General features: G+C 71.6%; 46 protein-coding genes, 1 tRNA gene and 1 pseudogene (1 of these 48 cut by a window edge). 32 read left to right on the forward strand and 16 right to left on the reverse strand.

Annotated elements, in window-relative coordinates:
* Nucleotides 1–271, reverse strand: the start of a protein-coding gene (locus tag ACZ4W5_RS04240; protein ID WP_360238945.1) for a PTS transporter subunit EIIC. The gene continues 989 nt to the left of window position 1, outside the view; only the first 271 of its 1,260 coding nucleotides appear in the window; its start codon is at nucleotides 269–271; its stop codon lies off the left edge, out of view.
* A 560-nt stretch (nucleotides 272–831) separates the two neighbouring features.
* Complete coding sequence (locus ACZ4W5_RS04245) at nucleotides 832–2,133, reverse strand: PTS transporter subunit EIIC (protein WP_360238942.1); 1,302 nt, start codon at nucleotides 2,131–2,133, stop codon at nucleotides 832–834.
* 404 nt (nucleotides 2,134–2,537) lie between these two features.
* On the opposite strand from ACZ4W5_RS04245, the gene ACZ4W5_RS04250 reads away from it, so the two are divergent.
* The 4 genes from ACZ4W5_RS04250 to rdgB all read left to right on the forward strand — a co-directional run bounded on the left by ACZ4W5_RS04250 (nucleotide 2,538) and on the right by rdgB (nucleotide 4,823).
* Entirely contained in the window at nucleotides 2,538–2,771 is a 234-nt protein-coding gene (locus ACZ4W5_RS04250) for a PTS sugar transporter subunit IIB (protein WP_037619188.1), read from the forward strand.
* Nucleotides 2,772–2,905: 134 nt separating this feature from the next.
* Nucleotides 2,906–3,631, forward strand: coding sequence for a ribonuclease PH (rph, locus tag ACZ4W5_RS04255; protein WP_402485999.1), 726 nt, complete (start codon nucleotides 2,906–2,908; stop codon nucleotides 3,629–3,631).
* Between the two features lie 162 nt (nucleotides 3,632–3,793).
* Complete coding sequence (locus ACZ4W5_RS04260) at nucleotides 3,794–4,186, forward strand: hypothetical protein (RefSeq protein ID WP_350504788.1); 393 nt, start codon at nucleotides 3,794–3,796, stop codon at nucleotides 4,184–4,186.
* A 31-nt stretch (nucleotides 4,187–4,217) separates the two neighbouring features.
* Entirely contained in the window at nucleotides 4,218–4,823 is a 606-nt protein-coding gene (gene rdgB, locus ACZ4W5_RS04265) for an RdgB/HAM1 family non-canonical purine NTP pyrophosphatase (protein WP_465652683.1), read from the forward strand.
* A 74-nt stretch (nucleotides 4,824–4,897) separates the two neighbouring features.
* Here the strand turns inward: rdgB and ACZ4W5_RS04270 are convergent.
* Both ACZ4W5_RS04270 and ACZ4W5_RS04275 read right to left on the reverse strand, forming a co-directional pair.
* Nucleotides 4,898–4,985, reverse strand: a tRNA-Leu gene (locus tag ACZ4W5_RS04270).
* 12 nt (nucleotides 4,986–4,997) lie between these two features.
* The gene (locus ACZ4W5_RS04275; protein ID WP_465652685.1) at nucleotides 4,998–5,861 is read right to left on the reverse strand and encodes an HNH endonuclease signature motif containing protein; all 864 of its coding nucleotides are present in this window, start codon (nucleotides 5,859–5,861) and stop codon (nucleotides 4,998–5,000) included.
* Nucleotides 5,862–6,187: 326 nt separating this feature from the next.
* Here ACZ4W5_RS04275 and ACZ4W5_RS04280 point away from each other — a divergent pair, with 326 nt between their 5' ends.
* The gene (locus tag ACZ4W5_RS04280; protein WP_465652833.1) at nucleotides 6,188–8,551 is read left to right on the forward strand and encodes a chitinase C-terminal domain-containing protein; all 2,364 of its coding nucleotides are present in this window, start codon (nucleotides 6,188–6,190) and stop codon (nucleotides 8,549–8,551) included.
* A gap of 125 nt (nucleotides 8,552–8,676) precedes the next feature.
* Here the strand turns inward: ACZ4W5_RS04280 and bcp are convergent, their stop codons facing one another.
* Nucleotides 8,677–9,150 (reverse strand): thioredoxin-dependent thiol peroxidase, encoded by a 474-nt coding sequence (gene bcp, locus ACZ4W5_RS04285; protein WP_402485990.1) that lies wholly within the window; start codon nucleotides 9,148–9,150, stop codon nucleotides 8,677–8,679.
* Between the two features lie 156 nt (nucleotides 9,151–9,306).
* On the opposite strand from bcp, the gene ACZ4W5_RS04290 reads away from it, so the two are divergent.
* Nucleotides 9,307–9,648, forward strand: coding sequence for a DUF3618 domain-containing protein (locus ACZ4W5_RS04290; protein ID WP_360238924.1), 342 nt, complete (start codon nucleotides 9,307–9,309; stop codon nucleotides 9,646–9,648).
* Between the two features lie 199 nt (nucleotides 9,649–9,847).
* The gene (locus ACZ4W5_RS04295) at nucleotides 9,848–10,150 is read left to right on the forward strand and encodes a GroES family chaperonin (RefSeq protein WP_232543252.1); all 303 of its coding nucleotides are present in this window, start codon (nucleotides 9,848–9,850) and stop codon (nucleotides 10,148–10,150) included.
* Nucleotides 10,151–10,210: 60 nt separating this feature from the next.
* Here the strand turns inward: ACZ4W5_RS04295 and ACZ4W5_RS04300 are convergent, their stop codons facing one another.
* Nucleotides 10,211–10,930 carry an SDR family oxidoreductase gene (locus tag ACZ4W5_RS04300; protein WP_465652688.1) on the reverse strand — a complete coding sequence of 240 codons (720 nt, stop codon included), beginning with the start codon at nucleotides 10,928–10,930 and terminating at the stop codon, nucleotides 10,211–10,213.
* Nucleotides 10,931–11,076: 146 nt separating this feature from the next.
* Between ACZ4W5_RS04300 and ACZ4W5_RS04305 the strand changes: the two genes are divergently transcribed.
* Both ACZ4W5_RS04305 and ACZ4W5_RS04310 read left to right on the forward strand, forming a co-directional pair.
* On the forward strand, nucleotides 11,077–11,985 hold the full coding sequence (locus tag ACZ4W5_RS04305; RefSeq protein WP_465652691.1) for a LysR family transcriptional regulator: 909 nt from the start codon (nucleotides 11,077–11,079) through the stop codon (nucleotides 11,983–11,985).
* 9 nt (nucleotides 11,986–11,994) lie between these two features.
* Nucleotides 11,995–13,164 carry a winged helix DNA-binding domain-containing protein gene (locus tag ACZ4W5_RS04310; RefSeq protein ID WP_465652693.1) on the forward strand — a complete coding sequence of 390 codons (1,170 nt, stop codon included), beginning with the start codon at nucleotides 11,995–11,997 and terminating at the stop codon, nucleotides 13,162–13,164.
* Between the two features lie 62 nt (nucleotides 13,165–13,226).
* On the opposite strand, the gene ACZ4W5_RS04315 is transcribed toward ACZ4W5_RS04310, so the two are convergent.
* Complete coding sequence (locus ACZ4W5_RS04315) at nucleotides 13,227–15,554, reverse strand: transglycosylase domain-containing protein (RefSeq protein WP_465652695.1); 2,328 nt, start codon at nucleotides 15,552–15,554, stop codon at nucleotides 13,227–13,229.
* A gap of 281 nt (nucleotides 15,555–15,835) precedes the next feature.
* Here ACZ4W5_RS04315 and ACZ4W5_RS04320 point away from each other — a divergent pair, with 281 nt between their 5' ends.
* The 14 genes from ACZ4W5_RS04320 (at nucleotide 15,836) to ACZ4W5_RS04385 (ending at nucleotide 29,441) form a co-directional block, all read left to right on the forward strand.
* Nucleotides 15,836–16,723 carry an ABC transporter permease gene (locus ACZ4W5_RS04320; protein WP_465652697.1) on the forward strand — a complete coding sequence of 296 codons (888 nt, stop codon included), beginning with the start codon at nucleotides 15,836–15,838 and terminating at the stop codon, nucleotides 16,721–16,723.
* Nucleotides 16,716–17,543 (forward strand): ABC transporter permease, encoded by an 828-nt coding sequence (locus tag ACZ4W5_RS04325; protein ID WP_465652699.1) that lies wholly within the window; start codon nucleotides 16,716–16,718, stop codon nucleotides 17,541–17,543. The genes ACZ4W5_RS04320 and ACZ4W5_RS04325 overlap by 8 nt, the downstream gene beginning before the upstream one ends.
* 26 nt (nucleotides 17,544–17,569) lie before the next feature.
* Complete coding sequence (locus ACZ4W5_RS04330; RefSeq protein WP_465652701.1) at nucleotides 17,570–18,529, forward strand: ABC transporter ATP-binding protein; 960 nt, start codon at nucleotides 17,570–17,572, stop codon at nucleotides 18,527–18,529.
* Between the two features lie 236 nt (nucleotides 18,530–18,765).
* Nucleotides 18,766–19,992: a glycosyltransferase family 2 protein gene (locus ACZ4W5_RS04335; protein ID WP_465652703.1), complete on the forward strand. Its 1,227-nt coding sequence runs from the start codon at nucleotides 18,766–18,768 to the stop codon at nucleotides 19,990–19,992.
* A gap of 65 nt (nucleotides 19,993–20,057) precedes the next feature.
* On the forward strand, nucleotides 20,058–21,353 hold the full coding sequence (locus tag ACZ4W5_RS04340; protein ID WP_465652835.1) for a nucleotide sugar dehydrogenase: 1,296 nt from the start codon (nucleotides 20,058–20,060) through the stop codon (nucleotides 21,351–21,353).
* A 116-nt stretch (nucleotides 21,354–21,469) separates the two neighbouring features.
* Nucleotides 21,470–22,765 (forward strand): DUF445 domain-containing protein, encoded by a 1,296-nt coding sequence (locus tag ACZ4W5_RS04345; protein WP_360238905.1) that lies wholly within the window; start codon nucleotides 21,470–21,472, stop codon nucleotides 22,763–22,765.
* Nucleotides 22,766–22,831: 66 nt separating this feature from the next.
* Nucleotides 22,832–23,902: an adenosine deaminase gene (locus ACZ4W5_RS04350; protein WP_402485966.1), complete on the forward strand. Its 1,071-nt coding sequence runs from the start codon at nucleotides 22,832–22,834 to the stop codon at nucleotides 23,900–23,902.
* 164 nt (nucleotides 23,903–24,066) lie between these two features.
* Nucleotides 24,067–24,666, forward strand: a complete 600-nt coding sequence (locus ACZ4W5_RS04355; protein ID WP_465652707.1) for a toxin-antitoxin system HicB family antitoxin — start codon at nucleotides 24,067–24,069, stop codon at nucleotides 24,664–24,666.
* A 94-nt stretch (nucleotides 24,667–24,760) separates the two neighbouring features.
* The gene (locus ACZ4W5_RS04360; protein WP_465652709.1) at nucleotides 24,761–25,600 is read left to right on the forward strand and encodes a DUF4097 family beta strand repeat-containing protein; all 840 of its coding nucleotides are present in this window, start codon (nucleotides 24,761–24,763) and stop codon (nucleotides 25,598–25,600) included.
* Complete coding sequence (locus ACZ4W5_RS04365) at nucleotides 25,600–26,568, forward strand: ATP-binding cassette domain-containing protein (protein WP_465652711.1); 969 nt, start codon at nucleotides 25,600–25,602, stop codon at nucleotides 26,566–26,568. The genes ACZ4W5_RS04360 and ACZ4W5_RS04365 overlap by 1 nt, the downstream gene beginning before the upstream one ends.
* Nucleotides 26,565–27,338 carry an ABC transporter permease gene (locus tag ACZ4W5_RS04370; RefSeq protein ID WP_402485955.1) on the forward strand — a complete coding sequence of 258 codons (774 nt, stop codon included), beginning with the start codon at nucleotides 26,565–26,567 and terminating at the stop codon, nucleotides 27,336–27,338. The genes ACZ4W5_RS04365 and ACZ4W5_RS04370 overlap by 4 nt, the downstream gene beginning before the upstream one ends.
* Before the next feature lie 181 nt (nucleotides 27,339–27,519).
* Entirely contained in the window at nucleotides 27,520–28,101 is a 582-nt protein-coding gene (locus ACZ4W5_RS04375; RefSeq protein ID WP_465652713.1) for a hypothetical protein, read from the forward strand.
* A gap of 132 nt (nucleotides 28,102–28,233) precedes the next feature.
* The gene (locus ACZ4W5_RS04380; RefSeq protein ID WP_465652716.1) at nucleotides 28,234–28,632 is read left to right on the forward strand and encodes a hypothetical protein; all 399 of its coding nucleotides are present in this window, start codon (nucleotides 28,234–28,236) and stop codon (nucleotides 28,630–28,632) included.
* A gap of 53 nt (nucleotides 28,633–28,685) precedes the next feature.
* Nucleotides 28,686–29,441 carry a DUF6193 family natural product biosynthesis protein gene (locus ACZ4W5_RS04385; RefSeq protein ID WP_465652718.1) on the forward strand — a complete coding sequence of 252 codons (756 nt, stop codon included), beginning with the start codon at nucleotides 28,686–28,688 and terminating at the stop codon, nucleotides 29,439–29,441.
* A gap of 548 nt (nucleotides 29,442–29,989) precedes the next feature.
* On the opposite strand, the gene ACZ4W5_RS04390 is transcribed toward ACZ4W5_RS04385, so the two are convergent.
* Nucleotides 29,990–30,175, reverse strand: coding sequence for a DUF397 domain-containing protein (locus ACZ4W5_RS04390; protein ID WP_465652720.1), 186 nt, complete (start codon nucleotides 30,173–30,175; stop codon nucleotides 29,990–29,992).
* 3 nt (nucleotides 30,176–30,178) lie between these two features.
* Nucleotides 30,179–31,036 carry a Scr1 family TA system antitoxin-like transcriptional regulator gene (locus ACZ4W5_RS04395; RefSeq protein ID WP_465652722.1) on the reverse strand — a complete coding sequence of 286 codons (858 nt, stop codon included), beginning with the start codon at nucleotides 31,034–31,036 and terminating at the stop codon, nucleotides 30,179–30,181.
* A gap of 216 nt (nucleotides 31,037–31,252) precedes the next feature.
* Between ACZ4W5_RS04395 and ACZ4W5_RS04400 the strand changes: the two genes are divergently transcribed.
* From ACZ4W5_RS04400 to ACZ4W5_RS04410, 3 genes are read left to right on the forward strand one after another with little or no spacing between them, the layout of a single operon-like run.
* Nucleotides 31,253–31,624 carry an ATP-binding protein gene (locus ACZ4W5_RS04400; protein ID WP_465652724.1) on the forward strand — a complete coding sequence of 124 codons (372 nt, stop codon included), beginning with the start codon at nucleotides 31,253–31,255 and terminating at the stop codon, nucleotides 31,622–31,624.
* A complete protein-coding gene (locus tag ACZ4W5_RS04405) occupies nucleotides 31,621–31,896 on the forward strand; it encodes a hypothetical protein (protein WP_360240646.1) in 276 nt (91 codons plus the stop codon). Before ACZ4W5_RS04400 ends, ACZ4W5_RS04405 begins: the two co-directional genes overlap by 4 nt.
* Nucleotides 31,881–32,009 carry a hypothetical protein gene (locus ACZ4W5_RS04410; protein ID WP_465652727.1) on the forward strand — a complete coding sequence of 43 codons (129 nt, stop codon included), beginning with the start codon at nucleotides 31,881–31,883 and terminating at the stop codon, nucleotides 32,007–32,009. Before ACZ4W5_RS04405 ends, ACZ4W5_RS04410 begins: the two co-directional genes overlap by 16 nt.
* Before the next feature lie 89 nt (nucleotides 32,010–32,098).
* Here the strand turns inward: ACZ4W5_RS04410 and ACZ4W5_RS04415 are convergent, their stop codons facing one another.
* The 3 genes from ACZ4W5_RS04415 to ACZ4W5_RS04425 form a co-directional block, all read right to left on the reverse strand.
* On the reverse strand, nucleotides 32,099–32,818 hold the full coding sequence (locus ACZ4W5_RS04415) for a helix-turn-helix transcriptional regulator (RefSeq protein WP_465652729.1): 720 nt from the start codon (nucleotides 32,816–32,818) through the stop codon (nucleotides 32,099–32,101).
* A gap of 16 nt (nucleotides 32,819–32,834) precedes the next feature.
* Nucleotides 32,835–33,767: an alpha/beta hydrolase gene (locus ACZ4W5_RS04420; RefSeq protein ID WP_465652732.1), complete on the reverse strand. Its 933-nt coding sequence runs from the start codon at nucleotides 33,765–33,767 to the stop codon at nucleotides 32,835–32,837.
* 109 nt (nucleotides 33,768–33,876) lie between these two features.
* A complete protein-coding gene (locus ACZ4W5_RS04425; protein ID WP_465652734.1) occupies nucleotides 33,877–34,500 on the reverse strand; it encodes a TetR/AcrR family transcriptional regulator in 624 nt (207 codons plus the stop codon).
* Between the two features lie 146 nt (nucleotides 34,501–34,646).
* On the opposite strand from ACZ4W5_RS04425, the gene ACZ4W5_RS04430 reads away from it, so the two are divergent.
* The 3 genes and pseudogenes from ACZ4W5_RS04430 to ACZ4W5_RS04440 all read left to right on the forward strand — a co-directional run.
* Nucleotides 34,647–35,330, forward strand: coding sequence for a DUF998 domain-containing protein (locus ACZ4W5_RS04430; RefSeq protein WP_465652736.1), 684 nt, complete (start codon nucleotides 34,647–34,649; stop codon nucleotides 35,328–35,330).
* Between the two features lie 82 nt (nucleotides 35,331–35,412).
* Nucleotides 35,413–35,625 carry a DUF4287 domain-containing protein gene (locus tag ACZ4W5_RS04435; RefSeq protein ID WP_465652738.1) on the forward strand — a complete coding sequence of 71 codons (213 nt, stop codon included), beginning with the start codon at nucleotides 35,413–35,415 and terminating at the stop codon, nucleotides 35,623–35,625.
* Nucleotides 35,626–35,800: 175 nt separating this feature from the next.
* Nucleotides 35,801–36,013, forward strand: a pseudogene (locus ACZ4W5_RS04440) (IS110 family transposase); the annotation flags it as partial.
* A gap of 23 nt (nucleotides 36,014–36,036) precedes the next feature.
* Here the strand turns inward: ACZ4W5_RS04440 and ACZ4W5_RS04445 are convergent.
* Nucleotides 36,037–36,480, reverse strand: a complete 444-nt coding sequence (locus tag ACZ4W5_RS04445; protein WP_465652740.1) for an SUKH-3 domain-containing protein — start codon at nucleotides 36,478–36,480, stop codon at nucleotides 36,037–36,039.
* Nucleotides 36,481–36,663: 183 nt separating this feature from the next.
* Between ACZ4W5_RS04445 and ACZ4W5_RS04450 the strand changes: the two genes are divergently transcribed.
* Nucleotides 36,664–37,218 carry a GNAT family N-acetyltransferase gene (locus ACZ4W5_RS04450; protein WP_360240667.1) on the forward strand — a complete coding sequence of 185 codons (555 nt, stop codon included), beginning with the start codon at nucleotides 36,664–36,666 and terminating at the stop codon, nucleotides 37,216–37,218.
* Nucleotides 37,219–37,264: 46 nt separating this feature from the next.
* Here ACZ4W5_RS04450 and ACZ4W5_RS04455 read toward each other — a convergent pair whose 3' ends face one another.
* Nucleotides 37,265–38,101: an NmrA family NAD(P)-binding protein gene (locus ACZ4W5_RS04455; protein WP_465652743.1), complete on the reverse strand. Its 837-nt coding sequence runs from the start codon at nucleotides 38,099–38,101 to the stop codon at nucleotides 37,265–37,267.
* Between the two features lie 29 nt (nucleotides 38,102–38,130).
* Nucleotides 38,131–38,445: a hypothetical protein gene (locus tag ACZ4W5_RS04460; RefSeq protein ID WP_465652745.1), complete on the reverse strand. Its 315-nt coding sequence runs from the start codon at nucleotides 38,443–38,445 to the stop codon at nucleotides 38,131–38,133.
* A gap of 94 nt (nucleotides 38,446–38,539) precedes the next feature.
* On the opposite strand from ACZ4W5_RS04460, the gene ACZ4W5_RS04465 reads away from it, so the two are divergent.
* The gene (locus tag ACZ4W5_RS04465; protein WP_465652747.1) at nucleotides 38,540–39,331 is read left to right on the forward strand and encodes an MBL fold metallo-hydrolase; all 792 of its coding nucleotides are present in this window, start codon (nucleotides 38,540–38,542) and stop codon (nucleotides 39,329–39,331) included.
* 45 nt (nucleotides 39,332–39,376) lie between these two features.
* On the opposite strand, the gene ACZ4W5_RS04470 is transcribed toward ACZ4W5_RS04465, so the two are convergent.
* The gene (locus tag ACZ4W5_RS04470; RefSeq protein ID WP_465652749.1) at nucleotides 39,377–40,366 is read right to left on the reverse strand and encodes a quinone oxidoreductase family protein; all 990 of its coding nucleotides are present in this window, start codon (nucleotides 40,364–40,366) and stop codon (nucleotides 39,377–39,379) included.
* Nucleotides 40,367–40,477: 111 nt separating this feature from the next.
* On the opposite strand from ACZ4W5_RS04470, the gene ACZ4W5_RS04475 reads away from it, so the two are divergent.
* Entirely contained in the window at nucleotides 40,478–40,849 is a 372-nt protein-coding gene (locus ACZ4W5_RS04475; RefSeq protein ID WP_465652751.1) for an ArsR/SmtB family transcription factor, read from the forward strand.
* Nucleotides 40,850–41,259 lie beyond the last annotated feature (410 nt).

A 41,259-nucleotide genomic window follows, 5' to 3' on the forward strand; every position in this document is an offset into this window, starting at 1 on the left:
TCGCGATACCGACGCAGAACAGCAGCGGCAGCGCGCCGGTGATGGCGGTACCCGCGGCGCCGAAGACCTCGACGAGCTTCGCGGGGAAGTGCCACTTCTCATGGACGTCGGGCTGGCCCAGACGCGCCAGCAGACCGGCCGCCGGCAGCACGGCGATCGGCAGCTGGAGGCTGCGACCGACCTTCTGGAGACCGGGGAGGACGGCATTGCCGAACTTCTTGATCGGCGCCGGAGCCTTGGCGGGCGCCGGTGCCTGCGCAGACTGACTCATGGGGGTGGGTTCCTAACGGCATGGCGGTCGGTCGGGGGGAAGGCACGGGGGCCGAACCGCGAACTGGTCTACACCACACGTGGTGTAGACCAGTTTTGTAGCACGGGTGGAGAAGTCGGGGAAGCCCGGATAGCAGGGTTGTCGACAAGCGCTATGAAATCGAAACCTGGATCCGGAGCGGTGATCATGATTTCAGTCGCGATTGTGATTTTGGCTATTTGCGCAACAAAAAGCGCCGAGCCCGTGCGGCGCCCGGGTCGCGGCGGGTCCGGCGGTCGCCGGCGTGGGTGCTCCCGGGCGATCCGGCCGCTCCCGGGCGTGCGCCACGGCTGCTGAGAGTGACCGGAGGGTCGCGGACGTGCCCGGCGGGGCGCCCCCGCCCGTGCTCGGCACCCGTCCCGACCGCCGTCCGGCCGGCCGGATCGCGACCGAATTACCATTTCGGTGACCCGCGGGTAGGGAATTCCGTCCTTCGGTGAAATGCCGAAGGCCCCCGGACCGGCGGGTCCGAGGGCATTTGTGGGGCGGTGCTCCGGGATCTGTTCCGTACGGTCGGGGAATCAGGCCTTGGTGACGTCCTCGACCTCGGTCTCGTCCTCGCGCCCCGGTGTTTTCAGATCGAATTTGACGATGATGAACCGGAACAGCGCGTAGTACACCGCGGCGAAGCAGAGCCCGATGACGATGATCAGCCACGGTTTGGTGGCGAGCCCCCAGTTGATCACGTAGTCGATCAGACCGGCCGAGAAGCTGAAGCCGTCGTGCACCCCCAGCCCCCAGGTGACCGCCATCGAGGCGCCGGTCAGCAGCGCGTGCACGGCGTACAGGGCCGGGGCGATGTAGGCGAAGGAGTACTCGATCGGCTCGGTGACACCGGTGACGAAGGAGGTCAGGCCGACCGAGAGCATCAGGCCGTAGATCTCCTTGCGGCGGTGCGGCTTGGCCGAGTGCGCGATCGCGAGCGCCGCGGCGGGCAGCGCGAACATCATGATCGGGAAGAATCCGGACTGGAACTGCCCCGCCGTCGGGTCGCCCGCGAGGAAACGCGGGATGTCGCCGTGCACGATGCTGCCGTCGGCCTTCGTGAACTCGCCGAACTGGAACCAGACGAAGGTGTTCAGCAGCTGGTGCATACCGATCAGCAGCAGCGCGCGGTTGAACAGGCCGAAGATGCCCGCGCCGCCCGCCCCGAGATCGGCGAGGTTCTGCGAGAAGTCGTTCAGGCCGCGGCCGATCGGCGGCCAGACCCACAGGGCGATGCAGGCGGTGGCCAGGCCCACCACGGCGGTGATCATCGGGACGAGGCGGCGGCCGTTGAAGAAGCCCAGCCAGTCGACCAGTCTGACGCGGTGGAACCGGACCCACAGCCAGGCCGACATCAGGCCGATCAGGATGCCGCCCAGCACCCCCGGGTTCTGGTACGCCGCGGCCGCGGCCTTGGCCGAGCTGTAGTCCACGCACTGGGCGGTCCACGCGTCGGGGATCTGGACAGTACCGGCCTTGCAGTGCTCCGGGAACGCGTGCAGCACCTTGTAGTAGACGAGGAAGCCGACCACGGCCGCGAGCGCCGTCGAACCGTCCGCCTTCTTCGCCATGCCGATCGCCACGCCGATGCAGAACAGCAGCGGCAGGCCGAGCGAGGAGTCGAGCAGTGCGCCGCCGGCCGCCGCGAAGACCTTGGCGACGTTGTTCCAGCCCAGGCCGTCCTTGCCGAACACGTCCGGCTGGCCGAGCCGGTTGAGGATGCCTGCCGCGGGCAGCACCGCGACCGGGAGCTGGAGGGAGCGGCCCATCTTCTGGAGGCCGCCGTAGAAGGTGTGCCACCACAGGTTCTGCGGGGCCGTGGCGCCTGCCGAACTCATCCTTCGCCCTCCGAGCGCAGTTGCCGACTGGTGGGCCCCTGCGGGACCCTCGGGCGGGGGTCAGGAACACCCGGGGTCCTTCCTGCGTTCATCGGAGTACACATATATTGGTGTAGACCACTTTGGGACGCAGGCCGGACGCCGGGACGCGAGCCCCGCTGATCGTCATCCTCGGGTGGCGGCCCGGAGCCTGCGCGCCGGAATGGGCCAAAAGTGGACTAACGTGGCAGACCGGACCTGCTCGGGTCATGCTGGTCGCGCTGCCCGGCAGCGCGACCCCAGCTGAACCCGCGTCAGCCACCGGCACGGACCTCGCCACCCGACGGCCGAGGACCGAACCCCAGCACAGCGCAGGACGGCACCCGGCAGAGCCGCCGAAGAGCCGAGACAGAGGGAGAAACCACATGGCCAGCAAGGCTGAGAAGATCGTCGCCGGTCTGGGCGGCATCGACAACATCGAAGAGGTCGAAGGCTGCATCACCCGCCTGCGCACCGAGGTCAGGGACGCCTCCCTCGTCGACGAGGCCGCCCTCAAGGCGGCCGGCGCCCACGGCGTCGTCAAGATGGGCACCGCGATCCAGGTCGTCATCGGCACCGACGCCGACCCGATCGCCGCCGACATCGAGGACATGATGTGAGCTGAGCCACCCAGGCTCGCCGCCCAGGCTTTACCAGCCAGGCTCCACCACCCACGGCCCGCCGACCCGCCCACGCGGACGGCGGGCCGAGGCGCATCCGGAACCGGCGTTCGCAACAGCTACGCTCAGTGGCTATGTCACGTATCGACGGCCGCACCCCCGACCAGCTCCGCCCCATCACCATCGAACGGGGCTGGAGCAAGCACGCCGAAGGCTCCGTCCTCGTCTCCTACGGCGACACCAAGGTGCTGTGCACCGCCAGCGTCACCGAAGGCGTCCCGCGCTGGCGCAAGGGCAGCGGCGAAGGCTGGGTCACCGCCGAATACTCCATGCTCCCGCGCGCCACCAACACCCGCGGCGACCGCGAATCCGTCAAGGGCCGCATCGGCGGCCGCACCCACGAGATCAGCCGACTCATCGGCCGCTCGCTGCGCGCCGTCATCGACCACCGCGCCCTCGCCGAGAACACCATCGTCCTCGACTGCGACGTCCTCCAGGCCGACGGCGGCACCCGCACCGCCGCCATCACCGGCGCCTACGTCGCCCTCGTCGACGCCGTCTCCTGGGCCCGCGACCGCAAGCTCCTGCGCGCCAAGGGCCAGCCCATCACCGGCGGCGTCAGCGCCGTCAGCGTCGGCATCATCGACGGCGTCCCCATGCTCGACCTCCAGTACGAGGAGGACGTCCGCGCCGAGACCGACATGAACATCGTCTGCACCTCCGACGGCCGCTTCGTCGAGGTCCAGGGCACCGCCGAAGGCGCCCCCTTCGACCGTGCCCTGCTCGACCAGCTGCTCGACCTCGGCACCCTCGGCTGCGCCGAACTCGACCAGATCCAGCGCAAGGCACTCGAAGGCTGAACCTCCCCCCCCGGAGTGAACCGACCCCCGGAGTGAACCGGGCCCGGCCCGCTGTACACGCGCGGCCCGCAGCCCGTACGGTTCCCGCAGCACCCCGCTGCGGGAACCGCGCCCCGTCCGCGCGCGTCCTCCCCCACGGAACCCGCGCCCCAGGAGGACCGGATGGCCTCGTCGAGCATCGCCCGCCCCGCCGCCCTCGCCGTGGCCGCACTGATCGCGATCCTCCCGCTCAGCATGGTGAGTTGCTCCGCCGCCCAGAAGGCCATCGACTGCGGCAACACCGCCGTCAAGGTCACCGGCGACCTCGCCGACCTCACCAAGGCCTACGACAACTCCAGCAACGACTCGGCCGCCGCCGGCAAGGCGCTCCAGAAGCTCAAGGGCGACCTCGACCAGATCGGCAAGAACTCGAAGAACACCGACGTCGCCAAGGCCGTCACCGACCTCCAGAAGCAGGCCGACAAGGTCCAGCAGGCCGTCGACAAGAAGCAGGCCCCCGACCTCAAACCGCTCGGCGACGCGGCCGGCAACCTCACCTCGGTCTGCACCGGCTGACCGTCCGCCGGATCTCGATAGGGTGGGCGATATGTCCACCCGCCTGATCCTCGCCACCCGCAACCAGCACAAGGTCGCCGAGCTGCGCGCCATCCTCACCGACGCCGGCCTGGACGTCGAACTCGTCGGCGCCGACGCCTACCCCGAGATCCCGGACGTCCCCGAGACCGGCGTCACCTTCGCCGAGAACGCCCTCCTCAAGGCCCACGCCCTCGCCCGCGCCACCGGACTGCCCGCCGTCGCCGACGACTCCGGCCTCTGCGTCGACGTCCTCAACGGCGCCCCCGGCATCTTCTCCGCCCGCTGGGCCGGCAAGCACGGCGACGACCTCGCCAACCTCAATCTGCTGCTCGCCCAGCTCTCCGACATCGCCGAACCCCACCGCGGCGCCCACTTCTTCTGCGCCGCCGCCCTCGCCCTCCCCGACGGCACCGAACGCGTCGTCGAGGGCCGCCTCCTCGGCACCCTGCGCACCGCCCCGGCGGGCGACGGCGGCTTCGGCTACGACCCGATCCTCCAGCCCCTCGGCGAGACCCGCACCTGCGCGGAGCTCACGGCGGACGAGAAGAACGCCATCAGCCACCGCGGCAAGGCCTTCCGCGGCCTGGTCCCGGTGGTCAAGGACCTCCTCGGCTGACGGGAAGTCTGAAACGACGAAGGCCCGCCCCGAGATCACTCTCGGGGCGGGCCTTTGAATCTTAGGTGTAAGGCTGGTGCGGCCTGAGGGATTCGAACCCTCACGGGGTTTCCCCCACCGGATCCTAAGTCCGGCGCGTCTCGCCAGCTCCGCCAAGGCCGCCTGGCCTCTAGTCTAGGGCCTCGCTTCCGATGGGAACACCGCGATTTCCCGTGGCGCCTTGCGCTTGTTCTTGTTTCGCCCGCAATAGGTGTCGGTGACGGCGTGGCAGTTCGGGCAGAGCAGTCGGAGGTTGTCCGGCCGGTTGTCCGACCAGTCGCCGTTGATGTGGTCGACCTCCAGGGTCATCGGCCGTCCGCGCCACTCGGAGCCGGTTCCGCAGTCCTCGCACAGCTCGGGTCGGCCGAGCTCGGCCAGCGCGCTGCGGATCCGCGAGCCAGGGAGTCGTTTGGCTTCCGGGGGGCGCTGAATGAGGAGCTGTTCGGCCGGAATCCTGGTGGGGAGCCTCCTGCCACGGGCGTGCGCCTGCCCGGTGAAGTGTGAGGTGTCGATTCCGAGCTCCTTGATGCGGCGCCCGATGTGGGCCTGCGTGCCGCCTGCCTGGCGCTTGCGGAGGTATCGCACCACCCCGGCCACGCTGTGCGATACGGAGACGGCCTCCTGGAGCAGCTCCCGGGTGTAGACGGTTCCGGCCGAGCGAAAGTGCGAGGTGTCAATCCCGTACTCGGTGAGCTTGCGGCGCAGGTACTTGCGCCGGTCGCGGTTCGGCTCACGGCCGAGCGCGATCAGCATTTCGTCGAGCGTGCTCGCGGCGGCTGCGGCCTCAGTCAGGGTGTCCTTCGAGTACTGCCGTTGCCGGTAGGCGCGACAGCCCTGGTCGAAGTGCGAGGTGTCGATGTCGTGGTGCCGGAGTCGCTTGGTCAGGTGGCTGTGGGCGCCGCGAGTGATCGGCACGCCGAGCTTGCGCATCATCTCGTTGACGCTGGTGGACTCGGCCGCGAGCTCGGCGAGCAGTTCGCGGGTGTACTTGACCGGCATGGCGGTCCCCCTTGGGCAGTTGTCGTGCCCCTTCCCCGGTATGCGAACGACCGGGGGGTGGTTTGGTTACGGGTCATCGGGGGTTTGCCGAGTGATGACCAATTGGTACAGACCTATTGACCTATGTGGTTCAGACCACATAGCTTCGGCGCCAATTGAATCCCCCACGTGCGTGCTCCCCCACAGGTACGCGCCGACACTCTCTCCTGGAGGACCGAGTGTTGATCCGTAGTACGGCGGAGCGGCGTCCCACCGCTGCGATCCGCCGCAAGAGTGCCCGGGCGGGCGTGGCGTCGTTGGCGGCGGTGTCGCTGGCGGGGCTGTTGATGGCGACGCTGGGTGCGGCGCCCTCGCAGGCGTCGGCGGCCGTCGACAACGCGGCCTGTCGCCCGGACGGGCTGTACCAGACGCCCGGGGTGGACGTCCCGTACTGCTCGGTCTACGACTCCAGCGGGCGCGAGAAGATGGGCGCGGACCACCAGCGCCGCATCATCGGGTACTTCACCGGCTGGCGCACCGGCAAGAACGGCGACCAGCCCTACCTGGTGAGCGACATCCCCTGGGACAAGGTCACCCACCTCAACTACGCCTTCGGGCACGTCGGCGGCGACAACAAGCTGTCGGTCGGCACGGACGGGCCGACCAACGAGGCCACCGGGATCTCCTTCCCGGGCGTGCCGGGTGCGGAACTGGACCCGACGCTGCCGTACAAGGGCCACTTCAATCTGCTGACGAAGTTCAAGAAGCAGTACCCGAACGTCAAGACCCTGATCTCGGTGGGCGGTTGGACCGAGACCGGCGGCTACTTCGGGGACGACGGCAAGCGGGTCGGCTCCGGCGGCTTCTACTCGATGACGGTCAACCCGGACGGCAGCGTCAACCAGGCCGGCATCGACACCTTCGCCGCCTCCTCCGTCGACTTCATCCGCAAGTACGGCTTCAACGGCGTCGACATCGACTACGAGTACCCGACCTCGATGAAGGACGCCGGCAACCCGCTGGACTGGCAGCTCGCCAACGCCAAGCGCGGTTCGCTGGCCAAGGGCTACGCGGCGCTGATGAAGACCCTGCGGGAGAACCTGGACCGGGCGGGCGCCGCCGACGGCAGGCACTACCTGCTGTCGGTCGCGGCTCCGTCCTCCGGGTACCTGCTGCGCGGCATGGAGACCTTCCAGGTCGCCCAGTACCTGGACTACGTCAACATCATGTCGTACGACCTGCACGGCGCCTGGAACAAGTACGTCGGCCCGAACGCCTCGCTCTACGACGACGGCAAGGACGGCGAGTTGGCCGCCGCCAACGTGTACGGCACCGGCCAGTACGGCGGCATCGGCTACCTGAACGCCGACTGGTCGTACCACTACTTCCGCGGTGCGCTGCCGGCCGGCCGGATCAACGTCGGCCTGCCGTACTACACCCGCGGCTTCAAGAACGTCCAGGGCGGCACCAACGGCCTCTGGGGCACCGCTTCCGCGACCAGCTGCCCAGCAGGGTCCGGACTGACCTCCTGCGGTGACGGCGCGGTCGGGATCGACAACATCTGGAACGACAAGGACGACGCGGGCAAGGAGTCCCCGGCCGGGTCGAACCCGATGTGGCACGCGAAGAACCTGGAGAAGGGCGTCCTGCCCGACTACCTGGCCAAGTACGGGGTGACCGACACCGCCCTCCAGGGCAGCTACACCCGCAACTACAGCTCCTCGCTGGTGGCGCCGTGGCTGTGGAACGACACCAAGAAGGTGTTCCTGTCCACCGAGGACGAGCAGTCGGTGGGCGCCAAGGCGGACTACATCGTCAACCAGGGCGCCGGCGGCGCGATGATCTGGGAGCTCGCGGGCGACTACCGCTGGGACGCCACCGCCAACGGCGGCAAGGGCGAGTACGTGCCCGGTTCGACGTTGACCTCGCTGATGTACGACAAGTTCAAGGCGGCGAGCCCGTACGGTGCGGTCCGCTCGACGGTGGCGCTGCCGCAGCAGACCCTGCCGGTCGACGTGTCGTTCACCAACTTCGCGCTGGGCGACTCCAACTACCCGATCAACCCGAAGCTGCACATCGTCAACAACTCGACGCTGACCCTGCCGGGCGGCACCGAGTTCCAGTTCGACTACAGCAACTCGGCGCCGGGCAACGCCAAGGACCAGTCCGGCTTCGGGCTCCAGGTGATCCGGCAGGACAACCCGGGCCCGGGCAACGTCGGCGGGTTGAAGGGCACCTACAACCGGGTGTCGGTCAAGCTGCCGGGCTGGCAGTCGCTGGCGCCGGGCGCCTCGGTCGACATCGACTTCGTCTACTACCTGCCGGTGTCCACGCCGTCGAACTGGACGGTCAACGTGGGCGGCACGCTGTACGGCCTCAAGGGCGACCTGACCCGGGGCGCGGTGGACGGCGGCACGCCGACTCCGACTCCGACGCCTACCCCGACTCCGACCGGGACGCCGACGGGCACGCCGACCGCGACCCCGACCGCGACCCCGACGGGCACGCCCACCGGTACGCCGACCCCGACCGCGACCCCGACCTCCGGCGCCTGCACGGCCGCCCCGGGCTGGGACGCGGGCGCCACCTACGCGACGCCGACCAAGGTGTCCTGGAAGGGGCACTACTACCAGAACAAGTGGTGGACCAAGGGCGACGACCCCTCCGCCAGTGGCGCCTGGGGCGTCTGGAACGACCTCGGGGCCTGCTGAGCCCGACGGCTGACAGCTGACGGCTGACGGCAGTCACCCGAGGTGAGGAACGGCGGTGGCGGCACACCCGGTCGGGGGGTGGGCCGCCACCGCTTCGTTCAGTTCGTTCAGTTCGTTCCGGAGGCTCAGGCCTCGACCTTGAGGTCCCGCAGCAGCTTGGCGACGTGCCCGGTGGCCTTGACGTTGTAGAGGGCGCGCTCGACCTTGCCCTGCTCGTCCACGATGATCGTGGAGCGGATCACGCCCTGGTAGGTGCGGCCGTAGTTCTGCTTCTCGCCGTAGGCGGCGTAGGCCTCCAGCACCTGGTGGTCCGGGTCGGAGAGCAGGGTGACCTTGAGGTCCTCCTTCTCGCGGAACTTGCCGAGCTTCTCCGGCTGGTCCGGGGAGATGCCGATGACGTCGTAGCCGGCGCCCTCGAAGACCGCCAGGTTGTCGGTGAAGTCGCAGGCCTGCTTGGTGCAGCCGGGGGTGAGGGCGGACGGGTAGAAGTAGACGATGACCTTGCGGCCCAGGTGGTCGGCGAGCGAGACCTGGTTGCCGTCGGCGTCGGACAGGCTGAATGCGGGCGCGGTGTCGCCGGGCTGGAGACGCTCAGTCACGGTCGTACTCTCCTGGGGGCTGGGACGGACGGTCGTACCACGGCAAACTTACCTCCGTTGGTGGGTGGGGCCGCGCGCCCGTGCGTGGCAGCTGACAAACTGGGTTGGTCGCAGAGGACGACAGGACTACATCGGCAAGTGAATGGGGTGGCCCGAGTGGGCGACGCGAGCACGCAGGACAAGCCGGCGCGTACGGCTGCGCAGATCGAGGCGGACATCGAGCGCACCCGTGACCGGCTGGCGTCGAACCTGGACGAGCTGGCCGTGCGGATCCACCCGAGCACCATCTCCGCGCAGGTCAAGGCGAAGGCGATGGCCACCGTCGAGGAGAAGACGGCCCGGGCGTACGTGGCCGCGAGCGGCCTGGTGGAGAAGGTCAAGGCGCAGTTCCTGGACGAGAAGGGGCAGCCGCGCAAGGAGCGGATCGTCCCGGTCGCACTGGTCGGCCTCGGCCTGGTGGTGCTGCTGTCCTCCTCGCGCAAGCGCCGCGAGGACTGATCGGCGGATCGAGCGGGACCTCCGGAGGGCCGGGCCGCCGTCGGGCGGCCCGGCCCTTCCGCATGCCGGGCCAGCGTCACGCGCCGCGCCCGGGGGCGGTACCTTCGGGACCGTGAGTACGAACGACGAACCGACCCATTCCGATCACGAGCACGACGCGGTGCGGCACGACCGGCTGGGCGAGAAGCTGCCGATCCGGATGCTGCACGACCGCGTTCTGGTGCGCATCGAGGGCAGCGAGGGCGAGCGCCGCTCGACCGGCGGCATCCTGATCCCGGCGACGGCGGAGCTCTCGAAGCGCTGCACCTGGGCGGAGGCCGTGGCGGTGGGGCAGAGCGTGCGCTCGGTGGAGCCCGGTGACCGCGTGCTGTACGACCCGGAGGACAAGCTGGAGGTGGAGGTCCGCGGCGCCACCTACGTGCTGCTGCGCGAGCGGGACCTGCATGCGGTGGCGGCGAGCCGCTTCGGTGACACGGAGGGTTCGACCGGGCTGTACCTGTGACCGACCCATACCTGTGACCGGGCTGGGCCTGTGACCGGCCCGGGCCCGTGACCGGGCGTCCTACGCGAGCAGCCCGCCGCCGTCGACGGTGAGGACGGTGCCGGTGGCGAAGCGCTGTTCCATCAGGTACGCGTAGGCCTCGGCGGTGTCCTCGGGGTCGCCGATCCGGCCGAGCGGCAGGGCGGCGGCGGTCTGCGCGTACAGCTGCTCGCGGTCGGCCTCGGGGAGGCCGGACCAGAGCGGGGTGCGGATCATCCCGGCCCGGACGGCGTTGACCCGGATCGGGGCGAGTTCCACGGCCAGCGCCCGGACGAGGGCTTCGACCGCGCCGCAGACGCTCGCGGCGACGCTCCAGCCCGGTACCGGGCGCTGGCCGGCGGTGCCGGAGGTGAGGGTGATCGAGCCGCCGGGGCGCAGCTGCGGGGTGGCGGCGCGGACGGCGTCGAGGGCGCCGAAGTAGCGCAGGGTGAAGAGGGCGCGGGCGGCGTCGAGGTCCATGGTGTCGACGGTCATCAGGGCGAGCGGGTCGCCGGCGGTGTAGACCAGGTGGTCGAGCGGGCCGAGGCGGTCGAAGAGGGCGCTGACCTGGTGGTTGTCGGTGAGGTCGGCGGTTTCGGCGGTGGTGCCGGCGGGCAGGGTGGCGAGGGCGCGTCGGGCGTTGTCCGGTCGGCTGGAGACGACGGTGACGCGGGCGCCGCGTTCGGCGGCGAGGGCGGCGGTGGCGAGGCCGATGCCGGAGGTGCCGCCGAGGACGACGACGTGCTGTTCCTTGAGGGGCATGGTGGCGCCTTTCGTGGTGTGGCCGGGGGGTTGTGTCGATCGTGCTCCGGGTGGGGTGGTGGCGTCCAAGACCTGTTCGGTCGGCTGTCATACCCTCGGGGTATCAGCGGTGAGCGGGTCCCAGGTGAGCGGGGGTGGCGGTGGCGGTGGACGTCGATCTGCGGAAGCTGCGGTACTTCGTGGCGGTGGCGCGGGAGTTGCACTTCGGTCGGGCGGCGGTGGAGTTGCACATCGCGCAGCCCGTGCTGTCGCGGCAGATCCGGGCGCTGGAGGCGGAGTTCGGTGCGCAGTTGTTCCGACGTGACCGGCGTTCGACCGAACTGACGGACGCGGGGCGGCAGTTGTTGGAGGACGCGCCGCCGTTGCTGGCGGCGGCGGAGGCCTTGCGCCGTCGGGTGGGCCGGTCGGGGGAGGGGCCGGCGCGGTTCGTGGTGGGGTTCATGCCGGGGGTGGCGGTGACGGCGGCGGTGCGGGGGCTGCGCGAGCGGCATCCGGGGCTGGCGGTGGAGGTGGTGCGGACCTCCTGGGCCGATCAGGCGCGGATGGTGCTGGACGGCCGGGTGGACGTCTCCTGTGTCCGGTTGCCGGTGGACCGGCAGGGTCTGGTGCTGCGTCCGCTGTTCGCCGAGCCGCGGGTGGCGGTGTTGCCGGCCGGGCACCGGCTGGCGGGTGAGGCGTCGGTCGTGATGGCCGAGTTGGGTGGTGAGCTGCTGCTACAGGATCCGGACTTCGTGCCGGAGTGGCGGGATCTGCCGGGGGTGTCCGGGCGGCGGCCGGAGCGGTCGCGGCCGCGGGTGGACACGGTGGAGGAGAAGCTGGAGTACGTGGCGGCAGGGGAGGGGATGGTGGTGCTGCCGTTGTCGATGGCGGCCTTCTATACCCGCGCGGACGTCGTGCATGTGCCGGTGTCGGACCTCGCGCCGCACCGGGTGTGCCTGGCCTGGGCGGCGGGGCGGACGTCGCCGCTGCTGGCGGAGTTCGCGGAGTTGGCCGAGTTGGCCGGGTCGGCCGGGTCCGCGGCGGAGCACCTCGGTTCTGTCGGTGGTAGCCGCTAGGGTCCGGGCATGAGCGTCCCGGTGATCGATGAGGTGGAGCGGCGGGCCCGGTTGGGGCGGCGTCAGTTGTTGGCGCCCTCGGTGCGGGCGGCGCGGGTGGAGGACGTGGCGGATGCGGTGGTCGGGCTGCACGCCACGGACGCGGCGACGGTGTACCTGTCCGCGTGCGCGCGGCTGGCGGAGCCCTCGGCGGCGGAGGTGGACCGGGCGCTGTACGAGGACGTCTCGCTGGTGAAGCTGCTGTCGATGCGGCGGACGATCTTCGCGGTGACGGAGGACCTGGCCCCGTACGTGAGTTCGGGGGCGGCGCGGGCGATCGCGGCGAAGGAGCGGGCGACGCTGCTCAAGCACCTGCGCGACCACGCCGAGGGCTGGGACGAGGCCCGGCTGGCGGAGGCGGAGCGTGCGGTGCTGGCCGCGCTGGCCGTGCGCGGTGAGGCGACGACCAAGGAACTCGGCGAAGACGTACCGCAGTTGCGGGAGACGATGCTGATGTCGGCGGGCAAGGCGTACGCGGCGAAGCAGAGCGTGGGCAGCCGGCTGCTGCGGCTGCTGGCCTCGGACGGGCACGTGCGCCGGTGCCGTCCGCGCGGGTCCTGGTTGAGCAGCAGTTATCCGTGGGCGCTGGTGCCGCAGTGGCCGGACGTGCCGGTGCGGGAGGCGAAGGCGGAGGTGGTGCGGCGCTGGCTGGCGGCGTACGGGCCGGGCACGGTCGAGGACGTGAAGTGGTGGACGGGCTGGACGCTGGGGGACGTCCGGCGGGCGCTGGCGGACGTGGACGCGCGGGCGGTGGCGCTGGCGGGCGGCGCGGCGGCCGTGGTGCTGCCGGGGGACGAGGGACCGGTGGCGGCCCCGGAGCCGTGGGCGGCGCTGTTGCCGGCGCTGGACCCGGCGGTGATGGGTTGGCGCGGGCGGGACTGGTACCTGCGGCCGGAGGACGTGCCGGCGCTGTTCGACCGGGCGGGGAACGCGGGGCCGACGGTGTGGTGGTGCGGCGAGGTGGTCGGCGGCTGGGCGCAGCGGGCGGACGGTGAGCTGGTGTGGCGGCTGTTCCGGGACGTGGGGGCGGAGGCGGAGCGGGCGGTCGCGGCGGAGGCGGGGCGGTTGGCGGGGTGGCTGGGGGAGGTGCGGGTGACGCCGCGCTTCCGTACGCCGCTGGAGCGGGAGTTGGTGGCGTAGCAGGTGTTGGTGGCGTAGCGGGGGGCGGGCCCCGGCGTGGGTCTCCGCGCCGGGGCCCAGGCTCACTGGGCCGCGGGGGTGGCCGTCCCGGTGGGCCCGGTGGTGGCGGTGGGCGGGTTGCTGGGGCGGGCGGGCCGGGTCGGGGTGGGCCGGGTGCTGGGGGTGGGCTGTTCCTGGCTGGGGGTGGGCCGGGGGTTCTGCGGGCTGGGGGCGTCGGGGCCGGGCTGTTCGGTGGCGGCGGGGGCGCTGGGGGCGCCGGGGGCGTGGCCGGGCGCGGTGGGTGCGGGGGCACCGGTGGTGGCGGCGGGGGCGCTGGGGGCGCCGGTGGGGGAGGTGCTGGTGCTGGGGGTGCCGGTGGGGGTCCAGGTGTCGGGGCCCTGGTCGCCGCGGCCGGTCTGGAGGTCGAACTGCTGGGTGGGGGTGCCGTTCAGGGCGGCGGTCATGTAGTCGGTCCAGATCCGGGTGGGGAAGGCGCCGCCGTTGACCCGGCTGAGGCCTGCGGTGCCGGCCAGTGGCTCCTTGGCGTGGGTCTTCGGGTTCTCGCGGAACAGGCCGACGGTGGTGGTGAGTTCGGGGGTGTAGCCGGCGAACCAGGCGGAGAGGTTGGCGTCGGTGGTGCCGGTCTTGCCGGCGGCGGGGCGGCCCAGGTCGAGGGCGGCGGCGCCGGTGCCGCGGGGGCTGACGACGTCGCGCAGGACGTCGGTGACGGAGTCGGCGACGGTGCGGCCGACGGCGTCGGTGGCCTTGTGGTCGGGCATCTTGGGGACGTCGATCGCGCCGCCGGGGTTGACCCGTTCGAGTTTCTGGACGGACCAGGGGGTGTGTGCCTGGCCGTGGTTGGCGAGGGTGGCGTAGGCGCCGGCCAGGTCGAGGGCGCTGGGGGTGGCGGTGCCGAGGGTCATCGAGGTGTTGGCCGGGTCCATGCCGCGGACGCTGTCGGGGATGCCGAGTTTGACGGCGGTCTCGCGGACGCGGCCGAGTCCGGCGTCGACGCCTTCCTGGGCGTAGACGGAGTTGACGGACTTGACCATGGCGTAGCGCAGGGTGATGTTGCCGTAGTCGACGTCGTCCTCGTTGGGCGGGGCGTACGGGGTGGGGCCGCCGGTGACGGGGCGTTCGCTGGTGCCGTCGTAGCGGGTCTCGGTGGTGATCGGGCGGCCGTCGACGGTGTGCTGGGCGATCAGGCCGGCGGCGAGGTCGACCGGTTTGAAGGTGGAGCCGATCTGGTTGTCCTGGCGCAGGGCGTCGTTGAAGGGCTGCTTGGCGTAGTCGGGGCCGCCGTAGACGGCGACGACCCGGCCGGTGGCGGGTTCGACGGAGGCGCCGGCGACCCGGACGTCGGTGTCGGTGGTGGGGCGGGCCTTGGGGTCGAGTTCGCTGGTGAGTTCGGACTGGACGGCCTTGACGAAGGCGTCCTGCCGGGGCTTGTCGAAGGTGGTGGTGATCCGCCAGCCGCCGGCCTTGAGGGTGGCGGCGTCGATGGTGCCGGAGGAGATGAGGTAGTCGTCGGCGACGCCGACCAGGTAGCCGGCCTGGCCGGCGAGTCCGGTGGCGGGCTGGGGGTCGATGGGTTCGGGGAAGGTGGTGGCGGTGCGGTCGGTGCTGGTGAGGAAGCCGAGTTGGACCATGCCGTCGAGGGCGTAGTTCCAGCGGGCGAGGGCCTTCTCGCGGTTGGCGGGGGTGGCGGTCCTGACGTCGTAGAGGCTGGGGGCCTGGAGCAGGGAGGCGAGGTAGGCGCCCTGGCCGAGGGTGAGTTGGGAGACGTCGACGCCGTAGTAGGCGTGGGCGGCGCTCTGGATGCCGTAGGCGCCGCGGCCGAAGTAGCTGCTGTTGAGGTAGCCGGCGAGGATCTCGTTCTTGCTGCGCTGCTGGTCGACCTTGAGGGCGATGAAGAGTTCGCGGCCCTTGCGTTCGAAGGTCTGGTCCTGGGTCAGGTAGTAGTTCTTGACGTACTGCTGGGTGATGGTGGAGCCGCCCTGCATGCCCTTGCCGAGCAGGGTGTTCCAGCCGGCCCGGGCCATGCCTTTCAGGTCGATGCCGCGGTTCTGGTAGAAGGTGCGGTCCTCGGCGGAGACGACGGCCTGCTGGGTCTGCAGGGGGATCTGCTCGATGGTGACGTCGGTGCGGTTGACGGCTCCGGTGCGGGCGATCTCGGTGGTGCCGTCGGCGTAGAGGTAGATGTTGTTCTGGGCGGTGGCGTGGGCGTTGGGGTCGGGTACCGGGACGATGACGTAGAGCACGGCGAAGGCGCCGACGGCGAGCAGTAGCAGTGCGGTGAGGGCGCCGAGGGTGATCCGCCAGGTGGGCAGGAGCCGGCGCCAGAGGGGGAGGGCGCGGCGGGCTTCGCGGCGGGCGGCCCGTTTGGCCTGGCGGCGGGTGCTCAACGTCATGGCGGGATTATCTGCTATTTGACGTGGGTTCAGCGGCGGCGGGGGCCTGAACTGCGTGGTTGCGCGTGCCGGTCCGTGCGCCCCGGGGTGCGCCGGAAATCCGGGTGCGGGTCGTGGGGGCCGGCGGTACGGTGAAAGGTGCAAATCGCATAGCGCGTCCACTTCGGCAGCTCCGCACGTCCGGCCCGGTACCCCCGGGGGCGGTCGGTCGGGGCCGCTGGAGCGTGCGCCGACGTCTCGCGGCGCCCGTCTGCGCCGGTAAATGTCGATAAGGAGACAATATGCACGGAGCTTCCACCGCGGAGGCGAGGCCTCCCGATACCGGCACCGCCCCCGGGCTGTCCGCCGCCGCCGGGCTGTACGCTTCCCTCGGGCTGTACGCCGCCGTCGCCCGCGGCGCCTTCCGCCGCTACTCCACCTACCGCGCCGCCACCCTGGCCGGGACCTTCACCAACACCGTCTTCGGGGTCATCCTGGCCTCCTCCTTCCTCGCCCTCTGGCAGGCCCGCCCCAACCTCGGCGGCTACGACCAGGGCCAGGCCGTCACCTACATCTGGGTCAGCCAGGGCCTGCTGGTCACCGTCGCGGTCTGGGGCGGGGGCTTCCAGGACGAGGTCCAGGACCGCTTCCGCAGCGGGGACATCGCCGTCGACCTCTACCGTCCGGTCGACTTCCAGGGCTGGTGGCTGGCCACCGACCTCGGCCGGGCCGGCTTCCAGGCGCTGGTCCGCGGCACCGTGCCGATGCTGTTCGGCGCCCTGGTGTTCCGCACCCGGATGCCCGAGCGGCCGCTGACCTGGGTGTTCTTCCTGCTCTCGGTGCTGCTCGCGCTGCTGGTCAGCTTCGGCGTGCGGTTCCTGGTCTCGATCACCGGCTTCTGGCTGCACGACTCGGAGGGGGTGCGCGCGGTGACCCTGGTGGTCTCGATGTTCTTCTCCGGGATGCTGCTGCCGATCGCGCTCTTCCCCGGCTGGCTCGGCGACCTCGCCCGGGTGCTGCCCTGGGCGGCCCTGGTCAAGGTGCCGACCGACGTCTTCCTGGAGCGGGCGGGCGGCACCGGGCTGCTGCGGGCGCTCGGCTTCCAGTTCGGCTGGGCGGCCGCGCTGCTGGCCGCGGGCCGGGGCGCGCAGTGGCTGGCGACCCGCCGGGTGGTGGTGCAGGGTGGCTGAGCCGCTCCTCGCCCGGACCTCCTGGGCGGTCCGCTCCTGGTGGATCTGCGCCCGGATGTGGATGCGCTCGATGATGGCCTACCGGGCCTCCTTCCTGCTCAACCTGCTGGCCAGCCTGGTCACCCACTCGCTCGACTTCGTCGTGCTGGTGATCATGTTCCGGCACACCGACCAGCTCGGCGGCTGGCGCCTGCCGGAGATCGCCTTCCTCTACGCCACCGCGACCTTCTCGCTCGGCGTCGCCAGCCTGCTGGTCGGCTCGGCCGACGGCCTCGGCGTACGGATCATGAACGGTTCGCTGGACACCATGCTGGTCCGCCCCGCGCCCGCGCTCTCCCAGCTGTGCGCCGAGCGGTTCAGCCTGCGCCGGCTCGGCCGCCCGCTCCAGGCGGTGATCGTGCTCGGCTGGTCGCTGGCCGCCCTGGACGTGCACTGGACCTGGGACCGGGTGCTGCTGGTGCCCGTCCTGCTGGTGTGCGGCAGCGTCATCTTCGGCGCGATCTACGTCGGCGGTGCCACCGTCCAGTTCTGGTGGGGCGAGTCCAAGGAGATCCAGAACTCCTTCACCTACGGCGGCGCGACCCTGCTGCACTACCCGCCTACGGTCTTCGCCAAGGAACTGGTCGCCGGGGTGGTCTTCGGCGTCCCGCTGGCCTTCGTCAACTGGCTGCCCACCCTGCGCATCCTCGACCGGCCCGACCCGCTCGGGCTGCCCACCGCCTTCCAGTACGCCTCCCCGGTCGCCGCCGCGCTCTGCGTCGCCGCCGCCGGGCTGGCCTGGCGGGCCGGACTGCGCGCCTACCGGGGCACCGGCAGCTGACCCTCCCCGCAACGCAAGGAGCACCCATGGCACTGATCGAACTCCAGGACGTCCACCGCACCTTCACCGTGCGGGCCCGCACCGGCCGGTTCAGCCGGGTCAAGCGCGAGGTGCGCGCGGTGGACGGCCTCGGCTTCACCGTCGAGGCCGGCGAGTGCGTCGGCTACATCGGGCCCAACGGGGCCGGGAAGTCGACCACCATCAAGATGCTCACCGGCATCCTCGTCCCCAGCTCCGGCCGGCTGCGCGTCGCCGGGGTCGACCCGGCCCGCGAACGGGTCGCGCTGGCCCGCCGGATCGGCGTCGTCTTCGGGCAGCGCACCACCCTGTGGTGGGACCTCCCGCTGCGCGACTCCTTCGAACTCGCCCGCCGGATCTACCGGATCCCCGACCGGCGGTACCGCGAGAACCTCGGCCGCTGCGTCGAACTGCTCGACCTGGGCGGCCTGTTGGACACCCCCGTACGGCAGCTCTCGCTCGGCCAGCGGATGCGCGGCGACCTCGCGGCGGCCCTGCTGCACGACCCCCAGGTGCTCTACCTGGACGAGCCGACCATCGGCCTGGACGTGGTCAGCAAGGGCCGGGTGCGCGAGTTCCTGCGCGAGGTCAACCGGGACCACGGCACCACCGTGCTGCTCACCACCCACGACCTCACCGACATCGAGCAGCTCTGCGGCCGGGTGATGGTGATCGACCACGGCCGGGTCGTCCACGACGGTGGGCTGGACGGGCTGCACGCCGCCGGGCGCAGCGAGCGGACCCTGGTGGTCGACCTGGCCGAGGCCCGGCCGCCGATCGAGGTGGCCGGGGCGCGGGTGGTGAAGGTCGAGGGGCCGCGCCAGTGGCTGGCCTTTCCGGCGCAGGAGAGCGCGGCGCCGATCGTGGCGGCGGTCGCGGCGCGGTACCCGCTGGTGGACCTCTCGGTGCGTGAGCCGGCCATCGAGGACGTGATCGCGCGGATGTACGCGGAGGTGGCGATCGGCTGAGGCGGGGCGGGGGCGGAGCCGGGGCGTGCGGGGCGGGGGCGTGCGGGGGCAGGGCGCGCGGGGGCGCTGGGCCCGGGGCGTGCGGGGCGGCCGGTTGACGGTTCGGGCGGGCGTTCGGTTCCGGTCACCCGTCCGGGGAGGGCACGTGACTCCCCGGCGGGTGGCCGAGTTGGACGGTGCATCTCCGCCGGTCAGCGCGCCGGTGAACCACCACTGCCCCGGAGGCCCGCCGCCCGATGACCGTACCCGACGTGACCGTGGTGGTCGCGGTCTACAACACCATGCCGTACCTCACCGCCTGTCTGGACTCGCTGGTCGGGCAGTCCCTGGGGCCGGGGCGGCTGGAGGTGGTGGTCGTCGACGACGGCTCCACGGACGGCGGCGAGGTGCTGCTGGACGAGTACGCGGCCCGGCACCCCGGGCTGTTCCGGGTGGTCCACCAGCCCAACTCGGGCGGCCCGGCGGCCCCCACCAACCGCGGCACGGACTTGGCCTGCGGGCGGTACGTGCTGTTCCTCGGCGCCGACGACTGGCTCGGTGAGGAGGCACTGGAGCGGCTGGTCGCGGCCGCCGACGCCTGGGGCTCGGACGTGGTGGTGCCCAAGCAGATCGGGGTGAACGGGCGGCTGGTGCCGCAGGGCATCTTCCACGCCGACGCCGAGTCGGTCGGCTTCGCCGACTCGGCGCTGGCCTGGGCGCTGTCCGACACCAAGCTGTTCCGGACGGACCTCGTCCGGCGCCACGGGCTGCGCCGCAACGAGGAGTTGAAGGTCTTCTCGGACCAGCCGTTCACCCTGGAGGCCTGCCTGCGGGCCGCCCGGGTGTCCGTCCTCGCCGACTACGACTACTACTTCCTGGTGCTGCGCGAGGACCGGGGCAACGTCACCGAGCGGGCCTCGGTGCTCGACCGGCTGCGCGGGATCACCGCCCTCCAGCAGGTGGCCGCCGAACTGGCCGGTCCCGGCGAGGAGTTGGACGCCATCCGGGTGCGCAGCTTCGCCTGGGACGTGCCCCGGCTGCTCCAGGACGGCTTCCTGCTGCTGGACGACGCCCTGCAACGGCGGGTGTGCGCCGAGGTCGGCCGGATGATCGAGCGCTTCGGCGCCCGCTCGGTGTACGACCGGCTGCCGGTCACCGCCCGGCTGCGGCTCGAACTCGCCGCCGCCGTACGGCCGGAGGCGCTGCGCGACCAGATCCGCTACGAGGCCGCGCACGGCGACCCGCCGGTGGTGGTGGCCGGCCGGCGGCGCTACGCGGGCTACCCGGCGTTCCGGGACGCCCGGCTCGGCCTGCCCGACGGGCTGTTCCTGCTGGGCGAGGAGCCGCCGCCGGTCGCCGCGCCGCCGCTCAACCTCGCCCAGCAGCTGTGGCGCGGCGTCGTGCCGGAGCAGGTGCGGCGCGGGCTGCGGCGCCGTTCGGCGTGGCGCAGGCTCGCCAACTCGGTGAACGGGGGGCGGGGATGAGCCCCGACGTCGGCCCGGAGGTGAGCCCGGACGTCGGCCCGGAGGTGAGCCCGGACGAGCGCGGACTGGACGTCTGCGTGGTCGGCCTCGGCAAGCTGGGCCTGCCGCTGGCCGTGCAGTTCGCGTCGAAGGGCCACCGGGTCCTCGGCGCGGACATCGCGCCCAGGGTGGTGGAGAGCGTCAACCTGGGCGTGCCGCCGTTCCCCCGGGAGGAGGGGCTGGACGAGGCGCTCAAGCGGGTGGTCGCCGAGGGCCGGCTGCGCGCCACCACCGACACCACGGCCGCGGTGGCCGCCTCGCAGGCCGTCGTCCTGGTCGTCCCGCTGGTCACCGCCGCCGACGGCACCCCGGACTTCGCCCTGCTCGACGCGGCCACCGACGCCGTCGCGGCCGGGCTGCGCCGCGGTGCGCTGGTCAGCTACGAGACCACGCTGCCGGTCGGCACCACCCGGGAGCGCTGGGCGCCCCGGCTGGCGGCCGGCTCCGGGCTGGCGCCCGGGGCGGACTTCGCGCTGGTGTTCAGCCCGGAGCGGGTGCGCACCGGGCGGGTCTTCGCCGACCTGCGGCGCTACCCCAAGCTGGTCGGCGGGCTGGACGCCGCCTCGCTGCGGCGCGGCGCCGAGTTCTACCGGGCGGTGCTGGACTTCGACCCGCGCCCGGACCTGCCCCGGCCCAACGGGGTGTGGGAGCTGGCCTCGGTGGAGGCGGCCGAGTTCGCCAAGCTCGCCGAGACCACGTACCGGGACGTCAACATCGCGTTGGCCAACCAGTTCGCCCGGTACGCGGACCGGGTCGGGGTGGACTTCGCGGAGGTCGCGGACGCCTGCAACTCGCAGCCGTACAGCCATCTTCACCGGCCGGGTATCGCCGTCGGCGGGCACTGCATCCCGGTGTACCCGCGGTTGTACCTGTGGAACGACCCGGCGGCGACGGTGGTCCGGGCGGCCCGGGAGGCCAACCTGGAGGTGCCCGGGTACGCGGTCGGGGTGCTGGCGGGTGCGGTGCCGGGGGGCATCGCCGGGCAGGGGGTGCTGGTGCTGGGGGCCTCGTACCGGGGCGGGGTCAAGGAGACGGCGTACTCGGGGGTGTTCCCGCTGGTGGCGGCGCTGGAGGCGGCCGGGGCCCGGCCGTACGTCGCCGATCCGCTGTACCGGGCGGCGGAGCTGGCGGCGCTCGGGCTGCCCCCGTACGGCGGGGAGCCGGTGGTGGCGGCGGTGTTGCAGGCGGACCACCCGGAGTACCGGGAGCTGGGGCCGGCGGAGCTGCCGGGGGTGCGGGTGCTGCTGGACGGGCGGCGGTGCACGGATCCGGCGCGGTGGGCGGAGGCCGGGGTGCGGCGGATCGTGCTGGGCGGGGCGTGAGGGGGGGCGGAGGCGTGAGGGGCGGAGGCGTGTCGGCCCGGGCGCGTACGGGCTCCGGGGGCGTGTGATCGTGGGGCACGCCCCCGTCCGCGCCGGTCAGCGGGCAGACTGGCGGGGTGAGTGACGAAGCCTTCAGCGGGACCGGCCCCGGGGTCCGGTTCACCGCGGCCGACGAGCAGAAGAGACACGGCGTCCGCCGGATGAAGACCATCGCGACCGGCCTGCTGGCCTTCGCGACCCTGGTCTTCGCCCTCGCCACCTGGGCCAAGGCGGCCGGCGCCGGCCCCTGGGCCGGGTACGTGGCGGCCGCCGCCGAGGCGGGCATGGTCGGCGCGCTGGCCGACTGGTTCGCCGTGACGGCGCTGTTCCGCCGCCCCTTCGGCCTGCCGATCCCGCACACCGCGATCATCCCGACCAAGAAGGACGCCTTCGGGCGCTCGCTCGGCGACTTCGTCGGCGACAACTTCCTGGCCGGCCACGTGGTGCGCGGCCGACTGGCCGCGCTCGGCGTCGGCCGCCGGCTGGGGGAGTGGCTGGCCGCACCGGGGAGCGCCGAGCGGGTCACCAAGGAGGCCTCGGCGGCGCTGCGCGGACTGCTCGCGGTGCTGCGCGACGACGACGTGCGGGCGGTGGTCGCCGAGGCGGTGACCAGGCGGGCCGCCGCGACCTCGGTGGCCGAGCCGATGGGCCGGATGCTGGGCAAGGTGGTCGCGGACGGCGGGCACCACGGCGTGGTGGACCTGGTCGCCGTCCGGGCGCACGGCTGGCTGACCGACAACCACGAGGACGTGGTCCGCAAGGTCACCCAGAAGACCCCGGGCTGGACCCCGAAGTTCCTCGACCACCAGGTCGGCGAGCGGGTCTACAAGGAACTGCTGCGCTTCGTCACCGACATCCGGGACGACCCCGACCACCCGGCCCGCGGCGCGATCGACAACTTCCTCGCCGACTTCGCCACCGAGCTGCAGAACGACCCCGAGACCATCGCCCGGGTCGAGCGCGCCAAGGGCGAGCTGCTGGCCCGCCCCGAGGTGCAGGACCTGATCAACTCCACCTGGGCGGCCGTGCGCACCCTGGTGATGGGCGCGGCCGAGGACGAGGACAGCGAACTGCGCCGGCGCATCCGCGACGGCGTGCGCCGCTTCGGCGAGCGCCTGGCCACCGACCCCAAGCTCCAGGCCAAGGTCGACGGCTGGCTGCAGGACGCCGCCCAGTACCTGGTCGACACCTACCGGACCGAGATCACCTCGCTGATCTCCGAGACGGTGGCGGGCTGGGACGCCGACGAGGCCTCGCGCAAGATCGAGGCCAACGTCGGGCGGGACCTCCAGTTCATCCGGATCAACGGCACCGTGGTCGGCGCCCTGGCCGGGTTGCTGATCCACACCGTGGCGGTGGCCCTCGGCGGGTGACCCGGGCCTCGGCCTATCCTTGCCAGCACCACTCGGTACGCGCGTAGAAGAGAAGAGGGAACGACCGTGGTCCAGCCGGACGGAAGTCGGATCGGGAACCTGGGTGACCGGAGCATCGAGGCGTTCATCGCCGGGATGCCCAAGGCGGAACTGCACGTCCACCACGTCGGCTCGGCCTCGCCGCGGATCGTCGCCGACCTGGCCTCCCGGTACGCCGGGCAGTCCAAGGTGCCGACGGACCCGGCGGCGCTCGCCGAGTACTTCACCTTCACCGACTTCGCGCACTTCATCGAGGTCTACCTGAGCGTGGTGGACCTCGTCCGCGACGCCGAGGACGTCCGGGCGCTCACCTACGGCGTGGCCGAGGACATGGCCCGGCAGAACATCCGCTACGCCGAGCTGACCCTCACCCCGTACTCCTCGGTCAGGCGCGGCATCCCCGACGTGGCCTTCATGGAGGCGATCGAGGACGCCCGGCTGCGCGCCGAGAAGGACCTCGGCGTGGTGCTGCGCTGGTGCTTCGACATCCCCGGCGAGGCCGGCCTGGAGGCCGCCGAGATCACCGCCCGGCTGGCCACCGACCTGGCCCCCGAGGGCCTGGTCAGCTTCGGTCTGGGCGGCCCGGAGATCGGTGTGCCGCGGCCCCAGTTCAAGCCGTACTTCGACCGGGCCCGGGCGGCCGGCCTGCGCTCCGTCCCGCACGCCGGTGAGACCACCGGGCCGGAGACGGTCTGGGACGCCATCCGCGAGCTCGGCGCCGAGCGCATCGGGCACGGCACCCAGGCGGTGCTGGACCCGGCGCTGGTCGACCACCTGGGCGAGCACCGCATCCCGCTGGAGGTCTGCCCGACCTCCAACATCGCCACCCGGGCGGTCGAGCGGATCGAGGACCACCCGATCAAGCGGATGGTGGACGCCGGGCTGCTGGTCACCGTCAACAGCGACGACCCGCCGATGTTCGGCACCGACCTCAACACCGAGTACGCGGTGGCGGCGCGGCTGCTGGGGCTGGACGAGACCGGGGTGGCGGCGCTGGCCCGCAACGCGGTCGAGGCCTCGTTCCTGGAGCAGGCGGGCAAGGCGCGGCTGGTCGGCGAGATCGACTCCTACCTGGCGGGCTGGCAGCAGCAGCGCTGACGTTCCCGCAGGTCAACCGCCCCGTCGACCCCTGGTCGGCGGGGCGGCGCCGTTCCTGGTGCCGTTCCTGCTGCCGTTCCTGGTGCCGGACCGTCCCGAGCGTGGTGCCAAAGTGGTGCCACAAATGGCTCGACATGGCGCCAGTGCTGTGCCATGCTCTAGCCATGGACCTCACGCCGTACGTCGAAAACCTCCGGAACGAGCTCGCGGTGGCCGCCGCCACCGGCGGGGACGAAGCGCGGGCGCTGGCCGACCGGCTGACGCTCCCGCTGGAGTCGGCCGTGCGGCTCACCCTGCTCAACGCCCTCTCCGCCGCCATGGGTGAAGTCACCCGCGACCTCGCCCCGGGCTCGGTGGACGTGCGACTGCGCGGCCTCGATCCCGAGTTCGTGGTGACGGCGCCGCCGGGCTCCGGCGGCTTCCACGGCGACGAGTCGCCCGCGGTGCCGGATGCGCCGCCGTCCGTGGTGCCACCGGTGGTGCCGCCCGTGGTGCCACCGATAACGCCGTCGGTGCCCTCGGCCGGAACGCCGGAGTCGGACGAGAGCGGCACCGCCCGGATCAACCTGCGCCTGCCCGCGCACCTCAAGGCCAGGGCGGAGGAGGCCGCCGGGCAGGAGGGCCTCTCGCTCAACGCCTGGCTGGTCCGGGCCGTCGCCGGTGCGGTCGACGGCGGCGCCCGGGCCGCCCGCCCGGCTGCCGAGCTCGGTTCCCGCACCGTTCGCGGCGTCGGCGGCCAGGGCTTCACCGGCTGGGTCCAGTAGCGCCTCGCAGTACCGCCAGACCGATCGCCCCTGCAACGTCACCCCCGCTCCGACCGGCGGGGACACTCACACGAGTCAAGAGGACGGCACAGCCATGCCCACGTACGAGACCGACGGACAGATCTCCGTCTCCCTGGAATTCGAAATCGGCTCGGTGTGGATCCGGGCGACCAAGCGCACCGACACGGTCGTCGAAGTCCGGCCGACCAGCTCCGCCAAGGACGCGGACGTCAAGGCCGCCGAGCTGACCCAGGTCGACTTCTCCGGCGGCCGGCTCACCGTCAAGGGTCCCAAGCAGCGGACGGTGTTCTCCAGCAAGAAGGGCTCGATCGACCTCACGGTCGAGCTGCCCGCCGGCTCCGAGGTGCACGCCGACTCCCCGATGGCGGACTTCGTCACCGAGGGTCCGCTCGGCGACTGCCGGATCAAGACCTCCATGGGGCGGATCCAGGTCGACCGGGCCGTGGGCGCCCGGCTCAAGACCGACATGGGCGACATCCGGCTCGGCACCGTCTCCGGGGACGCCGAGGTGACGGGTTCGGGCCGGATCGAGGTCGGCGCCGTCGGCGGCCGGCTGACGGTCAAGAACAGCAACGGCGACACCGAGATCGACGAGGTGCACGGCGTGCTGACGGCCAACGCCTCCAACGGCCGGATCCACATCGGCCTCGCCGAGGGGGACGTCGAGGCCAAGACGGCGAACGGCCACATCCGGGTCGGCCAGGTCGTCCGCGGCAAGGTCGGCCTCCAGTCCGGCGTTGGGGACATCGAGGTCGGCATCGCGGAGGGCACGGCGGCCTGGCTCGACGTGCACAGCAAGTTCGGCGCCGTCCGCAACGCCCTGGACACGGCGGCCGGTCCGGGCGAGGCCCGGGAGACGGTCGAGGTCCGCGGCGCCACCCAGGTCGGCAGCATCCTCATCCGGAGGGCCTGATGGCGACGACGACGAACCCGGCAACGGCCCCGCTCGCGAGCACCGCGGCGATCTCGGTGGTCGGGCTGACCAAGAGCTACGGGGACAAGGCGGTGCTCAGGGGCGTCGACCTGTCCATCCCGGCGGGCAGCGTGTTCGCCCTGCTCGGCCCGAACGGCGCGGGCAAGACCACCACGGTGGAGATCCTCTCCACCCTCATCCCCGCCGACGGCGGCTCGGCCCGGGTGGCCGGGCACGACGTGGTCCGCCAGGCCGACGGCGTGCGGAGGGCGATCGGGGTCACCGGCCAGTTCTCGGCGGTGGACAACCTCCTCACCGCCGAGGAGAACCTGATGCTGATGGCCGACCTCAACCACCTCCCCCGTCGGGAGGGGCGGAGGCGGGCCGAGGGACTGCTGCGACGCTTCGAGCTCACCGAGGCCGCGCGCAAGCCCGTCGTCACCTTCTCCGGGGGCATGCGGCGCAAGCTCGACCTGGCGATGACCCTGGTCGGCAACCCCGAGGTGATCTTCCTGGACGAGCCCACCACCGGGCTGGACCCGCGCAGTCGGCGCACCATGTGGGAGATCATCCGGGGGCTGGTCGCCGACCACGGGGTGACGATCTTCCTCACCACCCAGTACCTGGAGGAGGCCGACCAACTCGCCGACCGCATCGCCGTCCTGGACGGTGGCCGGATCGTCGCCGAGGGCACGGCCGAGGAGTTGAAGCGGATCGTCCCCGGCGGGCGGATCCGGCTCCAGTTCTCGGACGGCGACCGACTCGCCGCCGCCGCAGCGCTGTTCGACTACGCCACCGCCGACGCGGAGGCCCTGCGGCTGGACATCCCGGGGGACAACTCCGTGCTCACCGTGAAGGCCGTACTGGACACGCTCGACAACGCCTCGGTACGGGCCGAGTCACTGGTCGTGGAGACGGCCGACCTGGACGACGTCTTCCTGCAACTCACCGGAGAGGGTGCACGATGAGCACGGCGACGGCGACGTACGTGGTCAGCGACTCGCTGACCATGCTGCGGCGGAACCTCAAGCGCGCGCAGCGGTACCCGGCGATGACCTTCTCGGTCGTGGTGATGCCGGTGATGATGCTGCTGCTCTTCAACTACGCCTTCGGGGGCGCGTTGGGAGCCGGCATCGGGGGCGGGAGCTACATCGACTACGTGACGCCGGGGATCGTCCTGATGACGGCGACGGCGGGTTCGGTCGCCACGGCGGTCGGCGTCTGCGTCGACATGACCGAGGGGATCGTCAACCGCTTCCGCACGATGCCGATCTCGCGGTCGGCGTTCCTGACCGGGCACGTGGTCGGAAGCGTGATCCAGACGGTCGTCGCGCTGGTGATGGTGATCGGCGCGGCCTTCGCCATGGGGTTCCGGTCCAGCGCCGGGCCGCTGGAGTGGCTGGCGGCGGCGGGCCTGCTGCTGTTCGTGACCCTCACGCTGACCTGGATATCGGCGGGGATCGGGCTGGTCTCCAAGACGCCGGAGAGCGCGAGCAACACGCCGCTGCCGCTGACCTTCCTGCCCTTCATCGGCAGCGCGATCGTGCCGCCGGACTCGATGCCGACCGTGCTGCGCTGGTTCGCCGAGTACCAGCCCTTCACCCCGATCATCGAGACCCTGCGCGGCCTGCTGATGGGCACCGCCATCGGCAACAGCGGCTGGATCGCCCTCGCCTGGTGCACCGGGCTGACGCTGCTCGGCTACTTCTGGTCGCGGAGCGTCTTCTACCGGCGGTGACAGGGGTACGGCCGGTAGCCGTCGGACGGCCCGGGCCGCGGGGACACCCGCAGCCCGGGCCGCCGTGGCGTTTCCGGCCCCGCTCCGCTGCCGGGCCCCTGTAGTAAAGTCCGCGCAAAGCTCGGCAAAGGACCGCGCGGGGGGACGGATGGCGGCGAGGCGTCGCAAGCAGATCGCGTGGGTGCTCAGAGGTCTGGCCCTCGCCGCGTTGCTGGTGTACCTGCCGGGCCTGCACGCCTCCCGTTCGGGCGGGTTGGTGGTGGTCGAGCACTGGTGCAACCGGCCGGTCCTGCTGATCGGGTCGGCGGTGGTGCTGGTCGTGGTCTCGCTGGTGGTCCAGCTGGACTTCCGCACCTGGGTCTCGCAGATCGGCTGCGCGGCCCTGCTGGCTCCGCTCGTCGTCGCCGGGGTGCCGGTGCTGTTCCTGTCCTTCGTGTTCAGCGGTGACGGAGGCCGGGAGGAGCGTTTCGTCAGCCCGAACCGCCCGGACCGGATCCTGAGCGTCACCAACGTCTCCGGCTTCTCCATCGACCCGGTCTACCAGGTGGAGTTGGAGGCCGGCACCGGCTGGTCCACCCGCCACTGGAGCATGGGCACTTGGGACACCCGGGACGGCGACTTCGTCCGCGTCGACTGGACCGGGCCGGACCGGATCACCGTCACCGGCCGCACCTCCCTCACCGTCTTCGACGTCCTCCCCGACGGCAGCCCGGGCGAGCCCCGGGTGCTCCCCAAGCCGGAGCCCGCCGGAGCCGGGTCCTAGACCCGAGGGTCGTCAATTGCCCCCCCCGAGGGCCATCAACCGCCCCCCTAGGCTGGTGCGGTGACGCAGGGGAGTCGTGGGGGACGGGGAGTACGGCCGCGCTGGGTGTGGTGGGTGGCGGCGGTGTGGGGGGTGGGGTTCGCCGAGGGGGCGGTGGTGCACGCGTACGACGTCTGGAGCGGGGGGCTGCACGCGTACGCGTGGTGGCCGGTGCCGAGCCAGGTGCTGTTCCACGCGCTGCTGGTGCTCGACCCCTTGGCCGCCGTGCTGGTCGCCCGGGCCCGGCCGGCGGGGGTGTGGCTCGGGGCGGTGGTCATGGCAGCCGATCTGACCGCCAACTGGTGGGGGAACTGGCACGACTTCCTGCGCCGTCCGCTCGACTACCTCCAGGGCGTGGTCGGGCTGCCGGCGATGACGCTGTTCGGGCTGTTCGTGTTCGTCACCGCGGCCCCGCTGCGCCGGGCCTTCCTCCGCACTACCCCGGCCTTCGAGAGCGGAAAACCCGCTTCCGTACGGTTCGTTCGGAAGTGATCGGATCAGGCCGCTTTCTGGATTCGGGGAATTCGTATCGTCAGACTGGGAGGGTGAATCCTGATCTCAACCCTGACGTCGCCGCCGCCGGGAGCCTCGCCGCCGCACTGGAGTCGGCCGCCGCCGAACTGGCCGTGGACATCACCCTGGTGCCGGGAAGGTGGGGCGACGCGGCCTCGGCGGGCATCGCCGCCCCGGCGGGCACGGCGCCCTCGGGCCCCGCGAGCGGGGGCCGGCGGGGGCCGTTGCACGTCAGCCTCTCCACCGGGGAGCGTTGCTTCGGCGTCTCCGGCTGGAGCCTGGGCACCGAGATGATCACGGGGTGGACGGCCGACCTCCGGGACGTCGTCCGGGCCGCCGTGGCCTGGGGGAGCGGTCTGAGCCTCGCGGAGCTGCGCGAACGGTTCCCGTTCCTCACTTCCTCGGAGCTCGCCGAGGCCCATGAGCACGGGGTTGCCGCCGTGGTCGGGCTGCAGTGGAGCTGGATCCGGGAACGAGCCTTGCAGGAACCGGAGTTCACTGGCTTCGGCCTGCTGGTCGCGGCAGCAGATGCGGAGCCGAGGCTCCGGCAGTTGTCCCCGGTCGTCAGCCACCGGACGCTCGTCCTCCGGGACCGGACCGGCTTCCCGTCCGATCCGGTGATCGCGATCGCTCCCGCGCAGGACGGCTGCCCGTACCGGGTGCAGCGGTTCCCGCACAGCGGGGTGATCGCCGAGGTCGGGACGGCGGAGGAGGCCGTCGCACTGGCCGTCGCCCACCTGCCCGCCGGCCTCGGTCCGGCGGTGCTCGGCAGCACGGAGGACGGCTGACGGCCGGTGCCCCGTCAGGCGTCCGGCGCCCGGTGTCAGACGCCCGGTGTCAGGCGTACTCGTTCTCCTCGTCGTACGGCGGGATGGTTCAGCGCAGCACTGTGCCGCCGGTCGTCCGGAAATGCGAACGGCCCGGCACCTGTAGTAGGTGCCGGGCCGTTCGACAGTGGAGCGCCAGGCCCGGGTTGCACGGACTCTTCCTACTGAAAGTAGGACGTACTCTGGTAGTACCACTGACGCCTGACGAGGATTCATGCCCCTCGCGACGAGAAGAACATTAGCAGCTCAGCGCCCATGATCCGAATCGGGGAGCGGGCGGCGGTTGTTGTCGGGGAATGCGAACGGCCCGGCACCTGTGGCAGGTGCCGGGCCGTCCGACTGTGGAGCGCCAGGCCCGGGTTGCACGGACTCTTCCTACTGAAAGTAGGACGTACTCTGGTAGTACCGCTGACGCCTGACGAGGAACTGTGTTCCTTGCGACGAGAAGAACGTTAGCAGCTCAGAGTGCATGATCCAAAACCGGTCCGGCCGGGCGGTGCGGTCGGAGGTCAGACGTCGAACTCCCCGTTGCGGATGGCGGCGACGAGGTCGCGCCACTCGGTGGGAGTGAGTTGGGCGACGGCCTCGGGCAGGAGGCTGCTGCGGACGTAGACGGCGTCGGGGGTGACGGCTACCTCCGGGCAGTTGCTCGCATTGGCGCATGCGGTGGGACGGACCCAGGAGTGGTTCTCCATCGGTTATATCTCCTTCTTGATCTTCGCGATCAGATCGCGGGAGCCCTCGACCGAAAGTGACCTGTCAGCCATCTGCTCCACCATCGTGCGGTACTCCTCCAGATGGTCGGGCAGGTGGAGGAAGATCGGACCCTCCATGGAGTCGTAGCTGACGGTGTCGAGTCGGGGAACGGGCCCGTTCGCATAGTTGATGGCCTGACCGGGTCCCTTGAAGCCTCCAGCGGCGAAGCTGACCACTCGCAGCGTGACGTGCGGTAGCTGGGACAACTCCAACATCCAGTCCAACTGTTCCCGCGCCACATCGCGGCCGCCGAACTGCATGCGCAGCGCGGCCTCATGGACGATCGCCGTGTATGGATGCGTCCCCTTCGCCATCAACATCTCGGATCGCAGCATTCGTTGCTCGACGCGCGTCTCGATGATGCGTGGGGTCAGGTGGACCTGCGCGTCCTGGAAGATCGCACGGCTGTATCGCTCCGTCTGCATCGGACCTGGCGGGTGGCAGATTTGGTACGAGTACATGCCCCTCGCGTAGTACTCGAATTCGCAGATGTCGAGAAAGCCTTGCGGAACGGATCCGCGATACTCCTCCCACCATCCCTTGCCCTTGTCGCCGGCCATGGCTGCGAGGGCCTCGATGTACTCGGTGTCGAGCTCTCCGTACTTGTGTGCTAGAGCGACTACTCGTTCGGGAGTGATCGAGTAGGTCCCTTGCTCGATGAGCGTGATCTTCGTGCGGTCCACGCCGAAGACTTTGGCCGCCTCTGCGGTGGTCGAACCGGCGGCATCGCGCATCTTCCTCAGCTCGATGCCAACCCGCTGTCTGCGTGCACTGGGGATAGGTGGCATGTGCTCAAGCATCTACCGGGGCGCTATAGCGAGTCCAGCCGCATTTAGGGGTACATGTGGCGAAGGAGGTCGCACATGTACTGTCCGATGCCCTACAGTCTGTGATGCACCGATCACCGAACGGATCGTCAGTAACGCCGCTCGGGCTCCGAAGAACACCCATGTCCAGTGGGCTCGTTCACGGCGACGCATCCTCCGATCTCACCCATTCCCCTCTGGGAGATCCCTGTGCGCAACCTCCTCAACTCCCCCTTTCTCTCCCTCGCGGTCTCCCGCGAGGCCCTCCACGAGGCCCTGACCAGCCTCGACTGGCCCCCGTCGCTCATCGCCGACGCCCAGCTCGCCCTGGTCGAGCTCATCGTCAACTCCTGGCGCCACGCGGACACCCCCGCCCCGGTCGTCGTCATCCTCTTCCGTGGCAACACCCTTCGGGTCGGGGTCTCCGACCGCTCTTCCGTCCTCCCCGAGCAGCGTCCCTTCGACCCCTACTCCGAGTCCGGCCGGGGCCTCCGGCTGGTTGAAGGCCTCACCCACCGTTGGGGTGTCGAGCCCCGGAAGCTCGGCAAAATGACCTGGTTCGAGCTGGACGGTGCCGCGTGAGCGCCGCCCACCACCCGATCCACCCCGCCGACCCGGCCCTGCTCCACCTCACCGGCCGCCAGCTCACCGAACTGATCATCGAACTCCGCACCGAGGGGCGCGAGTTCGGCCTCCTCTGGCCGTCCGCCCACCCGGGTGAGACCAACCTGACCGGCCGCCGGCTCGTCAACTTCGGCAACGTCCCGGCGAGCACCCTGATCAACCTCCTCGCGCTCCTCCGCGAGTACAAGCGCAGCCGCGACGGCGGTCACCACCGATGCTCGGACTCCTGATCGTCAACCTCCTCGCGGCCCTCCTCGGCGCGCTCTGCGAAACCCGCTCCACCGGCTTCTGGCGCAGACCGACCGAGGTCCGACCCCCGCTCGGCGGCGCCCGCCCCCAGTAGCCGATTCCGGTCCGTCCGTACGCAGGAAGTCGGCCCGGTCGACTTCCTGTGCACGCCTCCGCCCGTGCAGCCCTTGTGCCTTCGGATCCTCATGGTGGGGGTGTGAGTGAAGCCAGCGCGGTGGGCCGCACCGCACCGGCGGCGGCCGAGCCGAGCAGCAGGCCGGCCAGGTCATGAGGCAGCGCCTGCTCACCGGTCGGAGCCGCCGCTGTGATTCGGTCCAGCCGGAAGCCTCGACCGGCCTGCCGTTTGCGGCACCAGGCGATGAGGTACCACCTGCCGTCGGCGGTGAGCAGTCCGGCCGGCTCCACCACGCGGTCGCTCTCCCGCCCTGCCGCGTCGAGGTAGGACAGTTGCAGCACCATGCCGTTGGTGAGGGCCTGTTCCACCGCGGCTCGGACCGGCTGCGCGGTCCGAGCCGGCAGCGTGACAATCCGTGCGGCGAGTTCATGGGCCGCCACCGAGGCTGGACCGGTCATCGAGGCCGCGATCTTCTGGGATGCCGTGCGGGCCGCACTGGCGTAGGGGGCCGAGGCATCGGCCATGGCGAGCGCGGCAACCAACGCCGAGGCTTCGTCGGCGGTGAACCGGATCGGGGGGAGGGTCATCGCGGGGTCGATCGACCAGCCCCCGCCTCGCCCAGGTGTGGTGCGCACCGGGACACCGGCCTCCATCAGTGCCTGGAGGTCACGCTGCACCGTGCGCGTGCTGATCTCGAACCGCGCGGCCAGCGCCGCGACCGTCAACGGCCGCGGCGCCGCCGCGCGCAACTCTTCCACCAGTGCATAGAGCCGAGGAGTGCGGTTCATGAGGTTGACGCTACTGTCACGCGGTGGCCAGGAAGTCCCGCTCCCGCTGCAGTTCCCGCTCGGTGATGGTCAGCGGGAACAGCGTGAAGCCGTGCATCGCGCCGGCGACGACGCCGAGTTGCACGGGCGCCCCGGCCGCCTGCCACCGCTCGGCCAGGAAGAGCGAGTCGTCCAGCAGCGGATCCTCGGTACCGACGACGATCCGGGCGGGCGGCAGGCCGGCCAGGTCGGCGAAGAGCGGCGAGACCTCCGGGTCGCGGCGCTGCTCCGCCCCCATGCCCGGCGTGAAGAGCTCGTAACTGCCGTGCAGTGCGTCGGTGTTGCTCAGCAACTGCCTGGAGCCGAACGACCGCTGGCTCGGTGTCATCGACAGGTCGTACGGGCCGAAGAGCAGGTGGGCCGCCCGGAACGCGCCGGTGATGCCGTGCCGGTCGCGAAGGCGCAGCAGGGTCAGGACGCTCAGGTGGGCGCCGGCCGACTCGCCACCGATCAGCAGCCGCCTGGTGCCGAACTCGGTCGCGGCGTGGTCCACCAGCCACCGCGCGGCCGCTTCGCAGTCGTCGGGTCCGGCGGGGAACGGGTGCTCCGGAGCCAGGCGGTACTCCACGCTCACCACGGCCAGCCGCGCCTGCACGGCAAGCCGCCACAGCCGCTCGTCCTGCCCGCCCGCAGAGCCGAACGCCCAGCCACCGCCATGGATGTGCAGGTACACGCCCTCGACGTGGTCCGGCACGAACACCCGGACCTTCACCCCGCCCGCGACGACGCGGTCCCGGCCCTGCGGCAGGCTCACCGGTGGCGCGTCGCCCCCGAGCCGGTTGCGCCGCAGGAGCGCCAGCACGGTTGCATCCGGCGCCCGCCCGCGAGGTGGGCGGCTTGCAGCAGCAGCCTCGAACTGTTCGTTGAATGCCAGGGTCTCGGCGAGGCAGTCCTCGTCTGTGATCGTCATGCGTCGACCGTCGCCGCTGTCCGCGACAACACCCTGTCACCCTTTCCCGGTGAACTGCGTCACAGTTGGTCGGAGCCTCCTTGCGTGCGCCGCCACCCCCCCCGGGAGATCAGCGGTAGGCGGCGAGGAAGGCCCGTACGCCGGCTTCGGCGTAGCGCTCCAGCTCGGCGTCCGTGTGCTGCGGGCTCCCGTGGAACATCGCCTTGTTCACCGGGATCCAGAGCAGCAGTCCCGAGAAGTGGTTGGCCGCGAGCAGTGCGTCGTCCACCTTGAGCGTGCCCTGGTCGGCCAGTCGCCGGAAGGTCTCGGCGAGGGTGGCGAGCACCCGCTCGAAGCCCTGCTCGTACCAAGTGGCGCCCAGTTCCGGGAAGTTGTCGGCGTTGGCGATGATCAGCCGGCGCAGCTGGAGCACCTGTGGCTGGGTCAGGGTGGTGAGGAACTGCCGGGCGAGGGTGCCCAGGTTCTCCTCCAGTGCGGCCGGGTCGGCCGGAATGTCGGACACGAGGTCGATCATCGCCTCGATCCGGTCGGTCGTGGCGAGCACGATCTCGGCGAACAGCTTCTCCTTGTCGGCGAAGTGCTTGTACACCGTCTGCTTGGACACGGCCGCGAGCTTGGCGATGTCGTCCATGCTCGTGCCCGCGTAGCCCTTCGCCATGAAGACCGTGGTCGCGGCTTCCATGATCGCCTGGTGTTTGCGGGCCGACCGGTTGCCGGGCTCGTTCGCTTCCATTCCCGTCTCCCTCCTCCTACTTCCGGGTTCCTCGTCCGGGGCGAACAGTACTGGACAGTCCAGTTCCTGCTCCAGTACCGTACCGTCCAGTTCCGCAGTACTGGACAGTCCAGTTCTGGCGGCCTTGCGTCCTTGGGGGGACTTCCATGGCTCAGCAGGCGATCGACACCGCTTCCACCGCTTCCACCGCTTCCACCTCTGCCACCACGTTCACCGGCCGGCGCGTTCTGCTGGCCGGCGGCGCGCTGGCCGGCCCGCTGTTCCTCGGCCTCGGAGTGGCCCAGGGCCTCACCCGTCAGGGCTTCGACTTCTCCCGCAACGCCATCAGCCAGCTCGGCCTCGGCGACCTCGGCTGGATCCAGGTCGCGAGCTTCCTGCTCACCGGCGTGCTGCTGGCCGCCGGCGCGGTCGGCCTCCGCCGCGCCATCGGCGGCGCCCCCGGCGGCACCTGGGCCCCCAGGCTGGTCGCTGCGTTCGGCGCCTCCTTCCTCCTGGCCGGCGTCTTCAAGGCCGACCCCGGCGCGGGCTTCCCGGCCGGAACGCCGGACGGCCGCGGTGAACTGAGCGGCCACGGCACCGTCCACCTGCTCAGCGGCACCCTCGGCTACCTGGCGCTCTGCCTCGCCTTCCTCGCCCTGGCCCGGCACTTCGCCGCGCGCGGGGAGCGCGGCTGGGCCGTCGTCTACCGCATCGTCCCGGTCGGCGTGCTGGCCGGCTTCGCGGGCTCCGGCGCCACCGTCCTCGCCTTCACCCTCGGTGCCGGCCTCGGCCTCCTCGCCCTCGCGGCAGCGATCCTGCGGGTCGGGGCCGTTGTCAGTGCCGAGCGCTAACGTCGGCTCCGTAACGTCGACTTCCTCACGTCACCTCAGAACAGCCGCACACCGGCCGAGTAGAGAACAGGACACCCGCGCGATGACCACTCCCGTCAAGGGCCCCGCCAGCTACTTTCCGGCGATCGAGAAGAAGTACGGCCGCCCGGTCGAGGAGTGGCAGGGCCTGATCCGCAGCTCGCCGCTCACCAAGCACATGGAACTCGTCGCCTGGCTCAAGACTGAGCACGGCCTCGGCCACGGCCACGCCAACGCGCTCGTCGCCCACACCCTCGCCGAGCACAAGGCCGGCTGACCGGCCGCCACCCGCCACCACCTGGGGGAAGCCTCGTGATCCTCGCAATCCGCACCTACCTCCTCCGCCCGCCCCGTCGCCGGGGGCCCTAATCCGTTGTTAGCGGCTTGAACTGGCGGCGGCCCTGTGGGCGCCGGGCAGACGCCATCGGGGTACCTGGCTGGAAAGCCTCACCGCCGGCTGCCTCTTGGCGTTCTCCGCGATCACCGCCTCGCCCGGCGCCAAGGCTCACTACTGGCGCCGCCGTGACGACCACGGTGGCTGGCACGCCGCTGCCCAGCGCGACCTGTTCAACCGCATGCTTGGCCAGCTCTACGACTGCCTCAAGGCCCGCTGTCTGTTCGACGAACAGACAGCCTTCCCCACCGCACTGCCCGTCGCGGCCTGACCGTCTGGTGGTCGGTGCCGAGGTCAGGCAACCCTGTGCGGCATGGCTCCGAGGACGAGGCCGTCCATGCCTGTGGGCAGCCGTCCGAAGGTGGCCAGGCAAAAGGGCTGGACCGTGTAGAGCTCGCCGTGTTCGTCGATGCCAAGAAGCGCATGGCCGTGGTCGAGCTCACCGACAGGGAAGATCCTGACTCCTCTGGCTTCGCTCCAGGCCGCGAAGCGGTCTTCCTCACTGTTCCAGACGTTCATGGGGTCCAGGTCGAATGCCTCACGAGCGCGGGTGATTCCGGCGCCAAGCCACCCGACCTGCAACCCACCGAACTCTGCCAGGAACTCCTTCGCAGCTTGGTGCATCACCAGGCCGGTCTCCGCGAAGCTCACGCGCCACACGTCGGTGTCCACACGACGACCGGAGAACCAGCCCACCGAGCGCAAGGTTGCCTGGGTGACGGGGGCGAGATCGCTCATGTCGGCACATCCTGGCGTCACCAGGGCGCACACGCAATGGACCCTCGATTCGAGCACTGCACGAGATCGACCTGACGGCTTGGCGCCGTGAGGTGTCTGCGGTCGGTGTCAGTAGCACCTCAGGGCGTTGCCGCCGCGGGAAGGGGGTTGCGCGGGGGCTCCCGTAGCGCTGACGATCATGCGATGAGCACAGTGATCAGACGGGTACGGGTCGAGGAGTGGGAGCGGGTCAAGGAGATCCGGCTCGCCGCGTTGCAGGACCCGGTCGCGGGCATCGCCTTCCTGGACACCTACGAGAGCGCCGCTGCCAAGCCGGACGAGTTCTGGCAGGAGCGCACCGCCGGAGCCGCCGAGGGCGACGCGGTGCACCAGCTTGTCGCGGAGGCCGCGGACGGCCGCTGGCTCGGCACCATGACCGTGCTGCTCGAGCAGCCCGGCGGGGAGGGTGCCCTCGGCGGCGACGTCGTCACCGTGCCGCAGACCCACGTCGTCGGGGTCTACGTCCGCCCCGAGGCGCGCGGCACCGGCCTGGCGCACGAGCTGATCCGGGCCGCCCAGGAGTGCTCCTGGGCGCTCACCGAGCCCAAGGTCCAGCGGGTCCGGCTGTTCGTCCACGAGGACAACGCCCGTGCCGAGGCGATGTACCTGCGGGCCGGCTTCCGGCGCTCCGGCGTATCCGTGCCGGTGCCGGGCGACGAGACGCACCGGGAGATCGAGCTCGCGGTCGAGCGGGGCTGAGCCCCCGCCTGCCGTCTGCCGCCCGGCGCCCGCCGCCCGCCGCCCGTCAGCGGAAGTCCTCCGCGTGGTCCCGGACCCAGGAGCGGAAGCTGCGGGCCGGGCGGCCGAGCACCTGCTCGACCGTGTCCGTCACCCGTTCCGGTTCACGGGTGAACGACTCCCAGGCCCGCAGCCGGGACTCCACGAAGGCCGCGTTGCCCCAGGCCGCCGTCAGCTGCTCCCGGGCCGTCTCCGGCGCCAGTTCCTCCCAGCGGACCTCGGTGCCGAGTTCCTCGCCGATGATCCGCACCAGCTCGGCGTGGGCGAGCGACTCGGGCCCGGTGACCACGTACTTGCCGCCGTCGTGCCCGTCCTCGGTGAGCGCCCGGACGGCCACGTCCGCGATGTCGCGCTCGTGGACCAGCGAGCGGCGCGCCCGCCCGTACGGCCAGCGGACCACGCCCGTGCGGACCTGGTCGGCCCAGCCGAGCGCGTTGCCCGCGAAGTCGATCGCCCGGACGAAGGTCCAGGCCGTGCCGGAGCGGCGGATCAGCCGCTCGATCTCCTGGTGGAAGACCACGGCCGGTTCGTCGTCCGCGAGGTCCGGCACGTCCGTCGAGAGGTAGACGACGCGCTCGGCGTGCTCGGCAATCAGCTTGACCACCCGTGGCTGCACCGGGATCCCGGGCCACATCAGGTAGACGCCGTCCACCCCGCCGTCCAGCGCGGCCGTGAGGCTCTCCGGCGCCGCAAGGTCCCCCTGGAAGGCCGCCACCCCGGCGGGCAGCGAGGATGCCGCCGCGTCCCGCACCAACGCCCGTACCTCGTGCCCGCCTTCGACCAGCGAGGCCACCACGTGCCTGCCCACACTGCCGTTCGCGCCGATCACCAGAACCTTGGTCATGCCGGGCCCAACTGCGCGACCGGACCGGCCTATTCCCCTCGCGCGGCCCGGGCGGGGCACTGCCAGTCGGCCGCGTCGAGCTCCTGGTCCGCCGTGTCGCCGAGGTGGAAGCAGTGGCCGAAGGCCCACACCGTGACCGAATCCCGGCGGTGGTCCACCTGGAAGGGCTGATCACCGCGCACGGTCCCGGGCCACGAACCGTCCGCTGCGGGGGAGTGGGTGATGACGACCCGGGTCTGCCCCGGCTCGAGCTGGTAGGCGTCGGCCCACGGCTCCACGGTCAGTTCCAGCGGCGTATCGCCGTCGTTCCTGACCAGCAGCCGCGCGGTTCCCCCGGCGAACATCTCCGACACCACTCCTCGACCTGGACGCACATCTGCGGACCGATCATCGCACCGTCGGACCGGCCGACCTCCCGGGCGGGGCTAGGCTCGGCCGATGGTCGAATCCTCATCAGCTCCCGGCCCCGGCCCCGACAGCGCCCTGCGACTCACCGTCCTGGGGAGCGCCACCCCCTACCCGAGCGCGGACAACCCGTGTTCCGGCTACCTGGTGACTGCCGGGGGAGCCCGGGTGTGGGTGGACGCGGGCACCGGGACCCTCGGTCCGTTGCAGCGGTACGTCCGGCTGGACGGGCTGGACGCGATCTGGATCTCGCACCTGCACGCCGACCACTGCGCCGACCTGCTCACCGCCTACTACGGCGCGTTGTACGCGGACGTGCGGCTCGCCGCGCCGATCCCGCTCTACGGCCCGCCCGGCATCGCCGACCGGCTGGCGGACTTCCTGACCAACTCGGCGCGCCGCAGCCCGGTCGAATCCGCCTTCGCCGTCACCGAGTTGTCCGACGGGCACCGGGTCGCGGTGGGCTCCGGCGCGCTGCCACTGACGCTGACCAGCCGGGCGGTGGAACACGGCATGCCGGCCTTCGCGCTCCGGGCGGAGGCCGGAGGCCGCTCGCTGGTCTACTCCGGCGACACCGCGCCCTGCGCCGCACTCACCGAACTGGCCGCCGACTGCGACCTGTTGCTGTGCGAGGCGGAGGGCGACGACCCCGCGCACCACACCGCCGAGCAGGCCGGCGCCACCGCCGCGGCGGCCCGGGCCGGTCGGCTGGTGGTCACCCACGTGGGCCGGGCGCTGACCCCGGCGGAGGCGGTGGCCCGCGCCGCGTCCCGGTTCGCCGGCCCGGTCGGGCACGCCGACCCGGGAGCGGTCCTCACGGTCTGACGGGCCGGGTCGGGCCGGATCGGCCGGCCGGCCCGGCCCGACCGCTCAACCGCCCACCCGCACCACGTACTTGCCGGTGGCCCGCCCCTCCTGCATCGCGTCGTGGGCGGCCGGTACGGCCTCCAGGCCCGGGAGCTCGGTGAGCGGCACGGTGAGTCCGCGGTGCGCCTGGAGGTCGAGGGTGGTCCGGATGGCCCGGGCGAGACGCTCGGGTGCGGTGACGGCGTAGCCGCGGTGGCTGAACCCGGTGACGGAGAGGTTGCCGCCCATCAGCCGGCCGAGCGGGGGCAGCGCGTCGAGTTCGCCGCCGCCCGCGTTGCCGAACAGGACGATCCGGCCGCCGGGCGCGGTGACGGCGAGGTCGAACTCCAGGGCGGCGGTGCCGAGTGGGTCGAGCACGAGGTCGACGCCCCGGCCGTCGGTGGCGGCGCGGACGGCGTCGGCGAGCTTCTCGTCGCGGGCGAAGGCCTGGTGGTAGCCGAGTTCGACGGCGGCCGCGGCCTTCTCCGGGCGGCCGACGGTGCCGATCAGGATGCCCCCGCCGCCGAGCAGCGGGACGAGCTGGGCGACGGCGCTGCCGATGCCCCCGCCGGCCGAGTGGACCAGGACGTTGTCCCCGGCGGTGAGCCGGCCCGCGTCGGTGAGCAGCAGGACGGCGGTGGCGAGGCCGAGCGGGGCGGCGGCGGCCGCGCTGAGCGTCAGCCCGTCCGGGACGGGGACGGTGAGGACGGCGTCGGCGAGCACCACCTCGGCGAGTCCGCCGCCGACGGGCGCGGCCGCGACCCGGTCGCCGACGGCGAGTCCGGTGACGCCTTCACCGAGCGCGCGGACCGTACCGGCGACCTCCTTGCCCGGCAGGTGCGGCCACTCGGCGGTGTAGCCACCGTCCCCGCGGCGGGTCATCACGTCCACGAAGTTCAGTCCGGCCCAGGCGACGTCGATCGCGACCTGGCCGGGGCCGGGGCGCGGTGCCTCGATCTGCTGGATCTCGGAGTTCTCGGCTCCGCCGGGTGCGGTCATCACCAGTGCGCGCATGTCGGCCCCCCTCGACTACGATGTTCGACGAACGGCGAAATTGCCGTGGACACAGTGGTACCACCCAGTTTCGTCGTTTGTCGAACATTGCAGATCAGAGGAGGTAGGAAGATGCCCCGCAGCACCCGCCGCCGGCCGGCGCTCACCCACCCCGCGGTCGAGGAGATCGACCTGTACGACGTCCTGCACGCGCTCTCCGACCCCACCCGGATGACCATCGTCCGGATTCTGCGCGCCGAACCCGAACGGGCCTGCGGCACCTTCCCGGTGGACGTCGCGCCCTCCACGCTCAGCCACCACTTCAAGGTGCTGCGCGAATCCGGTGTGATCAACCAGCGCGAGGAGGGCAACCGCCGGTTCTCCGCGCTGCGGACGGTCGACCTCGAACGGCGCTTCCCCGGCCTGCTCGACACCGTCCTGGCCGCGCTCGCACGCAACGAGCACGGAGCGGAGCTCGGCGCCGAACCGGCCTGGCACGGCTAGGTCGGGATCCGCGACCCCCTGCGGCGCCGCAGCATCAGGGCGACCATCCCCGAGTTCAGTCGGAGTCTTCCGGGCTGTCCGCCACGAGCTCAACGACATTTGGTCCTGCAAGATCAATTACGAGACACGGCTCGGTCCATCGCCTTCGGGCCGACTTCCCGTGCAGTGTCGCTTGACGGCGTGGGCTGCCAGGGTTACCTGCCCGCCGGCCAGTACATCGACAAGGACATGACGCCGATCAACTCGATCACCCTGCAGCCGTAGTCGGCGCCCGCCGCTGATCTCCGCCCGTTGGGGGGGGGGGGGGGGGGGGGGGGGGGTTGTTTGAAGAAGAGGGTCCCCGGGGGAAGGGGGGGGGGGGGGGGGGGGGGGGGGGGGTGGGGGGGGGGGGGGGGAGGGGGGGGGGGAAG

It is taken from the genome of Kitasatospora sp. NPDC029367 (genome assembly GCF_055569135.1).

What these genes read in the sequence shown, in the direction of transcription:
- ACZ4W5_RS04245 (WP_360238942.1), bottom strand. Translation starts at nt 2,133, where the DNA reads ATGAGTTCGGCAGGCGCCACGGCCCCGCAGAACCTGTGGTGGCACACC.
- ACZ4W5_RS04250 (WP_037619188.1), top strand. Translation starts at nt 2,538, where the DNA reads ATGGCCAGCAAGGCTGAGAAGATCGTCGCCGGTCTGGGCGGCATCGAC.
- rph (WP_402485999.1), top strand. Translation starts at nt 2,906, where the DNA reads ATGTCACGTATCGACGGCCGCACCCCCGACCAGCTCCGCCCCATCACC.
- ACZ4W5_RS04260 (WP_350504788.1), top strand. Translation starts at nt 3,794, where the DNA reads ATGGCCTCGTCGAGCATCGCCCGCCCCGCCGCCCTCGCCGTGGCCGCA.
- rdgB (WP_465652683.1), top strand. Translation starts at nt 4,218, where the DNA reads ATGTCCACCCGCCTGATCCTCGCCACCCGCAACCAGCACAAGGTCGCC.
- ACZ4W5_RS04275 (WP_465652685.1), bottom strand. Translation starts at nt 5,861, where the DNA reads ATGCCGGTCAAGTACACCCGCGAACTGCTCGCCGAGCTCGCGGCCGAG.
- ACZ4W5_RS04280 (WP_465652833.1), top strand. Translation starts at nt 6,188, where the DNA reads ATGGCGACGCTGGGTGCGGCGCCCTCGCAGGCGTCGGCGGCCGTCGAC.
- ACZ4W5_RS04295 (WP_232543252.1), top strand. Translation starts at nt 9,848, where the DNA reads ATGCTGCACGACCGCGTTCTGGTGCGCATCGAGGGCAGCGAGGGCGAG.
- ACZ4W5_RS04300 (WP_465652688.1), bottom strand. Translation starts at nt 10,930, where the DNA reads ATGCCCCTCAAGGAACAGCACGTCGTCGTCCTCGGCGGCACCTCCGGC.
- ACZ4W5_RS04310 (WP_465652693.1), top strand. Translation starts at nt 11,995, where the DNA reads ATGAGCGTCCCGGTGATCGATGAGGTGGAGCGGCGGGCCCGGTTGGGG.
- ACZ4W5_RS04315 (WP_465652695.1), bottom strand. Translation starts at nt 15,554, where the DNA reads ATGACGTTGAGCACCCGCCGCCAGGCCAAACGGGCCGCCCGCCGCGAA.
- ACZ4W5_RS04320 (WP_465652697.1), top strand. Translation starts at nt 15,836, where the DNA reads ATGCACGGAGCTTCCACCGCGGAGGCGAGGCCTCCCGATACCGGCACC.
- ACZ4W5_RS04330 (WP_465652701.1), top strand. Translation starts at nt 17,570, where the DNA reads ATGGCACTGATCGAACTCCAGGACGTCCACCGCACCTTCACCGTGCGG.
- ACZ4W5_RS04335 (WP_465652703.1), top strand. Translation starts at nt 18,766, where the DNA reads ATGACCGTACCCGACGTGACCGTGGTGGTCGCGGTCTACAACACCATG.
- ACZ4W5_RS04355 (WP_465652707.1), top strand. Translation starts at nt 24,067, where the DNA reads ATGGACCTCACGCCGTACGTCGAAAACCTCCGGAACGAGCTCGCGGTG.
- ACZ4W5_RS04360 (WP_465652709.1), top strand. Translation starts at nt 24,761, where the DNA reads ATGCCCACGTACGAGACCGACGGACAGATCTCCGTCTCCCTGGAATTC.
- ACZ4W5_RS04365 (WP_465652711.1), top strand. Translation starts at nt 25,600, where the DNA reads ATGGCGACGACGACGAACCCGGCAACGGCCCCGCTCGCGAGCACCGCG.
- ACZ4W5_RS04370 (WP_402485955.1), top strand. Translation starts at nt 26,565, where the DNA reads ATGAGCACGGCGACGGCGACGTACGTGGTCAGCGACTCGCTGACCATG.
- ACZ4W5_RS04390 (WP_465652720.1), bottom strand. Translation starts at nt 30,175, where the DNA reads ATGGAGAACCACTCCTGGGTCCGTCCCACCGCATGCGCCAATGCGAGC.
- ACZ4W5_RS04395 (WP_465652722.1), bottom strand. Translation starts at nt 31,036, where the DNA reads ATGCTTGAGCACATGCCACCTATCCCCAGTGCACGCAGACAGCGGGTT.
- ACZ4W5_RS04410 (WP_465652727.1), top strand. Translation starts at nt 31,881, where the DNA reads ATGCTCGGACTCCTGATCGTCAACCTCCTCGCGGCCCTCCTCGGCGCG.
- ACZ4W5_RS04415 (WP_465652729.1), bottom strand. Translation starts at nt 32,818, where the DNA reads ATGAACCGCACTCCTCGGCTCTATGCACTGGTGGAAGAGTTGCGCGCG.
- ACZ4W5_RS04420 (WP_465652732.1), bottom strand. Translation starts at nt 33,767, where the DNA reads ATGACGATCACAGACGAGGACTGCCTCGCCGAGACCCTGGCATTCAAC.
- ACZ4W5_RS04425 (WP_465652734.1), bottom strand. Translation starts at nt 34,500, where the DNA reads ATGGAAGCGAACGAGCCCGGCAACCGGTCGGCCCGCAAACACCAGGCG.
- ACZ4W5_RS04430 (WP_465652736.1), top strand. Translation starts at nt 34,647, where the DNA reads ATGGCTCAGCAGGCGATCGACACCGCTTCCACCGCTTCCACCGCTTCC.
- ACZ4W5_RS04435 (WP_465652738.1), top strand. Translation starts at nt 35,413, where the DNA reads ATGACCACTCCCGTCAAGGGCCCCGCCAGCTACTTTCCGGCGATCGAG.
- ACZ4W5_RS04445 (WP_465652740.1), bottom strand. Translation starts at nt 36,480, where the DNA reads ATGAGCGATCTCGCCCCCGTCACCCAGGCAACCTTGCGCTCGGTGGGC.
- ACZ4W5_RS04450 (WP_360240667.1), top strand. Translation starts at nt 36,664, where the DNA reads ATGAGCACAGTGATCAGACGGGTACGGGTCGAGGAGTGGGAGCGGGTC.
- ACZ4W5_RS04455 (WP_465652743.1), bottom strand. Translation starts at nt 38,101, where the DNA reads ATGACCAAGGTTCTGGTGATCGGCGCGAACGGCAGTGTGGGCAGGCAC.
- ACZ4W5_RS04460 (WP_465652745.1), bottom strand. Translation starts at nt 38,445, where the DNA reads ATGTTCGCCGGGGGAACCGCGCGGCTGCTGGTCAGGAACGACGGCGAT.
- ACZ4W5_RS04465 (WP_465652747.1), top strand. Translation starts at nt 38,540, where the DNA reads ATGGTCGAATCCTCATCAGCTCCCGGCCCCGGCCCCGACAGCGCCCTG.
- ACZ4W5_RS04470 (WP_465652749.1), bottom strand. Translation starts at nt 40,366, where the DNA reads ATGCGCGCACTGGTGATGACCGCACCCGGCGGAGCCGAGAACTCCGAG.
- ACZ4W5_RS04475 (WP_465652751.1), top strand. Translation starts at nt 40,478, where the DNA reads ATGCCCCGCAGCACCCGCCGCCGGCCGGCGCTCACCCACCCCGCGGTC.